The following is a 57,671-nucleotide window of genomic DNA, read 5'->3' as shown; positions in this document are numbered from 1 at the left end:
TCATTACCCATGTATGATTGCACAGATAAGTTTGTCCCAGATGCAGAGAAAGAAGCACGTAAGTTTGTCGAGGTAAGTGTAGCATCTGTTGTTTTTGTACCAAGAGTCAATGTTTGTGGTGTGTTGAATTGTACAATACTTCCAGTACTTACGTTAAAAATACTACCTTTTGCGTTATTTGATTTCAAGTCTACATTAGCGACATCGTTAAATGAAATAGCAGATTTGCTTGTTTTGATTAGTTGCGTGGATTTAGCACTACCATTTAGAATGAAGCTAGCGTTTTTTTCAACATCAATACCAGTAGAAGCATAGATTAATCCTACTGTTCCCGTAGCATCTTGGTTGAATTCAGTACTGGAGTTAGCACCAAAATTTGGTTTACCATTTATATACAATGCGACATCTACAGAATTTGTTGTAAGTTTGGAACCAGCTTCTGTAGAGAATAATGGTGTAGCACCAGTCATGTTGAACACTTTTTTAGTGGATGTAATATTGACTGTTGAGCCTTTGCTGACATAAACTTTTGGACTAGCTTGTGCCATCAGGAAAGCATCGGCAGTGGTTGTCGCTGTGAAACTTGCATTTTCACCGAATATAATAGTGTTTACTTTTGCGATTTCGAGTGTTGATGTTGTGGTCACTTTCGTTGTCCCGTGGAAGGTAAGAGCGCCTTTTGGAGCATAGGCGATTTGTTTACCAGTGAAAGTGACGTTGTTAAGAGCAAGCTGTCCATCTGTGTCCGTGCGGTAGATACCGTATGAGCCAGTAGACTCGATGGTTAGATCCTCTAGTGCGATAACACCAAATTGCTTGGCATTGATTACATATTTACCCATATCCAATTTGTGATTGTTACCTCGAACTAATGGGTTATGTTGTTTTGAAATAGCGATATCGCTTGTTGCTGTGATGTCAGCATTAATTGAGATGATATCTGTTGGTGATGTTTCTAGAGCTGCTTTCAATTCAGCAAAGGTGTTGACAGTAACTGTCTTGACATCAGCTGCTTGTACGATTGTACTAGAAGCATACCCTCCAAAAGATAATACTGTCGGTGTGATGAGGATTGCTGCTGTTAAAACGGATAAACCAAGTTTTGTTGTTGTTTTCATTTTTTTCTCTCCTTTTGTTTTTACTGCTACGTTTTGGCCAAAATGCAACTCAGGCAATAATACCATGCGACAACTTCTTTTAGGGGTGACAATTATGTGGATAAAAAATGAAAAAAATATGAATGAATCACAATGCAATCGTTTTATTAGTTAAATATGATATATTTTAGATTTTATTAGCATATTATTGCTGTTTTATAAGTAAAATATTATACTTTTTGAAATCGGTATCATTATCTAATTAGATTGCCAATAGCTAATAGTTGTGTTCCGTAGATATGTTTTGTAGAATGGAGTTAGTATTACTTTATAATAATTATAAAAACGGAGGTTGGATGAAATGAGTAAAAAATTAACAACAAACCAAGGTGTTCCAATCGGGGATAACCAGAATTCGATGACGGCGGGACATCGTGGTCCTACATTATTAGAAGATTATGTGTTGATTGAGAAGCTAGCTCATTTTGATCGTGAACGTGTTCCTGAACGTGTGGTGCATGCTCGTGGAATCGGTGCGCATGGTGTTTTTACAGTTAAAAATAGTATGAAGAAGTACACGAAAGCAGCATTTTTACAAGAAGTGGGGAAAGAAACAGAGGTTTTTGTTCGTTTTTCAACGGTAATTCATGGTTTGCATTCGCCGGAGACATTGCGTGACCCACGTGGTTTTGCGGTTAAATTTTATACAGAAGAGGGAAATTATGATTTTGTAGGTAATAATTTGCCTGTATTCTTCATTCGTGATGCGATTAAGTTCCCAGATGTTATTCATTCTTTGAAGCCGGATCCAAGTACGAATATGCAAGATGCTAACCGTTATTGGGATTTCTTCAGCTTGACTCCTGAGGCTACGACGATGATTACATATTTGTTTAGTGATGAGGGTATCCCGGCTTCTTACCGCCAAATTCGTGGTTCGAGTGTTCATGCTTTTAAATGGACGAATGAGGAGGGCAAAACGGTTTATATTAAAATGCGTTGGGTGCCAAAAGCAGGTATCGTTAACCTTTCTACGGACCAAGCGGCGCAAATTCAAGCGAAAGAGTTTAGCCATGCTACTCGTGATTTCCATGAAGCGATTGAGAATGGTGATTTCCCTGAGTGGGATCTTTATATTCAAGTGCTTGATCCTGCTGATATCGATAACTATGATTTTAATCCACTTGATGCAACGAAAGATTGGTTTGAGGATGTTTTCCCGTATGAGCTTGTTGGGACAATGGTGTTGAATCGCAATCCTGAGAACATTTTTGCGGAAACGGAATCGGTTGGTTTTAATCCTGGTGTGCTTGTACCTGGAATTTTGCCGTCTGAGGATCGTATGTTACAAGGACGTTTGTTCTCGTATTCAGATACGCAGCGTCACCGTGTTGGACCGAACTACTTGCAATTGCCGATTAATAGTCCGAAAGTGGATGTGAATAATAATCAACGTGATGGTGCAATGCCATTTAAACAACAGATGAGTTCGATTAACTATGAGCCAAATAGTTATGATACAACGCCAAAAGAAACACCGCGTTATGTGGAAGATGAGCAAGAATTAATGGCTGGGAAAGTTGGTCGCATTGAGCAGCAGAAACCGAATAACTTTGGACATGCGCGTGAAGTGTGGAATCGTTATTCTGACGGTGAACGTGATGCGCTGGTGAATAATATTGTTGGCGATTGGGAAGGTGTTCGCGAGGATATTAAAATTCGTAACTTGCGTAATTTCTACCAAGTGGAGCCGGTGTTTGCTGAACGTGTGGCAAAAGGAACTGGTGTTGACTTAGAGAAACATATTGCTGATTTAAAATAATTTTTGGATGAACCGATGGAGTGAAGTGCTCTGTCGGTTTTTTGTTGAACTTTCTGGGGAATAGATTAGGGAATGCAGAGGGAGATGAGCGATATGATGCGGTTTATCAGGGAGCATTTTTTGATGTTGGTTATTATGATTGTTGGTTTGCTATTTATTTTTGTGCCGGTTTTGACGGGGAGTATTGATAATGAGCTGACGATTGATGGGATGTATAATTTTATTGGAACATTTTTTGGGATTATTGGCGCAGTAATGCTAGCTTTTAGTGAGGCGAAAAATCAGAATAAGACGTTACGGGATGAGATTGATTTGAATGCGCGAAAGGAGCGACAGATTCAAGCAGAATTTTTGTATAAGGAGTTACTTTTTCAGAAAATCGAGAAGACTTATGGGTTGCTCAATACGGCGATTTATAAAAATGAGGAAATTCTGCGTTTTATTAAGGATATTGGGCAGTTGTTGGAGAGTGAGAAAATACGGGCGCGGTTGATTGAAAATAGGAATGAGACGGAGAAGTATATTCATGAGATTGAGTTGATGAGTATTTATTTTCCGGATGACTTGGAGAAAGTAAAATTGATTGTGTCGACGTTTAATTATAGTAATAAATATTTGAGTACGATGGAGCATGAACTTTTGGTCGGGGATTCGGCGGGTTTTCGCAAGGAGCTGGAAAGTTATAAGACAATTGTGAAGCGGTTGGTGCAAGTGATGGATGAATTGTCGATTGATATGTTGGCGAGCATGAATGTGGAGATTAATAAGCTGAATGATATTGGGAGCACGGTTTAGGTGAGGTGTGGTAAATTCTTGTGTCTTTTTGTTGGAAAAACCTTTATAATAGAGACATGAGTGGAATATAATATGAGGAAAGCGAGACAGCTTTTCGATCAAAGGAGTTCATTTAAATGGCATTAACAGCTGGTATTGTTGGTCTTCCGAACGTTGGGAAATCGACACTTTTTAACGCAATTACAAAATCAAAAGTGGAAGCGGCCAACTATCCTTTCGCAACGATTGAGCCTAATATGGGGGTTGTTGAAGTTCCTGATGCGCGTCTGAACAAGTTGACGGAGCTTGTGAAACCAAAGAAAACGGTACCGACAACATTCGAATTTACGGATATTGCAGGAATCGTGAAGGGCGCGAGTAAAGGTGAGGGACTTGGAAATCAATTCTTATCTCACATTCGCCAAGTGGATGCGATTTGTCATGTGACGCGTTGTTTTGAGGATGAGAACATTACGCATGTTGAGGGCCGTATTGACCCGCTAGATGATATTGCAGTGATCAATTTGGAACTTGTTTTGGCTGATTTGGAGACGGTTGATAAACGTATCGGTCGTGTTGAAAAGCTAGCAACGAAGCAAAAAGATAAGGATGCGCTTGCGGAATACAATGTTCTTTTGAAATTGAAAGAGGCTTTGGAAAATGACAAACCGGCACGTTCAATAGAGTTTAATGATGACGAGGACAAAATTGTTCGTGGCTTGTTTTTATTGACTCGTAAACCGGTATTGTATGTTGCCAATGTTTCAGAGGATGAAGTTGGCGACCCGGATAATAATAAGTACGTGCAACAAGTACGTGAATTAGCTGCTGGTGAGGGTTCAGAGGTTATTGTTATCTGTGCGCGTGCGGAGGAAGAGATTGCTGAGCTTGATGAGGAAGATAAAGCTGAATTTTTAGAAGCGCTAGGGATTGAGGAGTCTGGTTTGGATCAATTGATTCGTGCGGCGTATACGTTACTTGGCTTGTCTACTTACTTTACGGCAGGTGTTCAAGAAGTCCGTGCTTGGACATTCCGCAATGGTATGAAAGCTCCAGCATGTGCCGGCGTAATTCACACCGATTTCGAACGTGGATTTATTCGTGCTGAAGTTGTTTCATACGATGATTTACTAGAACACGGTTCCGAGCAAGCCGCAAAAGTGGCTGGAAGACTGCGCTCAGAAGGTAAGGAATATGTAATGAAAGATGGAGATGTAGTTCATTTCTTGTTTAATGTTTAAATTTACGGCAGGTCGATTGGCATACCTCTTTTGCTACAGTGCCATCGAGTGATATAGTGGAAAAATCGTTTGACCAGAAAGTGGTTAGACGATTTTTTACGTTCGTAAAAAATTTTAAAGACAGGAAAGTGGTATTTAAAGCAAGAGTTGGATGGATTCTTTGAGGCTGATTGGTGATGAATCGTAGTAGGTTATCTGTTTAGGTTAAGCAAAAACCCCTCACGTCCCGATAGATGTGAGAGGCTTAAGCATTATAATTGATCTTTAAAAAGAAAATCTAAAATGATATCACCGATTCGTCTATTTTCTCCTTGGTAGGGGAAAGAGTGAATCTGGATTGCCGGATTGAAATTGAGCTCAATCACAGCATAGGGGCCGTTAGGGAGTGTTTCACGTGAAACAATGATATCGACACCGCATAAATTAGCATCAACAGCTTTGGCACATTCAATTGCTAGCTCTTGATAGTAGGGATGAATTAAATTTGTCACATCGATGCTATCACCGCCAGTACTAATATTCGAGTTTTCGCGTAGATATACGATTTGGCCGTTTTCCGGGACATCAGACATGCTGAATCCTTGCATGGAGAGCATGAGTGTTTCTTCTGGGCCTTTTTGGATTATTTCTAACGGTTTGAGATGATCGGTACCACGCAATGGATCTAAGTTTTTTTCGTCGATGAGCTCGGAAATAGTACGGGTGCCATCACCAGTGATGTTAGCTGGAACGCGTTTTAAGATACCAGCGATTTTGCCATCAATTACTAGGAAGCGATATTCGTCACCAGGTATATAGGTCTCGATGATAACAGATGAATCATAGCTAAAAGCAATTTTTAGAGCTTCTTCATAATTTTCTTGAGTGAATCCGTCTTTGAAAATACTTATTCCGATACCAAAATTAGTTGATTTTGGCTTCACAACGATTGGCTTATCAGCGAATAATTTGAAGCTGTTGCGTGCATCATTGATATCTGAAAAATTCTGACCACGTGGGACTTCGATATTATGTTCTGCTAAAATTTGTTTTGTAACAACCTTATTCTCCATTATGAGTGCACTAATATAGCTATCGCGCGCGGTTTTAGTGGCTTGTTTGATATATTCGACTTGACCACCCTTTTCGAGACGAATGAAATTTTCTTCACGATCTAGGATTTCAATTGATAAACCTTTTGTGACCGCTGATTTTAAAACGATTTGAGTTGAGAGCTCCATATCTTCGTAGCCTATCAATTTGTAAGCGTTCTGCATACTTTGTTCTAGATAGGTTTTAGCTTTTTCAAGGTTGAAGGATACAAATGAGTCGCTTGTTGTTACGATTTGTGATGCGATTGTTTTCTCAGGGTTTTTGCTTATGTCGCGTTGTACTTCGATAATACTCGAAAAATCGACTGCATCAGTTAGTTTTGCGACATATTCCATTTCGGTTAGAAGTTTTTCAACTGCTTGATTGAAGGGGAGTTCTGATCCGTTCACATATATGTCTGGCTTGTTTAAGCCATTGCTTGCGATTCGTTCTTCATTAATGTCAGATTGTTCTTGCTGCGTCTGATCAAATGCAGTGCTCTCGGTCAATAGGCCACTTACTAGTAGTAGGTGAATAAAATGCAACATTTCTTTGGTGATGCCATTCGGGTCAAATGGGTTTAAATCTAGAGATCGAATTTCGATGTATTCAACGCCAGCTTCAGCAAGACCTGCAAGCGACTGGTCGGTATTCGAATTTTTTAGCCGAATAGGATTGTAAAGTTCACGCATACTGTCAATCTTACCTTGCTCAATCCATGATTCGATGCTTGCGATATAGTCGTCAAAACTATCATAATCGACATGAAGAGAACATTTATTTTTATACCCAGCATGACTATTGCGCAGGGAGATACCATTTTGAAGCGCAAGGTCAGGTGTTTCACGTGAAACTTCGTTGTCGGGAGTTTTATTCAGAAAATTTGGTAGGTAGACTGGGCTTGCCCCCGTTAAGTAAAGCAGAAACCAACGATTTTGCATAAAATATTTAGCAACTTTAAGGTAAATCTGATTTTTGAAATCTTGTAATGTTTTTTCGCCACCCATACTTATGTGCAATCGTTCTAAAAAATCGTCAGAGAACGAGAAATTATAGTGAATGCCAGAGAGAAGTTGAACTTTTTTGCCGTATTCACGGGCTAGATGCTCACGATAGAGCCTGCTCGCTGAATTCGGGTCTTGGTAAACAGCTATTGGAATATCTTGTTCTGCTGGAAGGATTGGTGGGTTGCTACTTGGCCATAAGTATTCATCGCGAACTCTGTCTGATACGATATTTTGAAGATTTTCTAAGGATGTATAAACCGCATCTACAGAGTCACTCACGGGTGTAATCATTTCAATTTGGCTTTCAGAAAAATCGGTCTTAATATAGGGATTTTCCTCTTTTAACCCAAAGATTGCGGGATGTGGTGTAAGTGATAAATTTCCGTTTTCATCTACTCGCACATTTTCTTTTTCAAGTCCAAAGTTTCCGCTAAAAAGCCTTTTTTTCAAATCGGCGTGTTGTTCTAGTATTGGAAACAAATTGTCATTTTTATATAACACGATTTCACCTTCTTGTAGTCCATTTTGTTCAATAGCTTTATCTTACAATAATTAATGTCAATAGTATAGAAAATGGTTTTAGATTACTAATATTACACTACTGAAATGTATTTGAAACATTTGTCATTAAAAACTTTACTTTTCGAAGTGTCCTAGTTACAATAGTACACATGAGGAGAGTGATTGAGATGTATACGTTAAATTCTCAAAGTCATGTTCCGATTTATGAGCAAATTGTGGCCCTAATTAGAGGCTATTGCATCAGTGGCGTTTTGCAACCAGGTGACAAGTTGATGAGTGTTCGTGAAATGTCGACACATATCTTAGTGAATCCAAATACAGTGGGAAAGGCGTACAAGGAATTAGAGCGATTGGGAGTTATCGAGACCAAGCTTGGAAAGGGTTCGTATGTAGCGTTTGTTAATGACAATAACCCAAATAAAGAGGCGCTTGCTTTGTTTAAACGGAATTTAGAGGAATTGGTTTTGGAAGCGAATTATTTGCGAATTGAGGAGCAGGAGCTACAGGATTTGATTGGAGAGTGCTATACGAGATTGGAGGGTTAGAATAGATGATTATTGATAGAATCACAAAGCGAATTGAGGGTAATTTGGTGCTAGAGAATATTTCATTTGAGTTGAAAGCAGGTGAAATTACGGCGTTGATTGGGCGCAATGGTGTGGGGAAAACGACGCTGTTCTCAATCATTGCAGGTATGTACTTAGCAGATGCTGGTCAAGTGATGCTGGATGGACAAGATTTACGCAAAAACCCGGCTTTGAAGAAGAATATTTTCTTTTTGGAAGATAACATGAATTATTTTAATACGTATAGTGTAAAAGCGGTCGTAAAAATTTATAAAAATGTATATGCGACGTTTGATGAAGAATTTTTTAATACGTTAATGGAGCGTTTTGAATTGCCAACAAAAGCGAAAGTGATGTCGTTTTCAAAGGGACGTAAAGCGCTCTTTTTTATGATACTAGCATTTTCTTTAGATGTACGCTATTTATTGCTGGATGAACCGCTGGACGGCCTGGATGTAATTGTTAAGAAGCAGTTGTTGCAATTTATTTTGGAGACGGTTGCGGATCGTAAAACGAGTGTGTTGATTGCATCGCATCGCTTGGATGAGCTAGAGATGGTGGCGGATCGGGTGTTGGTTTTAAAAGGAACATCGCTTGAGCTGGATTATTATTTGGAGGCGTTACGTGATACTGCGCTTAAGATTCAAGTAGCATTTAAGTCAAAGCATGTGCCTGCGTTTGTGAAAGAGGAATCTGAGCTTTTGCAACGGAATGGACGAATTTATACATTGCTGGTAACTGAAAATACGGATGATTTCGTTAGTAGGCTAAAGCTTGTGGAGCCAATTTTGTATCAGGAAATGGCAATTACGATGGAGGATGTTTTCACAATTAGGCTTTCTGATGATAAGGTGGACTACTACGAGATTTGAGGGGTGAGGAGCATTGTTTAGTAAGCGTTTGTGGATGAAAGAGTCGCGCAGTGTGTGGTGGATTGTGATAATTCTAGTGTTAGGCTTTCTTTACGCACAAACTGGTGGGCTTTACTCGGATGCTAAGGATTGGCAGATGCAATATGATTATTTTCAGTCAGATGGATTTCAAGAGCAACAGCGTGCAGATGGTGATGGTAAAATGACTCCAGAGCAGGTAAAGACTAGTTTGACATTGAGCCATTTTACAACAGGATTCCCTGAGGATAAATTTTCAACGCAATACACGATGTCAAGGTCTTATTTTGCGCTTAGTATTTTGGTCGTGATTTTGGGGTTGGCGATGGTTAGCTGGGAGCGTTATACGAGGAAGGATCATTTTTCGCTGGCGGCACCGTTTAAGCGCAGTAGTATGATTGGCGTGAAGCTATTGTTGGGATGCCTGTCCATCACGGTAGCTTATGGGATTAGTTTGTGGCTGGGACTGAGGCATTTGTTTTTGGTAATACCTAGCGATTTTATTGATTTAGATATGCAAAAAGTATACTTGGGATTGTTTGGGAATTTAGGGACGTTTTTGTTGCTTTTTGTGCTAGCTGTTTTCGTTGGAACGATTATGGGTGAGTTATTGGCGACTGTTATTACGCTATTGATTATTACGGTTATGCCAAGGTATATTTACACAGTGTGGTTTATTTTAATGCAGTTATTGTACCCAGATACCAGCTTGGATAAATTTGCGAATTGGACATCGTATGCAAATGTGTTTGTTATTTTTGGAAATAGTGAGTTTGAGTATGGGCCGTTTATTTTGCAACTGATTTTACTAGTTTTGTTTGGGGTGGGTTCGGTATTTTTTCTATAAGCGATATTCAATTGAGAATAATGGAAAGGTTTTGGCGTTTTCTTATTTACGTGTTTCGTGTGCGATTTTAGTTTCATTTGGTGGAGCTATTTTAGTTGCTAATTTTTGGTTTAGTGATGGACGGGCGGAGCTACCTTCGATGATGACTTTTCTCATTATATTAGCGGGATCGTTTATTGGGTGCTTAGTGATTTGTTATATGGTGCTTTACAGAAATACGTGGATTCGGAGATAGGGGCGGTTTTATGTGGCAAAAAGGGTTGTGGTATAAGGAGTGGCGGGGAATAAGGTGGGTTGTTCCGCTTGTTTTTCTAGTGTTTTTGTTAGCCTTTTTCGTTGGGTTGGTAAATGAGGCAAATACTTGGAATAAGAATCAGATGCATTATAAATCGGAGGACTTTCAATTAGAGCAGGAGGTAGACCCGGATTTTGCGATGACGAAGCAAGAGATTCGGGATGATTTGACGGTGCGTTATTTGGCGTATGAGACAAATTTGTCGGAAAGCGCGAATCAATATACCTATTTTTTCTTTAGCTTTATGGTGAGTCTGCCATTTACGATGACGCTTGTATTGTCGGTGATTTTGGGTATTTGTTCGGTGATTTTGGAGCGGTATACGCGTGGGAATCATTTTACAGCGGTGATTCCTTATTCTAAAAAGGCGATTCTAGGTGTTAAGGTATTGCTTGGTTTTGCAGTGATTACGGTGAGTTATTTTGTGAGTTTGGGACTGGGGTTGTGGTATTTTTCTTCGCAGGTTCCGACAGAATTCATTGATTTTCATCAGCAAAAATTGATAATGGATGTTTTGGGAAGTTGGTTGGCGTATTTGTTATTGTTTTTGCTTCCAATTGTTGTGGGGTACGTGATTGGTTCGCCGTTGGGTGGAATTTTAGCGACTGCGGGTTTGGTATTGTTGCCGAGCACGATTTTAGCGTTTGTAGTTCATATTACTGACTTTATAAATAAAGGTGCATCGCTGGATTTACCGTATGTGGGTGATTATTTACGAGTTTTGGAGCCGCTGGGATTTATTCGACCTGCCTATGGACCATTATTATTGCAACTTGGATTGTTGGCTGGGCTTCTTGCTTTTGCGAGCGTGGTTGCGGAACGGGAATCGCTTGAGACGAGTGGGAAATTATTTGTTTTTCCGGAAATGCGGGTTTGGGGACTTATTAGTTTAGCAACTTTGGTCGGGATGTTTGTAGCGAATATGGTTCAGGATTTTGTGAATTTATCTGGGATGATAGGGTTAGTTGTATTTTGGTTGATTTTTAGTGTGAGTGTAATTGTTTCTATATTTGCGGGAGCTCGGTTTTTTTACGGGAAACGTTCGTAATTTTTTATAAATATATTTCTACTGGGAGTATATTGGGTTATAATAGAGGTAGTATGTTTGAGGGAGGATTTTATAGGTGACAACAGAAGCAGAAACAGTGAAGCCTGAGATTGGCGAGATGAAGACGAATTTGACGAAGCGCAATTTGCAATATATCCAAGAAGTGGAGAAGCACCTTCGCGATTTGGGACAATATGGTGAGGAGCAGCAGGCGAATTTGATCTATGAAATGACGGAGAAAGTACTTGAAAATCAAAAACAAGGTGTGACAGCGCGGAAATTATTCGATGTGACGCCTACAGAATACGTGAAAGCTTTGACTGTAAAAGCAGCACCAGTTGGTGAAACTGCTGGTAAATGGTGGATTGCACTGGATGGTGGTTTGCTCGTACTTGGTGCGATGATGCTAATCAGTGGTGTGAGTGCGATTTTCCAAGGGCAGACACTAGGTTTGGCTGTCCTATTCGTGACCTTCCTTGTCGGTGGTGGAGCGATGATGGTATTGCGTAAATATGCAGGTGCTATGCGTCAAGGTGAAAAAGGTGGAACGTGGAAGTATCTCTTGATTGCGATGATTGTTATTCTTGTGTGGATGACGATTATGACAGTCGTGCAAGTGATTGTTCCAGCGAAATGGAATGTGGCGCTAGATCCGTATCCAACGGTTATTGTTGGGGCGGCGCTATTAGCATTGCGTTTCTACTTGAAGAAGAAGAAAAATATTCCGAATTTATAAGATGTCGATGCTGTTCTTAGTTAGGGCAGCATCTTTTAATGGATGGGGGAATTATAGTGGTAGAAAAGTTAAAAATTTTTAACGTGGAGCATCAGCAAATTGGGACAGCGAGTCGAGATGATGTGCATCACAAGGGTTTATGGCATGAGACATTTCATTGCTGGTTTGTTTCAGAGGATTTGACGCGGATTTATATTCAGTATCGAAGTGAACAGAAGAAGGATTTTGCTGGGCTTTATGATATTACGGCTGCTGGGCATTTGATGGAGAATGAGACGGTTTTGGATGGGGTTCGTGAGGTGAAAGAGGAGCTTGGAATCGATGTGAAAATGGATGAGATGGTTTCTTTGGGTGTGATTGATACGAGTTATGTTTCTCCAGGATTTGTGGATTGCGAGTTTTGCCATGTTTTTTTGTATCGTTTTGCTGGAAATTTGGCAGATTTCAAGTTGCAGGAGGATGAGGTTGGCGGAATGGTGACGGCGGATTTGCAAGAGTTTCGATTATTTTTTAAAGGGGAATCGAACGGACTCCGCGTGGAGGGGTTTAAGCTACGTGATGATGGGATTGAGGTTGTAAACGAGGTGTTGGGGATGCGTCAGTTTACACTGGAAGAAAATAATTATTATGGGAAATTGGTCGATGCGATGGAGTTACGGGGAATATTATAGGCAATGGTAAATTATTTCCCGGGAAATAACGGCTAGCTTTTCATTTTGGAATGTGACATAATGAAGTCGTGAAACCTTTATTTGAAAGGGTGGGTAATGAATGTTTCCTTATGAAATCGTGAGTAAGTTTACTGAGACGGAGTTGCATTTATACAGATACATAATGGACAATCGAGATAAGGTGATGTACATGCGGGTTCGAGAGTTGGCAGATGAAACGCATGTCTCGGCAGCTTCGATTGTTCGCTTTTCAAGGAAACTGGGTTATGATGGGTTTTCGGAGTTTAAGGTGCAGTTGAAACAGGCATCAAAGGAGAAAACGAAGACGAGGACAGCGGATACGATTGAAGTTTTGGAGGAGTTTTTTGAGCGGACAATGCGTCGGGATTACGATGTGAGTTTAGATAAGGCTGTGGACATTATTGATGACGCGCAGTTGGTTGTATTTGTTGGTATTGGAACATCAGGAATTCTCGCAGAATATGGCTCGCGTTTTTTCTCAAATTTACAGAAGCGGACGTTTTATATTAAGGACCCGTTTTATCCAAATGCAGCACAGCAATTTGATAATGCGGTGATGGTAATTTTGTCAGTTTCGGGGGAGACGCCACAGGTTATTTTGCAGGCGCAGAACATGAAGCAGTATGGGAGCAAAATTATCAGCATTACGAATTCTAGTAAAAGCACGTTGGCAGGGTTATCTGATGTTAATATTCCTTATTTTGTGACTCAAGAAATGATCCATGAGACGAATATTACAACACAGATTCCAGTTTTATTTTTATTAGAAGCGATGGCAAAAAAAACATATAATAGACACCAAATATAAAAGAAACATACTAAGATGAGTAGGTAAAACCACGGCCATGGCTTTACCTACTATTTTTAATTAAGGATTACATACTCGTTGCACTCTTGACAAATGATGATATACTGCCCCAAGTAAGCCGGCTTGGTTTTTGTTTGTTACGATTTCGAGCTCAGTGTCACGTAAACCGAAGAAGGCCATGTGGTGTTTGAGCTCGGCAAGGAACGTTGATCTATCTGTAATGCCGCCACCAATGAAAATATGGCTTGGGTCGAAACAGTAAATCAAATTGTATAAGCCAGCGCAAAGACCGTTGTAGAAATCGTGAATCAGTTTTTTAGCGATAGGATCATGGCTGTCATAAGCTGCAAAAATTTCTTCACCAGTGACTTCGTTTAGGTTTTTGCCCTTGTGCGCTGCATATTGGCGACGTAAAACGAGCATGGTTGTTGTTTGATTCATAGTGTATCTTCCAGGTTCGTAGCTGCCAGGTCGATCGCTAAATAGGTAGCCAAACTCGCCAGCGCGAAACCTAGAACCACTGTACAATTTGCCATCAATAAAAATACCGCCACCGATGCCTGTTCCGATTGTCATACATAGAAAATTCTCTAAATCCTGCGCCCCACCAACCCATTTTTCGCATAGGGCGACACAATTAGCATCGTTTTCAACGGTTACAGGAAGACCTGTTTTTTCTTCTAAGTATTCGCGAAGGGGAAAGTTATCGAAAGCTCGAATCGCTCCACCCATCGTGATAAAACCAGTTTTTGGATTGATATAGCCAGGCGCGCTGATTGCAACGCCTGCTACATCGTGTTTTTTTTGTATACTCTGAAATCCCTGCTAATATCAGTTCACCGTCAAAATTAGGGATTGTTATTTTTTCGTGCTGAATAATATTGCCTTCACTCGAAACAAGCCCCATTTTCAAGGTTGTTCCGCCGATATCAAAAGCTGCAATGGTTTTCAAATTTTTCAACTCCTATTTTTCAGTTGCTACTGCTGATTCTGTCGCGTTCGCGTCCATTTGTGCGTCACTGGCCGCTACTTTATTGGATACGAGTACGAATGGAAGGTAACAGATGGTTGCGACGGCCAAACAGAGTAGTCCGACAAGTAGTGCTATCCAGTTTCCACCAGTACCAAGGAACGGAATCAGTGGACCTGGTGTTGTCCAAGGTACTTGATATGCGATTGGTGGAATGATTTTGAAGTGAATAAAGAAGTAACCAATTAACGTGTTGATTGCTGGAACAAAGATGAATGGAATCACCATAATTGGATTCAGCACGATTGGAAGACCGAAAATCACGGGTTCATTAATGTTAAATAAGCCTGGCGCAATCGATAGTTTCGCGATATCACGGTGATCGGCACGTTTAGAGGCGAAGAAAATCGCGATTAGAAGGCCGAGCGTCATTCCAGAGCCGCCATAGTTTGCAAAAGCATCATTTAAACCCGCCCAAGTTGTTGGATAAGGCGCGCCCCATGCTGAACCGTGCTCTGCTACATAGTTTAGGTTTGCCAAATTAGGCTCTGTGAAAATGGTATCGCGAATCGCTGCAATTGTATTCGGACCATGAATCCCGAGAACCCACAGTAAGTTAGAGATAATACCAAGTAACAGGACAGAAAAAATGTTCGTACCCATATCTTTAAGTGGCGATTGAATAACCTTGTAAACAAGATCATGCAGACCTTCTGGAGCGATTAGTGTGATTAAGTAGTTCAAAACAGAGAACAAAATCATCACGATAATAACTGGAATTAGAACTTTAAAAGAACGAGAAACCGCTGGAGGCACTTGAGCTGGCATTTTGATAGTCAGTTTCGGTGCACGTGCAAGACGGCTGAAAACTTCCCCAGTAATAATACCAACGATTAGCGCTACAAACAGACCTTGCGCTCCTAGGAATTTTGTAGTCATGTAAGCTTGGTTATCGACAACAAGATACGGTGTGTAGATAATGAAAAACGAACCAATCGCCGTCAAACCGCATAAAAGGTCATCTTGCTGGAAAAAGATAGCGAGATTCCGCGCTACTAAAAAGGTGATAAGTATGGCCATAATATTGGTGGAACCTTGCAAAACTGGTGCAAAAATTGCTTGAGCTTCCGCGAGGTTCGGGAAAATTTTACCTAAGAATAGGATTTTAGCGATAAAACCATCTGGACTAAGCACTGCGAAGTTGATTAAAAGAATAATCGACCCTGCCATGATTAAAGGAAAAACTAAAATAAATGCATCACGAATAGCAGCAATGTGTCGCTGAGAATTCAATTTGTTGGCAACCGGTACTAGTGCTTTCTCCATTCCGTGTTCAAACTTTGTCATTAAACTCATAATAAGTACCCCCATTTTTGAAAAAGCGCTTGTTAACGCTTTCTTTTAATTATAATAAACCAAGCTCGCGAAACGTATTTGGGGTACGTCTCGCAAACTTAATTTCCTTACTTTACTCTTTGATTAAATTTGCCCCATTTTCTTCAATGGTTTTCTTATACCAATAGAAACTATCTTTTTTGTAACGTGCCAACTCTTTTTCATCATTTTCATCACGATCTACGTACACAAAACCGTAACGTTTTTGATAGCCATTGAGCCAGCTTAGTAAATCAGTGAACGACCATGTGCAGTAACCAAGCATTTCCACACCATCGGTAATTGCTTCTTGGATCGCAATAGAATGAGCGCGAATGTAGTCGATGCGGTACTCATCATGGATTTCGTTTCCTTCTTCTAATGTATCATATTCGCCGAGCCCGTTCTCCGTAATAAGTATCGGTAAACGGTAACGACTTGCGATACGGCGAAGGCCAACGCGCAGACCTGTGGGATCAATATCCCAATCCCAGTTCGTTTTCTCCAAATAAGGATTATTCACATGGCGATAAACGCCCGGAAGTCCACTTTCTTGTGTGGAACCTTTTTCACCAGTCGTGTTCATTTTACCGACACCAACGCCATCTAGCGGGTTTGCCGCATTCGTCATTGTGCGATAATAATTGACGCCCATGAAATCAGGTTTTCCTTTTTTAAGAAGTTCGGTGTCGCCTGGCTCTAGGTTTGGTGCAATGCCATTTTCCTCAAGCCAATTCCAAACTGCGATTGGATATTCGCCCCAAGTGTAGACGTCCATCCAAAGATGTGCATTGAATTCCTCGCTGTTATCAGCTGCTAGCGCATTTTCAGGCTTGCCATCAATCGCATAACTTGGTCCATATGCAAAACTCGGGCCGATTTTGCCATCCATACCTAGCTCACGGAATTTTGCGATTGCAGAGGCATTGGAAAGGTTGGCGATATGATTCGCTTGGAACATCCGTTTGTCATCGGTTAAGCCAGGCGGATGTAGCGCTAATTTGTAGCCATGCGAGATAAAAACATTCTGTTCGTTGAGTGTTACCCAGTATTTGACACGATCGCCGTAGCGCTTGAAACAAACCTCCGCGTAATCGGTGAAATCTTTGATAATACGACGCGATTCCCAGCCACCATACTCATCTTGAATAGCCTGCGGGATATCCCAATGATAAAGCGTGATAATTGGCGTAATGTTATTCGCTACAAGTTCATCAACAAGAGCGTCATAAAACGCGAGACCAGCTTCATTCACTTCACCATGTCCTTTTGGAAAAACTCGACTCCACGCAATCGAAAACCGGTAAGCCTTCAAGCCTTGCTCAGCCATCAGCGCCACATCTTCTTTGAAGCGATGATAATGATCGACTGCTACATCGCCATTCGTTCCTTTAAAAGTTTTACCAGGAATGCGAACAAACTCATCCCAGACAGATGGCCCTTTCCCCTCTTTATCCCAAGCACCCTCGACTTGATAAGCCGCGGATGCTGAGCCCCAAAGAAAATCCTTTGGGAATGGTTTTAACGTTTTATGTTGCATAATGCACCTCCGAAAAATTATCGAGCTTGATTAGAAAGCAGTTTTGTGGGCTTTCCGTATAGATTAAATGTAAACGTTTTCGGTTGAGATGTAAATACGATTCGATGAATTGGGTTGATGTTTCAGTGAGTTGGAATATGTTTCGTTAGTGAAACGCAGTGTTTCTGCGGAGTGGGCATGTAATCCATAAAGGCTCTTGCGCAGAACCAGGAAAATTAGCAACTGAACGAGGAGCGTAAATAAGAAGTCCCGACCTTATTGCAAGTATAAAAGCCTATTTTGAAATATATTATTTAATTAAGGTAGCTTTTGATATACTGGGGGATATGTAGTGTTAGTAAAAATTGAGAAGTTATAGGATTGTGTGAAATGGAAACTAAAGGAATAGAAAAGTCTTAGGGAGGATAGGAATGAATATTGTTTTAGATTTTGGTATAAACTTAGTAGTATTTTTAATTTTTGTACTGACACCATTTCTAATTAAATTTAAGAATGACCACAATATTTCAAGGCATATCCATGTTCACAGGTATTTATGTTGTGGGAAGTCTACTATTTCTCACATAGTGTTTTTTTAGAAGGGCTCGGTTAGTTTGATTGAGAGGAGATAGCATGGATAATAATTTATTATTTTTTCTTTAGTGTAATGATGGTGGTGTTTTTAATTACGCTGCTATTATTTATATATATGAAAAAGGTAAAAAAGCACATCTCTTTTTTATAATGTGGTTGCTATCATTATTTATCTTATAACGCTAGCGACATATATGACCTTCTTTATATATAGCTTTTTCTATCTAAGTATATAAATGTCAATCAAGCAATAATTCTAAATAGCGAAGAAAGGACGTGCTAGAAGAGTGGTGCTCTTTCTATGGCTCGCCGAAAAAGGGATACTAGGATTAAGAGAGTGAGGTAGGAATAATGAAGTTAAAGCAAAGAGATCTATTGTATGAGTTGCTCAAAGGGTACCCAAAATATATCAATGAGATAGAGATGAATGGCGTAGACAACCTTAAACCTGAAAGCATCGAGAAAATTTTAGATATTCTTCTTACGGTTTTTACAAATTATGGTTTGGATGATGATGAACCAAATAAATATGGTTTAGAAATAGAAGATTTAATTGATATAGTTAATGATGCAGAGTAGCTGTTATTGATTGGAGGACAATGCTAGAGTAGACACATAGAGTCAAAAGCAGTAAGTCTATTTAGTGTACAAAATAAACCAAGAAGGTAGTGAAGAATATGAGTATTTGGGAAAAAGATAGTGACAAGCCAGCTCGATTGACGCAAAAAAATATCGAATTAGCAGAAGAAACATTTGGTGTTACCTTACCTAAAAGCTATCTTGAGGTATTAAAAAAACAAAATGGTGGTTACCTAAAAACGAATGCCGTTCATGTTGATTTTGTTAATGATGATGGTGAAGGCTTTATCTTACTTGACTCGTTATACGGAATTGAGCCAGGTAGGGGTATCATGGACACAGAATATCTTAAAGAAGAGTGGGAAATTACGAAAGATAATATCATTCTAATCGCTGGAGATGGGCATTCTTTTATCGCATTGGATTATGGAAAGGATTCGTCATCACCTGAAATTACATATATAGATACAGAACACGGTGATATGCACAAAATTTGTGATGACTTTGATAGCTTGATGGACTTAATGTTTATTGTGGAAGACGATGATGAAGAATCTAATGATATTTATATTCCCACTCATGAAGAAATAAGAGCATGGGCTAGCTCAACAAATATTAATGAAGTAGCTGATGGTGTCTACACGTGGATTCAAGATTTTTCTATGGTAAAAGAGGACAACTTATTATATAAGGCCTTCGCTAAAGTTTTCGATGAAGGAACAGAACATCAGAAGCTTACAGTTGCGAACGCAATGAGATCAGAGATAGAAAATGAGACAATAACAAACCAATCATTGATAGATCTCTGCCTATCCTTATTAAGCAAAGAAGAGGATTTAGATTTTAAAATGTACAAAGAAATGATAGAAGAATATCTAGCTGATAAGGGGTAGTTAAGTGGCGGGGCCATGCAATTTTACGAGAAATGAGTGTAATAGGGGTGTAATGATGAATAAGAGAAGTAAAAAGACATTGAAGATAATGTCAGCAAGTTGTGTATTTTTAAGTATATTTTCTTATTTACCCAATACGGTTTTTCAAGATTTGGTATCAACAACATCATTATTACTATTGCTATTTATTATAAGTATTCCATTATCTGTGCTAGGCTTTTGTTTTGCCATGGCAATTAAATCAAGGGTTCTAGTGGTAGCGAATATAATAATGTTTTTTAGCATCCCATTAGTCATGTATAGTATGTATATTTGGGAGTGGATGGAGTCAGTATAAAAATAAAGGTAGTCCCGTATGAATAATGTTATGTTTATACATAAATTTCATATATACGTGCTAAAAATCCACATTTAATAGAGCGCCTGTTGTAGGATTATAGATAGACTAAGTGTAGCATGAGATTTGGGAAATATGCATAACTTGGGTCAGAGTGGGAGAAAGACATGAATTATATAAAAAAAATAAGAAGAACAGCAGGTCAAGTGTTCCAAAACCAAGCATTTGAAAAATCGTATACTTCTCGGTATACATGGCTGGACTATGTAGCTGAAAATTTTAACTAAGTTAAGAGGGGTAAAAGTGTTCGATTTAAAAAAAGAAATTTTTAAGAAATTTGACAATGTTAAAGGTATTGATAGAATAGGTACAGACGATGAGATGGCTTTATTGGAGGTTTTTGAAGAAAATACAGAATTAACATTTGATATAGATTTCCTGCCAAAGCCGATGATGAATACGTATATTTATGACAGCTATTTTAATATTTATTATAGGGATGGTAGCAGCAATCATATAAGAGAGCATAGGAAGTATGAAATGCGATTTTTAAAAGTGGTACTTAAGATAATGGGCTATAGTCATGATTTATATATTGAAAGTGAAGATTTAGAGCGAAATCATGGAGCCAATGTTGTTAAGATTCCAACAGGGGAGATGGGAAATGTATATTTAGCGAAACATAAGAGTAGCTTAGCAAAGATAGTTTTAAACAATCTAGGTCGTAAAGGAAGAAGCAAAGAAAAGCAAATCGATTTATTAATGCTCTTGAAAAAAGCTTTACGAGACAAAACAGAGGTCACGATCTACCTTTGCGATTTAAAGCTGATTTTATTTATAACGGATTTATATATCTCGTGTTTGGCAGAGGATGAACGATCGAAAAAAATTTTTGGAAAGCATCTGCGCGGTGGAAGGGCTGTATGTGAGGTAGCTGTTAATTTAGCACAGAAAGGGAATTTATAATGGAACAGAATAAAATATTGGTTATATTTACTATTATGTTGGTTGCTGGTTGTATTGTTCAGGTAGCAGGCGCTTTAACGAAAAATAATTACATATCAATATCGGGTAGCGTGATTGCTGCATCTGGATCATTTTGGTTATTTTTTCAATTGATACGTGCTAAAAAGAGTAAATAGTTTAATAAACATAACTACAAGTTGAAATGAAAGGAGATACTATGACGAAACCACGTAAAAAATATGATTTTTTTATCTATTCTTTAATTTTCTTTTTAGGCATCATAGTAACATCACGAATCAGTCCATTCATAGGCGAGACGGCTACAAATGTAATACAAATATTGTTATTTTGTGTATGCGCTCCAATTACTGCGTGGATGAGATGGCAAAATAGAAAAATTGATAAGCAGAATAAAGGTAGATGAAAGCTGAATACCATGAAAAAGTGACATAATGAATATTGTTTTAGAATAAATCTTGACGCGTTTTTATGTGAGCTTTAAATTTCAGTAAAGTTCGTTTTATAAAACAGTCATGCAGTGATATCTTCGGATTCGTTGTTTAATATAGGGATACACTAACAGGATGATAAGGCGTTTCAAAATGATTTTCTTTATGCATTTATAGCGAGCACATGCCTCATACTGGTGAATTTTGAAAGTGGAAAAGCTGTTTATTTTTTCTCGTGACTTGTGCGTATATAGTGTGAGTAGGTGAGAAGTATATTCATTTTTATACAGACTAGCAAGTAAAGCCATTATTATACATGGGCTTACCTGCTAGTCCTCTTCATTTGTTTTGTATATTTGCTAAACATGGATCAATCACCAGCCATTTTCCATGTTTATTTTCTTGCGGAATTTGTTTTGTATAACAGTAGTTAGTTCGGCCCACCTTTCCATGTTTCTGGTAGAATCCAAGTAAAATACTTGCTTATTTGGCTTTGCTTTTTCAAGTGTATCGGTTACTACAATATCTGCTTTTGAATAATCACTAGTAATCGAAATATTGTTATTATTGTATAGCGCATATAAGCGATTTTCAATAACATACATAGCTGTAAAATCTTTGGTCATCTGTAAATAAATATAGATTTTAGGTTTTTTTTTCGGCATTAAATAACGAATGCAGAAAATTACATATCATTTCCAAATGAATCTCATCTTCAATGATGGGAGCAAGTTGTTCTTTTATCGCATCAGCTAAACTATCATTCTTTGGCAAATAAACGGTGAGCTTCGGGATGTATAGTTCAACAAAGCTATGGAAGGCATCACCGATTAAATGACATAAAGAAAGTATAAGCGATAAATAGTAGATATAAATATACTCTTTCTTTTTTGGTAAAGCCAAGGAAGTTAACCTAGAAAAGCGAGTATAAATTTCTTTTGAAAGTGTGCAGTAAGGATGCTTTTGAATTGAAAAAATTTCTCCTAGTTGGATTTCTTGCTCTCTTTGGATCGTATCTGAAAGAAACAGTCTAGAAAAAAAAATTGAAAACCATTATTTCGTTTTTTTTGTTAATTTCACTTAGGTTACAAAATCTATTTTCATGAAAAATTAGCGCAATATCAACGTTATCTTGGAAAAGGTCAAAGAATGATAGCGTCTCAGGAGAGTTGAGTTCTTTAATAAAGTTGTGTCCTTCTACTCTAGTATACAGAACTGCATAGAGAATATACAAAGATCTTTCTTTCGTATTCGATTTATTATGAGGTGTTGGTAGCGCTTCTTGAGGAAGAGTGGATTTCATTTCATCTATACTTATGGTGGAGAAAGGCCATTCCAAATCTTGAAATGAGTCTTGTAAAAATATGTAGGAAAAAAGCCTGATAAATATTTCATTACCTTCAAGGGAAATGCGGTTGTCGGAGAGTTTTACTTTAATATGATATGGTTTCAAAAATGTGTTTAATTTGTATGTTAATTTGGTGAGATAGCTCTCTGAAATAAATAATGCATCGAGCACTTCTTGCTTCATGATTGCAGGTCTGGTTGTAAGTAAAACAGTATAATTGAACACGGCGACCAGTTTTAGCAGTTTTAGTTTCAAAATATAAGAACATTCTACGGCTTTTTTTCTCATATTGCTGATTTACACGAATAGTCCCAGTATTATCTGATGTAATAAAATCTTTGATATCCAGATACTGCTCAAAAGATTGATTAATTCTAAGTATATTTGATTTTACGGTCTGGATAGAGATACCTAAATATGAAGAAATTTCTCTTAGTGATGTATCCTTTTTTTTTAATTATAAAGAATAAAATATTTAGTTCTTTTTGCAAATAGCTTGGAATCAAATTAATACCTCCTTCGTTGTTATTCACAATTAATATCTAGCGCTAAATACAAATTGTACATACAAAAATTTATGTACTAATGTTAACATAATAGAGTGGAATAAGAAAATAATCACTGGATTTAAAATATTATTAAGTATATCTGTCTGGGGCAACTTACCTTGTGTCGCTCTTATTGATGGTAATAATATAATATGGCAGTGAAACTAGAAATAGTGTTATTATTCCTAATTTTACATTAAATTATAAACTAGATATAAAAAATAATTGGAGGTTTGAGATGAAGCAGTTTCTAAAAAATTTTTGTTGTCGTGATTTTGATTCTCCCATTCTTCACATTTGTTCTAGATCCCAAAATAGCCTATGCCGCTATAGAGCAGAGAATCGAGGCAGCGAAAAATGAATCAAAAGCAGAATTAACGAAAAATTTGAAGCAAATTTTTCAAAATAATGCTGAACAGAGAATTAATACAGTCGACACACCATTAACTAATAAATTTTCTTATAAGACAGGCGAATCAACAAAGTATAGCGAAGGAGGACCTACTTGGAAAAAAGAAGCTTATGTGATTAGTATGAATCCTATCTATTCCACAGTAGGAGTTGATAATAGCCTGTTGTCGATTGACTACAAACGTCCGGGTAATGGAACTACTAACACAGACCCAAGCTCTATATCGATTACTGCTAAAACGAATAAAAAAATCGATACCAGCTTTTTGCTTGAGGTTCGTAGCGTCTATACAGTATTCCACACACTGGAACGAGAAGTTTTTTGGGGAAGCTCCGAGCAAACCTTATATTCTCAAGATGTATTAGACACACCAATATCTATCAGAGTGCATGTCACAAAAGATAACGAAGAAGGAGCAGTTAAGGTTTCCTATGTCGATGTGGATACAGGCAAAACGATAATGAATGAAAGTATATTGAAAGGTAAAATTGGTAATTCTTATACTCAAGATGTGCAGAAAGACTACATAGCGAAAAAAGAATATATCAAAAATCAACACTACCAATATGTTAGCGAAAAAAATACAACAGGAAGCTATCGAAATGAGGAGGCTAATGCAGAGTATCGATTTGAAAGAGAGCCAGGCGGAAATGCAACAATAAATCATGTTAACACAGAATCCTCTTTAAATGACAAGCAACGAGAAGCTTTTGGAACTCCCGCGCCGGATATTCTAAAGGGTAAATATGGTGAGACGATAACGGCGAAGGCAAAAACGATTACACATTATGAGACAATAGATGGCAAAGATGAGATGGAACTAAAACTAGATGAGAAACCGCAACAAAAATCATTTAATTACAAACTAAAGCAGGCAAAGCCATTGACTGTAAAATACGTAGATCAAAACGGAACTCCTATCCCAGGAGTCGATAATAAAATCATATCTGGAAAATGGGGGGATAAGTACACTGTTACTCCTAGAGAAGAAATTCCTTTTTATACACTTGTAGATAGTAGTGAGAAGAAGGAAGGATATTTGACTGATAACAACCAAGAAATTGTTTATCATTATAAAGTTTCGAAAGGCGCTCCAGTAGTTATTCATTACGTTGATGAAGAAGGCAAAACAATTCATGAAGATAAGAAGTTAACCGGATTAGACTATGGTTCCAGTTTTAAAGAGATGGCCATTAATATACAACATTATCGACAAAAAAAAGATGCAATTAGTGGTCAAATAACAGATAAACAACAAGAAATCACATTTGTTTATGAGAAGAATGATGGTAAACCTGTCATTGCGCGTTTCCAAGACGATAAGGGTAGAATCATACATGAAAGCTACTTAATGTACGGAAAGCATGATGAGCTATTTGACGCATCGGAAAAAAACAAAGCGGTTCAAGCTATTTTGACGAAACTAAAAGGGAGTCACTTTACGCTTAAAGATATTCAAGGCGAGCAAAGTGGGAGGTTTTCCGATAGCAAAGACATTGACTATTCAAGTGAACTGATTTACTCCTTAGAAAAAGATAATGCCCCAGGTCAAGTGAACGTTCGCTTTATAGACAAAAATAGCCAAAAAGAAATTGCGCCAGCAGAAATCTTAACGGGGAGGTACGATGAGCACTATGCAACAATCCCTCAATTCATAAAGGGTTATCATTTGGTGAATATACCAGATAATATATCGGGAACTTTTGGCGATACGAGTAGCGAAGTAAAATACCTATATGAACCTGATGTTGGTGGTACAGTCGAACTCCACTATATCGACAAGGATACAAAAGAGGAAATAAGCTCTGTGGACATTAAAAGTGGCGGAGTGGGACAAGACTATGATTTTGAACCTAAAAAAATTAATCGTTATGAATTAGTAGACACGCCTAACAATGCTAAAGGAACATATCCTCTGCCTAATCAAATAATCAAAGTTTATTACTCCTACACTAAAACCAAAGCTAAACCAGTACATGTTATCTATCAAGATATGGATGGTAAAGCGCTAGCGAAAGAAGAGTTAGGTGGAGATGAAACAAAATGGGGCGATGCTTTTGAAACAAATATAAAATCATTTACAGGGTATAACTTGAAAGAGATTACGCTAAATGGTATCCAAGTTTCTGAAGGAGTCGGCCAATTCGACGATACGAATGAACAAACTGTTATCTATAGATATGATTGGAAGAAAGCTGCACCGGTATCTGTGCAATATATTGACGACGATTCCCAAGAAATGATAAGTCAAGAAGAAATATTAGGTGAAGACGCCATTTTTGGGGATTCTTTTAAGAGTAGTGCAAAAAATATACCAGGGTATACACTTCAAGTAGGAGATTTAAATGGCCAGATACAAGAGGGAAACAGCATTACCGGAACATATACCGACCAAGCACAACAAGTTACGTACCATTATAAGAAAGATAAAACAAAAGCTATTATTAAAGACCCCTCCACACCTTATGAAGGAAGTAACGGAAATGAGAATAGTAGTACCAATGTTGAAAATGCCCCAAATAATCCAATAAAATTTCAAAAAAGCCAGGCTTTAGAATTAATCCCTGTAAATAAGAAAAGCAGCTATCCAATAGCGTTTGCTGATGAAAAGTTATTAGAAAGGCAAGCCCAAGATAATCCAGTAAAAGTAAAAAAGGTTAAGCTCCCAAAAGCAGGAGACGACACGAATTCAGTGACTACAGGATTTGGAGCATTATTGATGATTATGAGTTTGATTTCTTTGTATATTCGCAAGTTCAATAGATTATAGTAAATTGCTAGAAAGAATAACGCGTAAAAAGCTTAATTGAAAGCTTTTTACGCGCTTTTAAAACTTGACTAAAAAATAATGTGATTGAATATTATCTTTTATCGCGTGATATAACCGGTAACTCCATGGTTTTCATCAATTTCTGGGTATCTTTATCATAAATACGAACAGTCAATTTACTACCTACGACGCTTTCTACATTAGCTTGGCCATCAATTTTTATTGAGTTGGATCCTGAATTCATTGTAATTCCTCGAACTTTATTTTGCTCGGAGAAAGATATTTTATTCCATAAATCACCTGTTCTATTATTGAAATTAAAAGTTCTTGTGCTAGGATTACCATACCAAGATACCCACATGCCTGTAGCTGTAATATTTGTTCTAAGATTTGTTCCTATCGCTTTATAAGAGAGAGAACCTCGAAAAACTTTTCTTTCTAGATTAACAACAGCAACATAGGTTTTATGCGCCGGTACTTTAACTTGTTGCGGTGGAACTGTGAGCGTTCTGGCTACCGAGTTAGTGGTTGCTTCCGATTTAGAAGAGTTAAATTGAGCCATTGCATTTAAGCCTTCACTAAAAACTAGTGGTATTGAGAATTTTTTTTCCATCACCGCCAACTGTAAAGCCTTTTGTTGTAGTAGTACTCGTTGTTTCAGTTATTGCCTTAGAATAGGTTGTTGTGGAATAAGTTTGTTCCATAGGTGAGTCATTGTGAAATACATTTTCTCCAACATATTCTGGAGCCACATCATTTGCTCTTAAATCATAATGCACACTGTCAGAGTCAATATCTAAATCCATGTTGGTACTTACATTTTTGGGTGCTCTACTGAGAGTATACATTCCGCTTTGCTTAGTGCCGGCTAAATTAGCTTGATAATATGAATAACCTACTTGATTTAGTGCATCACTGACATTTGTGATAATTGGAATTTCTTTAATATTAAACATGCTTTGTGCACTTGCTTCTACAGGAGGAGTGAGTGAGAATGAACCTGCGCTTATTGTGGTAATCAATAGAAATAAACTCACTTTATACTTGATTTTCTTCATATGCTTCATCTTCCTTCCCATCTCTCTTATTTGTTTTTAGCAGGTTACCGTGATTGGAACACCTACTTTTCTCTACCACCATGGCGCTTTGGATTCGTAGCTTTAGAAAATTCCCGTATCATTCACTAGCAAACGCGTCCCCCCTTTTAAAAGTTAATACAAACCTTATTTTACCTAAAAAAAAACATTTATTCAAGTCATTAAGGTGACATTATAGGATAATAAACTTACAATTTTGTAATATTAAATTTATTAGGACTATTAAAAATTTTAGTTAGATCATAAATTAACATCGATTTAAGCTGTGTCTCTTCCTAATTTTTTAATTCGCCAAAAATTAATATTAATAAACAAGAAAGAAGGAGAAAAAAATGAAAATGTTTCAATGTTCGGGAATTTTATTATTAACCATAGTAGCACTGACTCTAACATCGCCTGGCTATAAAATGGGTGAATTAAGAGCAATGGCATCGCAGAGTTTACAAAGTCCTAAGGAAGCAGAAAAAAAGATTAGTGATTTTTTCCCAGACAAAAGCCTAGCTGAAGCCATTGCACTTAATTTAAATGGTAATTCAAATATTGACGTACCCATAACAACAGAGGAATTGAGACAATTAGTAGATTTAACAGCTATGAATGCGAAAATTTCCAATTTAAAAGGGCTTGAATTCGCTGTTAATCTCAAGAAACTCAATGTTGATAACAATCATATTGACACAGATGGTATGATGCCACTGACTTCGCTACGAAAGTTAGAATACTTGGACATTAGCAACAACCGTATTCTGAATCACAAGCCACTGGGTGATATGGCTGGTACAGCTCTTTCTGGGCCAGGAGCCATAAAAAGAATCAACGCCCATAACCAAGGGATAGGTCGTGTACTGGATGCAACAAAGGAAGCTGACCGCAAATTAATAGACCTTTCATGGAACTTCAACGATCATGTACTTACCGCAAAAAACATTGTAAGGGATAAAAATGGACGCCTTAATTTTCTAATTAATTCTCATGCAGCTCCAAGTGTCCTCATTAACGGTGCTGGCTATACTTTTAACTGGCAAAATAGTTCTGCAGGTCAATTTAGAGTTGATAATATACCTGAAAATATTCACACGTTAACGATGCAATCCGCCTCAGGTCAAACAAAAATCGCGACAGGCTTTTCCATAACGATAACAAACCTTGATAAAGTAAATATGTTTCCATATGAGTTCTAAGTACAAGAAGTGAGTTACAGTCCCAATATGCATGAGAGCAAAGCGAGCATGTAATCCTTCCAAACCCCTTGAATACAAACGCTTTCGTTCGATTTTTATCTAGTCTGGAGCTTTGTCCCAAACGCGTTTTACACGCATGTTTGAAAGCTTAGTTAATAGTACAAATGAGCATGAAGGTTCAGTTTATCCCTCGAGGTTTTGAAGAACCTCAAAAACTCATCGACCTACAACGTACTCCTCTATCTTTATTATGATAGAAAAACAGTTGCAAGTTGATGAGTTTTTTCATTATGGATTGATGTCAGTGGAAGCTGACATGAAAGTTTGTCCTAGGCTCTACAAACCTTTTGTGGACGTGCTTGTTCAGTTAGATTTGTTTATCTAGGGAGCTTTAACAAGGTTCCAAGTAATCGTTGTCTGATATGTTTGATTAGATCTCAAGCTGTTTCTAACGGGAATTTTCAATAAGAGTCCACTTTCGTCTGACCATGTATCAGAAATATTAACTTCTAAAGGGCTTTGGGTATTTTCTTGTTTCGTATGTGCATATATTCGAGCATTGTCCATTAAATATTGGTCACTTTGTCCAGGTTCGCGATAGATTAAATAAGGGGCTAAGCTATTATCTTGGTTTTGAACTTGTGCAGTAAGGTACCAATCGTCTTGGTTATCTATATCGCGTCCATCTGTTACAATTAAACCAAGGTTTTCGCGGATGTTCCGTTGAATGATTTGTTCTCGATCTGATATAGCAATATCGTTAAATATGAGTTTTTCCGGAACGGTGAGCTCTAGTTTTCCTTCTTCCTTGAGTTCGGCAGTCAGGGTCATCTGAATATCATCTGTGGGTCCATTAGGCGTTGTTCTATAGTGGTATATTGGTGTTGCATCGTCAAATTCTTCTAGCCCTCCATGATCGGTGGTAGGAATAGTATCCCAATGTCCAGGCTCTAAAATGCGATAACCGTAAGTGCCATCCCACCAACCCCATGGACCATTAAAATAGCCATCACTTTCAAAAAGGGCATTGGCAATGATTAGTTGGTATTCTGTTCGTTTTGAAGGTTGTAACCTTTTAATTGTTAGTGTAGTGTTTTCTTTTGAAGACAGTTTGTTGCTTGTTATCGTCACTTCAATTTCAGAACCGCCATCATGGGATATAGCAAAATCCTTAAGACTGACCTCATCCAATACCACACGATGATTATTGTTGCGAATATACCAGAAGTACGAATTTCGTTGAACCAATTTTTCTTTGTCAAATCTAAAATATTCATAAATGGTATCAAGCTTCAAAGGTACACTGACTTCGCTACCAACCTCAGCTGGTAAAGTGACATTGGATAATTGTCGCTGGATGGATTGAGCTAGCGCTTTTTGGATGGCTGCCTTTACTTCATCTTGTTTAGGGATACCGAGATAAGTGGCCCAAGAATTATTAGGATCGGGTCTTCCTGGGCGTTCAACTATTTCAACGGCAGAGACAGTTTGGCTAAATGTAAAACATAACATGATTGCAGTTAATAGTGTGGATACAATTTTTTTCATTTTATAACCTCTTTTTTTATTATTCTTCGGGTACGGCATACATTACATATTAGTCTAGTATTAGTTATGCAGTCTATCACTTCTTTTTCTGGATTTTGGATATTTGTGATGGAGACTTTTCATAATGACACAGCATAGGAACATCGTTAGTATCTGCAACGATAATGACGGGTGAACTCATTGTAGTTTTGATAAAATTTTCTTGAAAGGAGGTCATAGATATGGATACAATCAAACAAATGAATCTCGCGATGCAGTATATTGAAGCGCACTTGATGGATGAGCTAGATTACTTAGAGTTATCAAAAATAGCCTGCTGTTCAGAATATCATTTCAGGCGTGTTTTTTCTTACCTTGCGGGAATGCCGCTTAGTGAGTATATTCGGCTCAGAAAATTGGCAGTTGCAGCTATATTACTCAGAGATAGCGATGAAAAGATTATTGATATTGCGATACGCTTTGGTTATGAATCACCTGATGCTTTTACAAGAGCATTCCAGTCATTGCACCATGTAACTCCTACTCAGGCTAGAAAAGATACGGTACAGTTAAAAGCGTTTCTTCCTATGACCTTCCAGTTAAAAGTACAAGGAGGAAATCTTATGGATTATCGGATTGAAACAAAGGAAGCATTTAAAATTGTAGGAATTAGCAAGCGTATAAAGTTGGTTTATGAAGGTGTGAATCCACAAATGGATGACATGTGGGCACGCTTAAAGCCAGAAGATTTTGTGGCACTTAAAAAATTATCAAACATCCAACCATCGGGTATTATTTGCGCTTCAACGAATTTTGGAGAGGGTCGACAAGAAGGTGCCGAGTTGGATCAATATATCGGTGTTGCTACAACAGTAGATAATATACCGGCTAGATGGGAAACTTTAAATGTACTCCCTTCAAACTGGGCAGTGTTTACAGTATGCGGTGAATTTCCTCAAGCTCTACAGGATGTTTGGGCAAGAATTTATTCTGAGTGGCTACCAACATCAGGTTACGAAGTTGTTCCTGGACCTGAGATACTATGGAATGAAAGCCCAGATACGAGCAAACCTGATTATAAAAGTGAAATATGGATACCTGTTATTAGAAAGTAATACCTTTAAATCGCACAAGTCTAGTGTTGTTTCCTAGACATGTGCGATTTTTACGTTCATAAGGGCTAGTTAGGAACTTGATCATGTTATCTAAACAATAATTTGTACACTAATACCTTTAATTTATCTATATAATACAATTTTATCTATGATAAGATAGTTTTGAAAGCGCTTTTTTCAATCCTGTTCAGAATGCCTTGGATAGATTAGAAATAATATTTTCAAAAATGAAAAGGGGTTTTTTCATGCGTAAAAAAGGTCTTATTTTTTCACTTGTTTTTGTTTTATGTCTTAGTCTAATCCCAGCTTTTTCAATGCCATCTCATAAAGTTATGGCAGAGGAACAAATGACGAATAAAAATTTCTTGGTTTATTACCGAGCTTGGCGTGATGTTGAAATGAAGGGAGTCAACACTAGTTTGCCAGATGAAAACTGGATTAGCATGAGCGATATTCCATATGGGATTAATATTGTTAACGTTTTTAGCTATGTACCACCGGGTCAGGAGGAACTTGCAAAACCATTTTTTGATAAGTTAAAAACGGAATACGGCCCAGAATTACATGCGCGCGGAGTCAAGCTGATTCGTGGCTTTGATTATTCTAAACTGCTAGCGATTCCTTATGCAGGCGCATTCCCAACGGAGCAGGAATTTGATGCTTATGCGAAAGCTTTATTAGAAGAATTGATGACGCCGTGGGGATTGGATGGTTTGGACATTGACATGGAAACACATCCAAGTGCAGATGATGTAAAAATTTCAGATGGTGTGATTAAGGCGCTGTCGAAATATATTGGTCCGAAAGCGAATAATGGTACGCTATTTTTATATGACACAAACGCAGAAACGATGGCTCCATTCAAAAATGTGAGTGATAGTTTTGATGTGTTGGCGTATCAGCAGTATGGCAGTGGTACGAATCGCACGGAAATGTCATCGAATGCCTATGCTCCGTATATTGCGAAGGATAAATTCTTGCCAGGGCTCACGTTCCCAGAGGAGCAGGACCGGAATCGATGGTATGACACGAAACTCCCATATGAGGAATCAAATATATATCAGTTGGCTAAATATGTGCGGGAAAATAATTTGTCAGGTATGTTTCTTTACGCCTTTGATCGGGATGGAAAAACGTATAATGAGCCTGATATAAGTAGTGTTACACCTTCGAATCTGTTGTGGACGAAAACAGCAATCTTAGAGGTAAATGGTTATTCTGTGGACAGCGTGAAAGGTTTCGCCAAGCATCATTTACAACGTATTAAGCATAGTAAAGCGCTGACTCCTGAAAAGGTAGCTGAACTTGAAAACTTGATTGAAACGGCGAGCAATCTTTATGAGGTGAATGCCGTGATTTTAGGAGCAAATTTTGAAACGGCGATTAGCCCTACTTACGATCCCCTTTTGGAGAAAGAGTTGATGAGTATTGATCTTGCACCTGCATTTGCGGCTATCGATCAGGCCACGATGATTTTGAGTAAAGTGGTGGGTAATTCGACAAGTATTGAAGCATTGAGAGTAGCAAAAGACGAGTTAGTGAGCCTACTTGGCGGGAAAAAATATGCAACGAGCGAAGTGGATACCGCTGTGGCTAAGCTTGTAAACCGTATTGATGCGATTCCTCAGCCAGTGACGGCAATTTATCAAGATACAAATGGTCAGAAGCTTGCTGAAAATGCCCAATTAATTGGGAAGTTCGGTGACAGTTACGAAACTGCCAAGAAAGATATCCCAGACTATACACTACAAGAAGTGAAAGGCGAGAGCAGTGGTACATTCTCGGAGATGGCACAAGAAGTAATCTATATTTACAGTAAAGCCGAGGCGGCCAAAGCTCCAGCACCGACTGTGGACGTCGGAAAAGATGTGAAGGTGGAAAATGCAGTCAAAGCTGTAAAAAGTCCAGAGAAAGTTGGCGAGCTACCTGAAACTGGAGATACATCTGGTAATTGGTTAATCGCCATTGGATTGTTAGCAATGTTGACATCCAGCGTTATTCTGTACCGAAAAAAAGTAAAGGCGTAAGAATAAGGTTTGACAATTCCGGCCAAACCTAGTATTCTGAAAGCATATTTTAGAACCGAAAAGAGGTGAGGAATCCATGAAATTCTCGATAGCACGTTTGAAGTTAGTTGCCAATTTATGTAGTATCATCCGTGCCATTTTTTCCATTTTTTCAGTTACAGGGGACAAATCTGCCCAATTTGCGTAACTGAATATCGGAAAAATAAGAGAAGCATGGATTCCTAGATTAAAATAAAAGTCCTAGGACTAATCCTAAGTTTAGAGTGCGATGCAGTGCGTCTCTAACTATTGACCATTTTATATGGTTTCTTAAGGATTTCTTCTTGGGCTTTTTTGTTGTATGTTAAAATAGATTGTTTCACGTGAAACAACAAAAATGCTAGGAAAACTAGTTTAAATCTAAAGAGCTAGTGGTTTTTAGGTGAATGGATGAAATGCTTCTCGAATGATGAAGAGGAGTAGGAATGATGACAGTAGTAGCTTTAAATAATGTAACGAAACGTTTTACTGGTGATTTGATTCTGGAAAAAATTAATTTGCAAATAGAGCAAGGAGAAAGAATAGGGCTCATTGGTCGAAACGGTGAAGGGAAGAGTACGATTTTAAAAATTATTGCACGGTTAGAGATGCCTGATGATGGTTTAGTATCGGTTCAAAAGGGTGCAACAATAGGGTTGTTAGACCAGATGCCAAGTGTTTTAGAAACAATGGTTGTTCGTGATTTTTTGAGTACGGCATTTGAACATATAGTAGCTTTACGAATCGAGTTAGAAGCAATGGAAAGTCGCATGATGGAGGACACAAGTGAGGGACTGCTACAAAAATATGGGGAGAAGCAGTCGCACTTTATCGAGCTTGGTGGTTACAACTTGGACACTAATATGGACAAAATTTTGCATGGACTGGGTATTCCTCATTTGGCGAATCAATTGTGGGGGAATTTGAGCGGTGGAGAACAGACGAAGGTGTCGCTAGCCCGGATGTTGTTGGAAGAACCTGATTTACTATTGCTTGACGAGCCAACGAATCACTTGGATTTGCAGGCTGTTGAGTGGTTGACGCAGTTTTTGAAGGCTTATCGAGGAACAGTATTGGTTGTTTCGCATGATAGATACTTCTTGGATGAGGTCGTACGCAAGATTGTCGAGCTTGAAAATAAAGAATTGATTACGTATCACACGAATTTTTCAGGGTATTTGGTAGAGCGTGAGGACCGGTTGCTTAAAGAATTCAGGGATTATAAGGATCAGCAGAAGAAAATTAAAAAGATGAAGCAGGCAATCAAGCGTTTGCGGCAATGGGCGATGGAGGCAAATCCACCAAATGACGCTTTGTTCCGGCGGGCGAAAAGTATGGAGAAGGCGCTGAATCGGATAGAGGTCTTGAAGAAACCCGCTTTGGAGCAAAAGAATATGCAGCTGAAATTTGAGGAGTCGAAGCGCAGCGGGGAGGATGTCGTGGTTTTTGATCAGGTTTGTTTGGAATTTGGGACGCGAGTTTTGTTTGACGACCTAAACTGGCACGTGCGACAGAAGGAGCGGATTGCAATTGTCGGCGAGAATGGTGCTGGTAAGTCAACTCTTTTGCAGCTGATTCTTGGGAATTTGCAACCTGATATCGGGATGGTTCACGTGGGACCTAGTGTAGATATTGCTTATTTATCGCAACAGATGGATGTCGGTGATGAGAATCAGACGGTCATTGAGGCATTTCGCGATAAAGTCGCGGTAGTGGAGGGTGACGCGAGACATATGTTAGCAACGTTCTTGTTTTACGGTGAAATGGTGTTTCGAAAAGTCGCGAACTTGAGTGGTGGCGAACGAATGCGACTTTGTTTAGCGCAGTTTATAAACCAGCCAGTTAATACGCTACTTTTAGATGAGCCAACGAATCATCTGGATATTGCATCTCGGGAAGTGTTAGAGGAGGCGCTACGAAATTTTGAAGGGACGATTGTTGCAATCTCACATGACCGTTTTTTTATGGATCAGATTTTCGATAAGACAGTTTGGTTAGAACAAGGACAGATTTTTTCATATAATGGAAATTATTCATATGCAGCCAAAAAAAAGAAAAAGCAGTTGTTTCGCGTGAAACGTAGGGTCTATATACCTATGTTTGGTGAATGTGAAAAACAGCTATAACTCCTTTCATATCAAAATAGTTCGTGGATAGTCTGAAAGTCAAACTAGTTCAGAAAAAACTGATAATTATCAGCCTCTTGACATATGGCCTGATTTCTTGTAGCATTTATCTAATTAGCAAAATCTATCGGCGGAAACGAAGCGAAGTTACGAGTGATTTTTTCTACTAATAAGAGTGGCTTGTAATTTCGAAGCAGTGACGTCAACCAAATTTGAAGGAGTGTTGCGACCCATGTGGGAGACTAAGTTTGCAAAAGAAGGTCTTACTTTTGATGATGTATTATTGGTACCGGCGAAATCGGATGTACTGCCGAATGAAGTGGATTTGAAAGTGGAGATGACGCCAACACTTAAGCTCAATGTACCGGTTTTCAGTGCGGGGATGGATACGATTACGGAGGCCAAAATGGCGATTGCAATTGCGCGTCAAGGGGGCATCGGTGTTATTCATAAGAACATGACAGCCGACGAGCAAGCTGGTGAAATCGAGAAGGTGAAACGTTCGGAGAGTGGTGTTATTATTGACCCATTCTACTTGACGCCAGATCATAAAGTATTTGACGCGGAGCATTTGATGGGAAAATATCGTATTTCAGGTGTGCCGATTGTTAATAATGAAGAAGATCGCATTCTTGTTGGGATTTTGACCAACCGTGATTTGCGTTTCATTACAGACTATTCGATTGTGATTTCTGATGTGATGACGAAGGAAAACCTAGTTACTGCACCAGTTGGCACAACGTTGAAGCAAGCTGAGAATATCCTACAGAAGCACCGTATTGAGAAACTTCCACTCGTGGATGATAATGGTGTTTTGAAAGGTCTTATTACGATAAAAGATATTGAAAAAGTGATTGAGTTCCCGAATTCGGCGAAGGATTCTCATGGCCGATTGCTCGTTGCAGCAGCAGTGGGTGTGACGCATGATACGCTGAGTCGTGCAGAGAAATTAGTAAATGCTGGTGCGGATGCGATTATTATTGATACGGCGCATGGTCATTCGCAGGGCGTTTTAAACAAAATTGCTGAAATTCGCACGGCATTCCCAGATGTGAACATTGTTGCTGGTAACGTGGCTACGGCAGAAGCAACGCGTGAACTTTTTGACGTTGGGGTGGACATCGTGAAAGTAGGTATCGGGCCAGGTTCGATTTGTACAACGCGTGTGGTTGCAGGTGTTGGGGTGCCTCAAATTACGGCGATTTATGATTGTGCAACGGTTGCGCGTGAGTACGGCAAAACGATTATCGCGGATGGCGGGATTAAGTATTCTGGAGATATCGTGAAGGCTCTTGCTTCTGGTGGACATGCGGTGATGATTGGCAGTATGTTTGCTGGAACAGATGAAAGTCCTGGCGAAACAGAAATTTTCCAAGGTCGTCGTTTTAAAACGTATCGTGGAATGGGTAGCCTAGCTGCTATGGAGAAAGGCTCTAAGGATCGTTATTTCCAAGCGGATGCGAAGAAGTTAGTCCCAGAAGGTATCGAAGGTCGCGTGCCTTATAAGGGTTCTCTTGCGGATGTGCTGTTTCAACTAATCGGCGGCATTCGCTCTGGAATGGGGTATTGCGGTTCGCCTGATTTGCGTCACCTACGTGAAGAGTCGCAATTCATTCGGATGACAGGTGCTGGCTTGCGTGAGTCGCATCCACACGATATCCAAATTACAAAAGAAGCACCAAACTACAGCATTTCCTAAAATTAAAAATATGCTAAGCTTAGTTTCGAAATGACTAAACTTAGCATATTTTTTATACTGCGAGCTTCTTTTTGTTAGGCTTGTAGGCCGATAAGTAGGCTGCTGCAAAAACGACAGGCCATAAGATGTAAGGGAAAAATAGCATAATTAACAAGGCGCTTGCTAATGGCAGTTTTAAAATATTAGTGCATGAAGCCGTTGCAAAAACTGCTACGATAAAAATACTGTCAAAAGGCAAGATGTGTGTGAGTGCAAATCCCGTGATGATGCTTGCGAAAATAATTGGGAAGATGTGACCACCACGCCATCCAGTGCCTAGGCAAACTTTTGTAATGAATAACTTCGCTAGACCAATTGTTAGTAAAAGTAGAAATGACATGCTTTTCGATGCGGCAGCTATGTCTGGAAAGTAGTGTTCGCCTGAAAAGAGCATGTATGGTAGGAAGTAGGCTGTGATACCTAGTGTAACTCCGCCGATAACGGCTAGAACGATTGGGTTGTGAGGTAGCTTCTTAGTTAGCCACGCCACGAATTTTCCGAATTGGTCGTATATCAAGCCGAAATATTTTCCGGCAAAGACGAGCGGAACGAATAGTAGCAGTTCTGGCCATGAGATGGTGGATTGCCCAAGTAATACGAATAGACCGCTGTCGCCTCGTAGCCCAAGAAGGTAATGGAGCAAGAGAAGGCCTGCTGCGATAGATATAACGTAAATTATCATTTTTTGCGTATGGAATTTCTTATCTTCGGTTTTTGGGCGCTTTTCTTGGGTTGCAGCAATACCATACAACGGAGCTACAAAAATAATAGAAAGCATTGTTCCAATTCCTAACTCTGTGAAATCTTTACGTTCTTCATAGGTAAAGTGGAGCCTATCACCAGCCCAGGTTACTAGACCCGAACAAATGCTAACAAGTGCGGCTTCAGGCCCCAAGCTAGCTCCAAATGTTAGAATAACTATCGCGGCTACAATATTGCGCCAAATGCGTCCTCGGTATTCTATGCGTCCATTTTTTTGAAATTCTCCCATAATCTCATTCATTTCGGAGGGATATGCGCCGAGGTATTTTTGTGTAAGACCAACGAAAATCCCGCCAATGGGGCAGATAATGAGTGGCCAGTAAGATGGATTTGGGAATGCATCATGGGGATTATTCCAAAGCACACCGATGAGTTGATTAATGGTAACAATGAATAAAAACGATAATATTGCGACAAAGGCACCTAGGATTGCACCGTATGCGGAAAGAATAAATTGTAGGCGAAGTTTCATTTGTAACGACCTCCAATCACGTGATTCATCTATCTCATTATAGCGCAATGCTGGAAAAATATAAAACCTGATGTCTATAACAATTGAAAAACGTACTGTATTCGATGGACTCTAAAGCGCATCAAATCTAGTACGTTTTTTTATTGGCTAATTTCTCTTCGTTCTCGTTTGTATCGTAAATAGTAAAGTAGCACAGATGAATAGAAGTAAGCCGATTAAGATTAAATGGCGTTCTGAGCTGTCACCAGTTTTGGGTATTTTTTCTTGTATATTTTTAGTTGGTACGCCAGCTTCTTCTAAAGTTGGAGCTTTTTTTACTAGGTTCTTTGATGACTGAGGCTTCTTTAGTTGGAATGACTGGTGATACTGGTTTTACTGGTGTCGTTTTTTCTTCATACGGTGGATCAGGCACAATTGGCGGCGTTGGTTGGAAAGTCACACTGTTCTCCATCATTACTTGTAAAGGCGTCTGATCATCGCCAAACGGAATTTCAAACAAGAGCGGTGTGCTATCTAATGTATAGCCAGCAGGTGCGGATGTCTCGACAAAACTGTATTTGCCAGGTTTTAAATCAGTAACTGCTAGAAAACCATGCTCATCTGTAGTTAGATTTGTTTTTAAAATGTTGCCTTGCGCATCTAATAAATCAAAAATAGCACCAGATAGTAGTGTTGTATGATCTGCGGCATTGACTTTTGTTAGTTCTACAGAGCCATTTTTCATGGTGTTTTCTTTGATGAGCGCAATAGGAGTCTGATCATCACCAAAAAGAATCTCGAACGTGATAGGTGTATTGTCTAGTGTATAGCCAGCAGGTGCAGCTGTTTCGACAAAACTATATTTTCCAGGTTTCAAATTGGTAACTTCTAAAAAGCCATTTTCATCAGTAGTTAAGCTATCTTTTAAAATGACACCTTGCTCGTTTAGTAGGTTGAAAGTGGCGCCTACAAGTAGGGTCGTATGGTCATCCGAATCAACTTTTGTTAGTTGAACAGAGCCATTTTTCTTCGTATTTTCTTTGACTAGCGCAACAGGTGTTTGGTCATCACCAAAAGGGATTGTGAACAAAACAGGCGTGCTGTCCAGCGTATAACCAGAAGGCGCTGAGGTCTCAACAAAGCTGTATTTTCCAGGTTTTAAATTAGCAACTGTCAAAATTCCCGCAGCATCGGTCGTTAAATCTCTTTTTAAAGTTGTTCCTTTTTCATCTAGTAGATTAAATGTAGCTCCTACAAGCAAGGTTGTATGGTCATCCGAATCAACTTTTGTAAGCTGAACTGACCCATTTTTCATGGTGTTTTCTTTGACTAGCGCAACAGGTGTTTGGTCATCGCCGAAAGTTATTTCAAAAGGGATTGGTGTGCTGTCCAGTGTATAGCCAGCAGGTGCAGCTGTTTCGACCAAACTGTATTTTCCAGGGTTCAAGTTCGACACTTTTAAAACGCCATCAGCACCGGTAGTCAAGCCTTGTTTCAGAATCGTACCTTTTTCGTCCAGTAAGTTGAAGACGGCGCTAGCTAAAACGTTCGTGTGATCTGCGGCATCGACTTTCGTAAGTTTTACGGAGCCGGTTTTAATGTTATTTTTTGTCTGTAGTATAATCGGATCGGTATCTTGATCGGTAATCGTCACGGTTTGTGGTGTGTTATCAAGAACATATCCTGCAGGTGCATCCGTTTCTACAATTGTATACGTACCAATTTGTAATGCCGTGGATAGAAGAATACCATACTTATCCGTTTTTCCTTGAAACACCGCTGCACCATTTGCATCTGTGATGGTATACTCGGCACCTGCTACAGGTTTTCCGAAATTATCTTTTTTCATAATCTGCATTCGTCCGTCGTATTTTTTCGTTGCTACGGTATTCGATTGGATAATGTTATTCGATACGTCGAGATACGCGGCGTTTAGAAGAGAATCACCAACTTTTAGAGTAGAAACATTCGCTTCAAAAGCCCAACTGTTTGTCTCGTTTTTTGGTATGTCGACGAGTGTTTTTATGGTTACAGAATCGGCATCGTATTGCATATCAAATTTGCTCTTATCATAGTCAAGGATAGAAGTAATGTGGATTCTTGGATCAAGTGGATCTGTGACAATGGTACCTGCTGGAATACTGGCGCCATCTAATGACATCAGTTTCAGCGTGTAGGTTAATGTATTTTCATCGTAGTTGAGGACTTGCTTATCCACACTTTTGCTTAGCAGGTAACTCGTACCAAAGTGTTGAATGGGCTTCACAGGGAGCGTTTTTTGAATGGAAATGGCATTGGATGCAGTGAAATTGGCAGTATTCACTTGTTGTCCAAGATTAGGATCCTCCACTTTTAAAGCGTATTCAATAAAGTACGTATCATCGGCTGTCATATCCCCTAGGTTTACTGTAAAAGTACGCGTCACGGTGTCATAACTAACCTTGCCTTGGAATTCGTCTGTCACGTATTGATAGCCAGTAACAACGCCATCCTCATCAAAGGCACTCGCTTTTAAAATACGAATGTTATCCATGGTTAGACCGCTACCAGGAATCACAGAATTCTTATTGGTTGCTATTAAAGAGGTTCCCTCAGGCAGTGTATCTGTAATGACAACATCATGTAAAGCGATTCTCTTATAGTTGACAACGAGTTGGAATTTATTTTGCTCCGGTGCCGTTGTATTTAAAACAGCAACGTTATTAGCATCCAAATCGCCTTTATACCACTTATCAAAAATGGGTTTTACAATCGGGTTCTTTTTTGCAACATCGACGGTGATGTCATCGTGCTTAGTTGCGTAATCAACAGAAAAAGTCTGCGTATCGTTATGCGCATCGCCAATTGTCAATATCGGCGCACCAAATTTAATCTGAAAAATACCATGAAAGGCTTCATTCGAGGCAATCAAAGTAGTATCAACAGCGATTAAGATTTTATAATTGGTAGCATCTGAGGTAACGCTTTTTAACTTGAATGGTACCGGTAAGTCTAGTTTCGATGTGAAATCAGTAACATTGTACACGATATCTTTCGGTACAGTCACGGTAAGGTCACCGTTTGTTGGAGTGAAAGCACCAGCACTACCAGAAAGATCAATTTGAATCGTGACTTCCCCTCGATTGGTGATGGAACCAGAGGGAACTGTAATCGTTGTTTTGATACTATCTGTAGAAGACGTAGTTTGAGCAGTTGCAATTAAACTAAATGATTGCAAGGATAAGACAAGACACATCAAGGTTATTAGGTATTTTTTTTATGTTTTTCATTATGCTTCTCCTTTATAAGAAATCTTATTTATTTAAATGTAGAAATAATGCTAATATTCAATTCAGTCTTTATCTAAGTATATAGGCATAATTTTGATAGAGATTAGCTCAGTTACAGCCTCCTTTTGTAATGCATTTTTGAAAAAAGTACTATAAAATTCTTTATTATTCATCTACAAAGTAAAATATTAGCATAGAGAGTTAGCAGTGTAAAGGCTGTTTAAACAGGATGTGGTGACACTTTGTAAATAGATAATTTTATTGTAAAAAAATTAACGAAGATTAATTCTGTTTGTGTGAGAGGGTTTACTAAAGCGGGGTATTTTTCCATGGTGTTTGGAAGAATAGGTCTATTCTAAAGTTTTATTGAACGGTATTATGTCTAAAATGTGAAATTTTGAAAAAAAGTGGAGAGTGATATATATCCTTGTGAAATATTCTTTGTTTACGATGCGTATACAGTGTCATAGAGAGCGCATAGAATGCAGGAGATGAGCAGAGAGAAGACAGCAAGAGAGGCTTATAAAATCATGACAATCTATGAAAAAGTTGGATTATGTTATCGCTCAAAAGTGTGACATCATAGATGATGTTGTGACTTCTGTCGTGAAGACTTTATATTCTTTGGATGACACATGGCGAGGGAATGCTGCACAAGATGTCCGATACAATGCTGGACAACTACAGCTGGGAGATTGCTTTCGCACCTTCTTCTAAACCGGGCACACCATCCATCGTTTTTTACTTTCACTCCCATTGAGTCGAAGTCCGAGTATCTTCTTGTAGTAATTGCTTAAAGAGCGGTCCAAAGACGTCGTTTAGGGCACTTTTCATCTCTTTCGCGGACTCTGGTTGATATTCTTCTACAATGGTTTTTGTAAGGGCAACGGTTTAGGATTACGCTTTTTCTTTGGCATCTTATTCTCATCCTTTCGGGGTTTTATTTATTGTACCAAAAAGAAAAACTGCATAAATAATGAACCTAGGATTCATTATTTACACAGTTTATTTTATACTCCCTGTTGTTAGTAAGCGATGGGGTGCCCACCTCTTATCTATGCCTCTATGATGAAAATTTTTAGTATGCGGTTAACAGCAATTATCTACTCAAACTAACTACTTTGGTATCAAGTACGTTACCATTGATGTCGTAGGCAGTGATGTGTGCATTATCTGTCGTGTTAAGGAGAACCGTTTTCGCATAATATTTAATAGTCGATGCACTAGCAGGGATTTTAACGCCCTCTACACCATTCACAGTAAGGCTAATTTTCGCTACGTCCCCAGAGAATTGACCAGTAACATAGTTTTCTTTACCAATTACAAATGGTGCAAGCGTAGTGATAGCACCATTTGTCGTCACTTCTTGTTTTTTAACGGTGACTTTTTTCGTACCTAGCACATTGCCGGCCGCGTCATAAGCAATTAGTGTTACGTCATCAGTGTCTTTTAAAATGACAGTTTTCGCGTAGTATTTAATAGTTGGTGCGGTAACAGGAATTTTAACGCCTGATGCGCCGTTCACAGTAAGGCTAATTTTTGCCACGTTGCCAGAAAATTGCCCTGTGACATAGCTATCTGTACCAAGTTTAAATGCTACTACAGACATATTGAAAGTAGGCAGGGCGTTCAGCAAGCTCTGCGCTCTATCTAGTTCTTGTTGCAAACTTGCTTTTACAGATGCAGTTTGAACGACATTAATTAAACTTTGGGCATAATCAATTGTTTTTTGAGTAGTCGCCGAGTTTAGTATATTGGTAGTAGGATTGTTATTTTGGAACAGAGCCATTACAGCATTTGCTGCCATGGTTTTAGCTAGCGCTTCATTCTCTCCTGGGGCAAGTGGTGCTGCATTATTACTAACTTTTACTGTTTTTCGTGCGACTTCATTTGTACCATTGTATCCTACCACTTCTACTTGCGAACCTGGAGTAATGGAATTACCTACAAGAATACTGTAAGTTCCGTTTACTATCGTTCCAGTTGCTTTCACGACACCATCCACTAGTAGACTGACACGTGTAATCCCTGTGCCCGCTATCCCAGTTATGACTGACGATGTAATATCTGCATCATTCGCAAATAAACTGTAATCTAGTGGTGTATTTCTTAAATCCAATAAAGCTCTTGCTTGGGTGATTGCCGCTTGTGCGTTTGCTCTTACGGTGTCAAGCATACCTGTAACTGCGTCCAATAACTGCTGCGCCGCATCGATTGTTTGTTGATTAGTTGTTGTTTTAAGAACATTCGTGCTTGGATTATTATTTGCAAAAAGTGCTAAGATTGCATCAGTTGCTGTTTTTTCACTGACAGATGCTGCTTGCACGGAAGTCGCAAAAGGAACGTTGAATGGCAGTGCAATACTTGTTCCAATTATGGACGCCACACTCATTACGCTGACTATTTTTTTCAAAGAATGTTTCATTTTATTCATAACCTCTTCCATTTTTTTATTTGAATTCAAAAATTTTGTGCTTTCACCTGCTTTATTAGATTTTTCAAAACTAAGATACTAACTTATCTTAGCACAAGGAGGATGAAGAAGAATAGCTAATACAATCAGTTGTCACTAAATATTAAGAATACTATCTCTTTTTTTAACTATCATACAAAAATCTAGAAAAAAATACACTAAAAAATAACGAAAGGGAAAAATTGACATTTATAAATTGAAAACTAAATTAATAGAAAAAATGCTCGAATCGGAACTGATCCACTTTAATGGGATATAGAATTATCTTCAGCCGTATCTAGAAATTAAGAATGATGACCTTGATTAGTGTGATTAGAGAATTCAGATTTCCTAATCTATCTATAGGACTAAAAAATCTTCTATAATTTCTAAAAGATTAAATACCATCACACAATGCCATTGTGTGATGGTATGGAAAAGGAAAGTTATTTTTCATGAAATTCTAATCAGAATCACAGCTACTTTTTTTCTTTAGGATGTAATATGAATATATAAGCTAACAACAAGCAAATCCATTTTCATACTTTTCCCCTGAAGCCTGAAAATGTTAACTCCCTTTTTGACCGTCGCGGTTACTCCCTTTTCCGCGGTGGTTTTTTTGTGTCTTCACAAACCGAGATGTTTGATAAGGGTATACTTGAGCAAGACACAACAGATGATATCATTCTAATAGATGGTGTTGCATATAAGGACGGTGTGCTTATAGATAGTGAATCCATGGAAAGAGGAAAACTTACATGGGCTGTAAAGGCTATAAAAGCGGTTTATAAAAAGCTACCAGCTAGGGTAAAAGGTCACGTGGATTTCAGTGGGGCTTGGTTCTTTACTAATGTTTATCGAGCACTATACAGGGAAATTAGAAGAGGTTATCTATAAGAAAGTATACCAATCAACTAGGAGCAAAACGGTGGCATGGCTCGTTTCTAAAACTATTATACTACTAATATAAGGGAGGATAGCTGATGACTAGGAGAAAAGAGTTGGTATCCTATATGCAAGGAGTCTTCATTACATCGATGGTATTGTGTTTGGTTTTAAAATTTATTTTTAATAACACGTGGTTTACGTCAGTAGGTATACCTTTCGTTATTTTTATATTACTTTCTGTCATAGCGATGTTTAGATTTAAAGATAAAGAAAAATAGTGATGTAATGGAAAAAATAAATGACTGCCTAGCTATTTTGGTGATAGACTTTGGGGTGTTGATGATATCAAATAAGATTAAAATGAATATTTTACTTGTTACAAGTGGGAGTATATTTTTTATGATTTTATGGGCACCAGAAAATATTTCGACCATTTATACTATTGTATATTAATTGTAGTAGAGCGCTGTCGGAAACGGTCAATAAAGTAGTTATTTAAAGAACAAAGAGGATGGGGTAAAAGTCAGAATATTACGTAATATCCGATTTTCTTTGAGATGCATGTTTTACCCCTACTTTTTATATAAAAAGTATCATTTATATTTTTATGGATTTTGTATTCTATTTTATGATATGATAAAAATGTAAATACTAGATTAAAAAAGGAGGGGTTTAAAATGAAAAAGTCAATTAAGTTTTGCTGTACTTCACTTGCTCTAGCTATGGGATTATCAGTAATAACGCCAAGCATAAGTTCCTATGCTGCTGAAAGAAACTTAGAAAAGGTAATATATGAAAATAAAAAATTGGTAGAATTTAGTAGTGCTCTAAGTGAAGCTTTAAAAGAGGATGGCGTAACGCAACAGCAATGGAATAATTATATAGCAGAAATAAAAGCTGCTGTAGCTCAGGAAACAACTCCAAGGTGGAAGGGCGCAGCTATAAAAAAAAGCAATGAAGTTTGCTATTAAACATGTAAATGTCATTCCATCAAAAAAAGTGAGAGATGTTGTAAAAAAATATGGTGGGAAAATTATCAAAGCTATTGATACAATTGATACATATACTTGGTACGGTATTGCTAAGGCTTTAACAAAAGTAGGTATTCCAGATAAATATGCAGATTTAATTGCAGATTTTTTAGTAACATTTATTTTATAATGATTGGAGCTAACTTATGCTTTCAATTTTTATTTTTTTATTTTGATTTTAGTTCTGTTGTTAATTCCTTTTTTTGGAATTGATTATTTGATTATTTATTTGTTAAATGGTAACTATGATAATGTAGGATATCTTTTTTTTATTTTTAATCTTAACCTATATTGCAGGTTATTTATTGAATAACGTTCTAGAAACAGTCGTGAAAGTAACGTTGTCCAAAAATAAAGAGGACAAAATGCCATTGATATTTAACTTATGTGCTAGTTTTGTGACTTCGTTTTTAGGAGTGTATTTATTAGACATACTTTTTACAACTAGTATTTCATTAAACGCATCTATCTATTTAATGATAGGTTTAGCACATACTATAATATTCTTTATCATCGATCAGCTCCCAGAAGGAGAGAATTAATTTATAAAAAAACAAGGGCAAGAAAGTAAATATTCATCTGTCCAAAAGAAGAATGAGATAACTATTAAAGTATAAATTTTGAATAACCAGAATCTAGAATTTAAAATATCGAGACACGTCTGAAAAAGGCGTGTTTTCTCTTTGGGATAAACGGTGTGCTTGTCTATTTCTTAATCTAGAATAGAAGCCCAGTTAATTGTGATAATTGGACAAGGGAATAAAGTATTTATTTTTCATGAAATTCTAATCAGGCTCACAGCTATTTTTTTTTCTTTAAGATGTAACATGAAAGTATAAGCTAACAACAAGCAAAATCCATTTTCATACTTTTCCCCTGAAGTGTGAAAATGTTAACTCCCTTTTTGACCGTCGCGGTTACTCCCTTTTCCGCGGTGGTTTTTTTGTGTCTTCACAAACCGAGATGTCTGATAAGGGTATACCCAAATAAGACGGTCTTGAATACGGTATAATCGAAAGTAGCGGTGTCCAGCAAGGGTATCCGGTAATTATTTTTGAAAAGAGGGGGTGCGTGGTAAAGGTTGATCATGTGCTAGTAAGTAATAATGGTCTATATAGAAATAAAAGATGTTAATAAATCATAATAATCTAGATTATATTTCATAATTATTGTCCCTTTTAAGGAAAGTATACTTTTTACAAGTAAAAATAATTTATTTCCCCGATAACTCCTATTTTTTAGCTATACCTCTGATATATAAGTTCTTTAATAGCCATATTCGTTTTATTAAAAACCAAAGCAACCACGACAACCAGAAAAAGTTTATTGTATTGCTCTCTCAAATTAATTTTAACCTAAAATAGATGTTCACAAAATAGCATTTGTTGGCACGCTCTCTGTTTTGTGGGAAATCACGTGAAGTAATTTTTCTACAGTCTGGGAACGATAAAATGGTGTTTATTAAAGCTAAATTCACCAATTTGAAGAAAAATTAGTTTTTAAAGGGTTTGAAATCTGTGAAAAAACGTATTTCGCGAAAGCTCTTCTTTTGTTTGATGAAAAACGGTATACTGGATAGATAGAAAAGCTTTGAACGGGAATAAAGGTAGGTGCTAGGTCAAAATGATAGAACAATATTGGAGTAGGTCACAACAAGTTTTGCAGGAAAGCTTTGGCTACTCGTCGTTTCGTGATGGACAAGAGGGCGTGTTGCGGAATTTATATGGACGTAAGGATACACTGGCGATTATGCCAACTGGGGGCGGTAAGTCACTCTGCTATCAGATTCCTGCGCTAGTTTTGGATGGTTTGACGATTGTGGTGTCACCGTTGATTTCACTGATGAAAGATCAAGTTGATGCGCTTAATGAACTGGGAATTCCGGCAACGTTTGTGAATAGTTCATTGACGGGTACGGAGATTGATAATCGGCTTTGGGATGCGGAAAATGGAGCGGTAAAATTGCTTTATATTGCGCCGGAGCGTTTGGAAACATCGAGTTTTCAGCGATTGGTGGACACGACAGATATTGCGCTTTTTGCGATTGATGAGGCACATTGTATTTCGCATTGGGGGCATGATTTTCGTCCGAGTTATTTGACGTTGTGTGATACGTTGGACCGGATTCACCCACGCCCGCTTATTATTGCACTGACGGCGACGGCGACCCCGACTGTTTCTGAGGACATTATGAAGTTGCTGGATATTGGCGCGGATAGTATTGTTCAGACTGGATTTGCACGTGAAAACTTGGCTTTTCAAGTGGTGAAGGGGCAAGACCGTGATAAGTACTTACTGGATTATCTGAAAACAAACGCGGAGCAGTCAGGAATTGTGTATGCGGCGACGCGTAAAGAGGTGGAGCGGCTGTATGAGGTGCTGAGCAAGAAGGGTATTCCGACGGGGAAATATCATGGTGGCATGTCGGATAAGGAACGCAACGGTTGGCAGGAGAAGTTTCTATATGATGATGTGCGTGTAATGGTAGCAACGAACGCATTTGGTATGGGAATAAACAAGTCAAATGTGCGCTACGTGATTCATTACAATTTGCCACGAAATATTGAGGCCTACTACCAAGAAGCGGGACGTGCTGGGCGTGATGGTGTAGCCAGTGATTGTATTTTGTTGTTTGGTCCACAAGACATGCATATTCAACATTTTTTGATTGACCAATCGGAAATGGACGAAGAGCGCAAGCAGAACGAATACGCGAAACTACGCCAAATGGCGGGTTATGGCTACACGGAGATTTGTTTGCAGAAGTATATTGTGCAATATTTTGGCGAAGAAGGCGAGAACTGCGGACGTTGCGGGAATTGCCTTGATACACGAGAAGCGCAGGACATCACGATTGAGGCACAGCAAGTCTTTTCATGTATTAAGAGAATGCAAGAGCGTTTCGGAAAAGTCATGGTTGCTAAAGTGTTGACTGGCTCTAAGGATCAGAAAATCCAGCAGTGGCACCTGGAGGAGTTATCGACGCATGGTTTGATGAAGGATCGCTCGCAGAAAGATGTTTTGCAGCTGATTGATTATTTGGCGGCAGAGAAATATCTGAGTTACACAGATAGCCAATTTCCATCGCTAAAACTGACAAATGAAGCGATTAGCGTTTTGCTAGGTAAAGAGAAAGTCACGCGGAAAACAGCGCGCAAAGTTACGAAAGTATCGATTGATGTGGATGAAGGATTGTTCGGTGAGTTACGAGAAGTGCGCCGGGAGCTTGCATCGAAGCACAAAGTTCCTCCATATATTATTTTTTCCGACGAAACGTTACGGCAAATGTGTGAATACCTACCAAAAGACGAAGAGACGTTTTTGGAAATTAAAGGTGTCGGTATGAATAAGCTCGAGAAATATGGCGCGGAGTTTTTGGAAGTTTTGCAGAAACAGGTATAAAAGCAGTATTGGGACGGGTATTTTTATGTCCCAATGCTGTTTTTCTATGCTGGAAGTTTTTAAAGCAGGCTCAACGGGTATTTGTAGGTGAGATATGTAAAATTAGATTTTGCTAAAAGAGAGAATGGAAAGGAGTTGGGTTTTTTGAAGAAGGTCATGTTACTTTTAGCATTACCAACTATGTTAATAGGTGTTTTATTCCATCCATTGAGCCCTGAGGCGGCAGCAAATTTTTCGGTAACAACAGTTATTCCGGATAATCAAATCGATAAATCCAAGACATACTTTGATTTACGCATGAAGCCAGGCCAAAAACAAGATTTAGAAGTTGTACTTAAGAACGATACGGATAAAGAAATAACCGTAGAAACGAATGCAAATACGGCAGTGACGAACGATAATGGCATTGTCGATTACAGCCAAACTAATCCGAAATTGGATAAATCGCTTAAAATACCATTTTCATCGATTGCCACGATGGAAGATGAAGTTGTACTTCCAGCTAATAGCAGTAAGACAATCAAGGTTGCAGTGACAATGCCTGACACTGCATTTGATGGTATTATTTTAGGCGGCTTGCAGTTCATTGAAAAAGAAGATCCTGACGCGAAAAAAAGAAGATGACCAAGGAGTGCAAATCAAGAATCGGTATGCCTATGTAGTTGGCGTACAACTGTCGGAAAATGATACAGTTGTAGAGCCTGACATGAAATTACAAGAAATTAAACCGCAACAAATCAATTATCGCAATGTGGTGACGGTGAACTTGCAAAACCCAGAAGCGACAATTATTAAACCACTAATGATTGATGCTAAAATTTATAAATCAGGCGACAATCAGGTTTTACATCAAGCAAAACGCGATAATTTGAGAATGGCGCCAAATTCCAATTTTAATTATGCAATTGATTGGGAAAATCAGCCGCTCAAAGCGGGAAAATATCGCTTAAAAATGGTAGCAACGTCTGGAGATAACACATGGAAATGGGATGAAGAATTCACCATTAAAGGCGACGATGCGAAGAAATTAAACGATAAAGCGATAGATCTTGAAAAAGACTATACATGGTGGTACATTGCAGGAGGCGCTTTAGCTCTTATTCTGCTTGTACTTCTAGCATTCTGGCTAGGAAAACGCTCGAAAAAGGACAAAGATGAAGATAAAAAGGAATAAATAAGTAGAGAACCCGGATGGGAGCTGTAAGGTGGCTCTTATTCGGGTTTTAGCTGCGCCTGTTCCAAGTTCAATCAGACCTGACAAGCCAGCATCGCTTTTCTATGTTGTCTAGCTCAGCAGGCTAGGTCTTCGGAACTTTCACAGGCTCCGCAAAAACCAAGGGATGGTTTTAGCTGCGCCTGCTCCAAGTTCAATCAGACCTAACGAGCCAGCATCGCTTTTCTATGTTAGAATAAACATATCTCATAATCCAGAAAGGAATTTTAAAATGACAAAAATAGTAGTTTTAGCAGAGAAGCCTTCTGTTGGGAAAGATATTGCGCGTGTTCTTGGCTGTAAGCAGGGCAAGAATGGCTATCTTGAAGGCTCGAAATATATCGTAACTTGGGCGCTGGGGCACTTAATCACGCTCGCTGATCCGGAAAATTATGATGCCAAATATAAATCGTGGAATATGGAAGATTTGCCGATGCTTCCGCAAAAAATGAAACTCGTACCAATCAAACAAACACGAAAGCAATACGAAACTGTGAAAAGTTTGATGATGCGTAAAGACGTGGATTCTATCGTTATTGCAACCGATGCCGGGCGCGAAGGTGAGCTCGTGGCGCGCTGGATTATAGAGTATGCCAAAGTGAAGAAGCCAATTAAGCGTCTCTGGATTTCGTCTGTAACGGATAAAGCGATTCGTGAAGGCTTCAACCACCTTCAACCAGGAAAAGCCTACGAAAATTTATACCGCTCAGCCGAAGCCCGTTCAGAAGCAGATTGGGTAGTTGGAATCAATGCCACGCGTGCCTTAACGACAAAATATAACGCGCAACTTTCTTGTGGACGCGTACAGACGCCAACGCTTGCAATGATTGCGGGGCGTGAAGAAGAGATTCGCCAGTTTAAACCGAAAGAATTTTATCAATTGACGGCTGTAACCGAGCAAGGCAGTTTTTCTTGGAGTAGAGGCCAGACTTTCGATGAGGCTGAAGCTGAGAAAATTGCGCGGAGTCTGAATGGCAAAGAGGCTGTGATTACAGATGTAGCGGTGAAAGAGAAGAAAACGCATGCACCGGGTCTTTACGATTTGACAGAATTGCAACGTGACGCCAATAAACGTTTTGATTTTTCCGCTAAAGAAACACTAAATATCATGCAGACACTGTATGAGCGCCATAAAATTCTGACGTATCCGCGTACTGATTCGCGCTTTATTTCTGATGATATCGTGCCAACGTTGAAAGAACGCGTTGAAGCGTGTGGCATAGGACCTTACGCAAAACCCGCGCGTGCTGTGGCATCGAAACCAATCAAAGCAAATAAGTCATTTGTTGATAACAGCAAAGTAAGTGATCACCACGCGATTATCCCAACGGAAGAAACACCGAGCTTATCGGACCTCAACGATCGCGAACGCAAAATTTATGACCTCGTAGTGAAGCGCTTTTTGGCCGTACTTTCTGCACCATTTGTGTATGAAGAAACCGCTGTACAAGCCAAAATTGGGAACGAAACGTTTGGCCTTAAGGGGAAAGTCGTCAAATCACTCGGTTGGAAAGCCGTTTATAATGAGGATAACGATAAGGATACAGTAACCAAGTTGAAAAAAGGCGAGCAATTAAAAGTTCGTGATATTCAGCTAACAACTGGTAAAACAAAGCCGCCAGCTAGATACAACGAGGCAACGCTACTTTCTGCGATGGAAAATCCAAGCCTGTCCAGTGGTAAAAAAGATTTAGCGAAAACACTTGGCGAAACTGGTGGACTTGGCACGGTTGCAACACGTGCTGATATTATCGAGAAACTTTTCAACAGCTTTTCTCTAGAGAAGCAAGGTAAAGATATCATGATTACGTCGAAAGGTCGCCAATTGCTAGAGCTCGTTCCAGCTGACCTAAAATCACCAGAGCTGACGGCAATTTGGGAGCAAAAGCTATCCAAAATCGCAAAAGGCCAATTAGACAAAACCACGTTTACGAACGAAATGCGCGATTACGCCAAAAAAGCTGTGACAGAAATCAAGCAAAATGACAAGAAGTTCAAACACGATAATATTACATCCACAAAATGCCCAGATTGCGGCAAACTCATGCTCAAAGTCAAGGGCAAAAAGGGTACGATGCTCGTATGTCAAGATCGTGAATGTGGCCATCGTGAATCAGTTGCCAGAACAACGAATGCCCGCTGTCCCAAATGCCATAAACGTATGGAATTACGCGGAGAAGGTGATAAGCAAATCTTTACATGTGCTTGCGGACATCGTGAAAAACTATCCGCATTCAATGCTCGTCGTGGCAATGAGAAAAATAAAAAACGTCTCAAAAAGCGAAGTTGCAAAATATATGAAGAAACAGAACAAAAAAGAAGAAGAACCTTTCAATAACCCGATGGCAGAAGCATTGGCAAAATTAAAACTAAAATAAGACGCAAAGCACATCCTAGCTATTCATTTAGACTAGGTGTGTTTTTTTGTGCAATGCTTTAAATTGGAAATTTGCTAGCCTATTCGTTCTTAACTTGAAATAGTTCTTTAGTGACTTGTAAACAAGAACGTATGTTTGTATACTGTTATATATAATGATGGAGAAAATAGTAGCGAGTTTTCATCCAGTCAATAAACAGGAGGCGATTTATCATGGCCTACAAAGATCGAGGACTAAAGAAATGGGGCGGTTTCATATTGAGTGAACACACCGCGCATATGGAGCAATCTAATCGAATTCCGCAGTGGAAAGTGGCAATGGACGAGGCGGCTATTCAATCTATCTTAACTCACGCAACTTCGCATCATGTCATGCTTGCTATTCAGGAGTACCAAGCAGTGGGAATTGACGCACAACCAGATATCGTTGGACAATTAATTGGCATCGAGGGAGACAGTATTTATATTCGAACGAGTAGCGGAATTCAGGCGATAGAACTGACCAATATTCGCCACGTAGAAGAAAGGCGGATTGAGAAATGGTACAGTTAATTGATTATGAAAATGCCCCAAAACGCGACATTCTATGCATCGATGTGAAAAGTTTTTTTCGCATCAGTTGAATGTGTGAAAAGGCGGCTAAACCCATTAGAAGCCTATTTAGTTGTTATGAGTAATCAAGAGAGCCAAGGCGGTCTAGTTCTTGCAGCAACTCAGAAAATGAAAGATACATTTAATATCAAAACAGGATCGAGGCGCTATGAAATCCCAGAAGATACCCGGATTATTGTCGCAGAACCAAGAATGAAGCTTTATTTGCAAGTCAATGAAATGATTATTTCGATATTCAAGCGGTATGTAGGACCAGAACACTTACTCATTTATTCTATCGATGAGGCTATTTTGGATGTATCCCACTCGCATAGCTTATTTGGTGACACAATGACTATCGCGAAACGAATACAGCAAGATATTTTAGATGAGTTGCGATTATATGTCACGATTGGAATTGGAGAAAACCCGCTACTCGCGAAAGTAGCGCTAGATGTCGAAGCAAAGCATCAGTCGAGCGGTATTGCAGAATGGCGTTACAAAGATGTTCCGAATAAACTATGGAAAGTAAAGCCGATGACAGAAATGTGGGGAGTTGGACGAAGAACGGAAGTACAGCTGAATCGCATAGGCATTTATACAATATATGATTTAGCACATGCAGAGCCCAATTTTTTACGACACGCAATGGGAATCGTCGGCGAGGAGCTTTTTTATCATGCGAATGGTATTGATTATACGGACTTAGCAGAGAAATACGTTCCATTGTCAAAGAGCTACGGGAAGAGCCAAATACTAGAGCGCGATTACGATAATCATAGGGAAGTCGAAATAGTTATCCGTGAAATGGTAGAGGATATCGCGATGCGTTTACGACGTGAGCATGCAGAAACATCCGTTATTCATGTTTCCATAGGCTACAGTCGTCATAGTCTACTAAAAGGTTTTGGAAACCAATTGAAAATTCATCCAACTGATAGCAGTAAGAAGATAAGTACGTATATACTATACCTATTTCGTAAACATGTAGCAAATGAGCCCATTCGTAGTCTATCCATCCAATTGGGTAAAATTCGCTACAAAGATGGTACTCAACTGAACTTATTTGAGAATGCTGTTCAAACGGTAAATCAAGAGCAGCTAGAGCGAACGATAGACAAGATTCGCGATCGTTACGGTTTTCAGTCTTTGATGCACGCAAGTAGCCTAGCAGTCGGTGCAACGGGGCTGAGGCGCGCTTCAATGGTTGGCGGACACAAAGGATAGTCAGCCATTATAAACGAAAGGCAGAGGCAATCTAGTCATTGAAAACAAGCTTGTGAGCAAACGTATAAACTTTTTTATTCCATTTAGATAAAAAAGCAGCGTAAAATTAGCTTAAAGCAACAAAGATTTATCCACTCCTCAAGTGTAAAATAATAATTGTGAATATTATCACAAATTCGAGAGGAGATGCTCCACATGATGTTTGCGAAGAAAGTACAAGATTACCAAAATCGTATTTTTGATGTAAATGAAATCAAGTCTTTCGATAATAACCAAGCTAAGAAAAATATTTTTTACGAAACAGGACAAACAGTTGGTGCTGTGTGGTGTTTGAAACCGGGGCAAGAATTATATTTCCATTCCCACGAACGGGCAGATGATATTTGGATTTGTATTGATGGAGATTCAGGCACTTACTATCCAGAGTGTGGCGAATCTGTTGAAATTTCAAAAGGAATGGTGTGCGTAGCAAGGCCTGGCGAAAAGCATGGCATGAAGAACACGGGAACAAAAGATTTTGTATTCATCGGAATTGCTGGACCAGTACCACTAGATTTGATTTTGCATGAACATGAATAGCGTTACCAATCGATTAATGATGTTAAAATCGCCAAAAACATGCTAATATAGTTTTTACATGGAAAAGGGGGATATACATGAACATCATTATTGCATTATTAGCTGGACTAGTCGCATTTGCGGTTGGAGCGCTATGGTATTCTGTGCTTTTTGGAAAGGTATGGATGGAGGCTGTTGGAATTAACGAAGAAACAGTTCAAAAATCCTCACCAATAACACCAATGGTTGTGACACTTGTTGTTGAGATGGCTGTAGCTATAGTTGTGAGCTTTGTTTTAATCCATTTAGACCTGAATATTTATTTGGGAGGTTTATTAGTTGCTGGCATCGCAATTCTATCAGCAATTAAGAATTACATGTTCGAAATGAAGCCATTTAGGTTGATTTTGATTAACGAAAGCTATAAATTAATTACAATCATGATTATGACCACTAGTGTAGCGCTTTTTACGTAAATGTTGGGGCACTACGAATGAAGAGAGTTAGAGCCCCAATATGCATGAGAGCAAAGCGAGCATGTAAACCATCAGTGGCACTACGAATGAAGAGAGTTAGAGCCCCAATATGCATGAGAGCAAAGCGAGCATGTAAACCATCAGTGGCACTACGAATGAAAAGAGTTAGAGCTCACAATTATAAAACCTTCTGAAACGCTTTCGCATGCTTTGTGTAGAGCATAATTTTCGTCTTACTCAAAATAAGGAGTGAGGCGATTTTATTTTGTTTGAAGTTTTATGCGAAACTAATTTTAAAAATAAGAAATAAATGTTCCATTTGGTATCTTAATATTATAATTTTCCCACATTTTTATGATTACCAGATACGATATCTGCTATTTCATTTCGCGAGGTTTTGAATGGTGTCTAGTGTCAGATAAAGCTGACATGCCTATTTGTAATAAGTTCAAAGTACAAACTGAATCTAACATAAGCGATGAAGAAAGAAAAAGGAGAAAAAACAGGATAATTAATGGATATTTTTAACGGTATCAAATATTCAAACAATGTGTTATATTGAACATTAAGGATAATGCTTGTTTATACTCACGGAAGGAGGCAAAAAAATGACAGCTTTAACGTACACACTGCAAGACTTTGTTCCTCAGCACTCGTTTACTGGCCCACGTATCCCTGTTTTGAAAACGCTAACACCAGAAGAAATCCTATCGGCAGTACCCGGCACGCAATTCGAGATAGACGAACAACAAGATTTAAAACTTGTTGCCATGGGTGTTTTTCAAGATCAGACGACCCCCATTGTCTTAGAAGGACTGTCCTTTAATCTCAAGGAACGGGCTAATTTTGGACTTCAGTTTATTCGCTGTGCGGAGGTAACCATTCGTCATTGCCGTTTTTATGGTTATAACCCAGATAGGTTCATTACGCATGGGGCTACTGATAGTAATGTGTTGTTCCAAGATTGTCCAATGGTGACGCTAGAGGGGAATGAATTTGGCCCTAATGATGGAATAGGAACTGATGCGGATGTACTCAATCGATGTATTACCATTCAAGGCACGCCTGTGGGTTCGACCATCTACCGCATCACTGATAATCTCTTTTCTTCGGTCAATCAAGGTATAGTGGCATTAGGAGATGTTTTTGGGGCAACACCAGACCAGTTTTACCTCGAAGGCAACCGCTTTTACGACGTCCAAGATAATGGCTTATACTTGATTCGTTTGGGCGGGGCAACGATTCGCCAGAATTGGTTTGTTAAACAAGAAGATGAAGCCATTGTCTTGGATGGTGGGCAATTCTTGCTGGAATACAATACGTTCATTGACACCAAAAACCGCGTGCTGGCGGTCAATGGTGATCACGATGGGGCCACAACGGAAGCCATTACGTTTCAGTACAATACCGTAGGAAATACGGAAAACTCGGGGTATGAAGGAGTGCTTTTCTATTCCCGCGGACAAGATAAGCGCGATGCACAAGGGCAACCAGTGGGGTGGACTTACCGCGTCCGTACTTTGCAAATCCGCTATAATCACTACTGGCATATCCAGCGCAGCTACCACCTGTTCCTGTTGGAAGAAGTGGATACCTTCTTATTTGAATATAATCGGATAGAGGTACCCTATTCGACTGGCCTAGGCAGTGCGGTGCTCTATTTTGGAAATAAACAACCCATCACCGCAGGGGCGGTACAACACAATCAGCTTCATGGAGATACCTTTGCCCGATAAGCTTGGTGGATTGCTTCCAAACAGAATAACCTCTATACGAAGCTCACCTTAAGTCAAAATGTGCTACACACCGATGCCTTGACGTTGGATGGTAGTAGAGGTTACCAAAAACAAAAATGGGTCACTGGGAAGCGAACGAGCGCTATCCACACAATTGGGCTTTCTGTCAATCAAGTGGTGTACCCACGCGTCTCCGTTACGGTAGATACCCGTGTGCCGTACCCGATTCGGTAT

At 38.8% G+C, this 57,671-nt stretch carries 41 protein-coding genes and 5 pseudogenes (1 of these 46 running past the window's edge); 31 read left to right on the top strand and 15 right to left on the bottom strand.

Annotated features, from left to right (window positions below; genetic code table 11):
• Positions 1-1,118 carry the 5' portion of a pectate lyase-like adhesive domain-containing protein gene (locus tag PROCOU_RS08000; RefSeq protein WP_133621002.1) on the bottom strand. It extends 58 nt beyond the left edge of the window, so 1,118 of the gene's 1,176 nt are visible here — the first part of the coding sequence; its start codon is at positions 1,116-1,118; its stop codon lies beyond the left edge, outside the window.
• Between the two features lie 340 nt (positions 1,119-1,458).
• Between PROCOU_RS08000 and PROCOU_RS07995 the strand changes: the two genes are divergently transcribed.
• From PROCOU_RS07995 to ychF, 3 genes are all read left to right on the top strand, one after another.
• Positions 1,459-2,919, top strand: coding sequence for a catalase (locus tag PROCOU_RS07995; protein ID WP_036071265.1), 1,461 nt, complete (start codon positions 1,459-1,461; stop codon positions 2,917-2,919).
• Positions 2,920-3,012: 93 nt separating this feature from the next.
• Entirely contained in the window at positions 3,013-3,714 is a 702-nt protein-coding gene (locus tag PROCOU_RS07990; protein WP_036071262.1) for a hypothetical protein, read from the top strand.
• A gap of 116 nt (positions 3,715-3,830) precedes the next feature.
• A complete protein-coding gene (gene ychF / locus PROCOU_RS07985) occupies positions 3,831-4,934 on the top strand; it encodes a redox-regulated ATPase YchF (protein ID WP_036071260.1) in 1,104 nt (367 codons plus the stop codon).
• Between the two features lie 251 nt (positions 4,935-5,185).
• Here the strand turns inward: ychF and gshAB are convergent, their stop codons facing one another.
• Positions 5,186-7,513 (bottom strand): bifunctional glutamate--cysteine ligase GshA/glutathione synthetase GshB, encoded by a 2,328-nt coding sequence (gshAB, locus tag PROCOU_RS07980; protein WP_036071258.1) that lies wholly within the window; start codon positions 7,511-7,513, stop codon positions 5,186-5,188.
• A gap of 188 nt (positions 7,514-7,701) precedes the next feature.
• On the opposite strand from gshAB, the gene PROCOU_RS07975 reads away from it, so the two are divergent.
• The 7 genes from PROCOU_RS07975 (at position 7,702) to PROCOU_RS07945 (ending at position 13,416) form a co-directional block, all read left to right on the top strand.
• Positions 7,702-8,079 carry a GntR family transcriptional regulator gene (locus tag PROCOU_RS07975; RefSeq protein WP_036071255.1) on the top strand — a complete coding sequence of 126 codons (378 nt, stop codon included), beginning with the start codon at positions 7,702-7,704 and terminating at the stop codon, positions 8,077-8,079.
• A 5-nt stretch (positions 8,080-8,084) separates the two neighbouring features.
• Entirely contained in the window at positions 8,085-8,972 is an 888-nt protein-coding gene (locus PROCOU_RS07970; RefSeq protein ID WP_036071253.1) for an ATP-binding cassette domain-containing protein, read from the top strand.
• Between the two features lie 13 nt (positions 8,973-8,985).
• A complete protein-coding gene (locus PROCOU_RS07965) occupies positions 8,986-9,837 on the top strand; it encodes an ABC transporter permease subunit (protein ID WP_036071251.1) in 852 nt (283 codons plus the stop codon).
• 245 nt (positions 9,838-10,082) lie between these two features.
• Positions 10,083-11,180: a hypothetical protein gene (locus PROCOU_RS07960; protein ID WP_036071249.1), complete on the top strand. Its 1,098-nt coding sequence runs from the start codon at positions 10,083-10,085 to the stop codon at positions 11,178-11,180.
• Positions 11,181-11,256: 76 nt separating this feature from the next.
• Positions 11,257-11,916 (top strand): DUF1129 domain-containing protein, encoded by a 660-nt coding sequence (locus tag PROCOU_RS07955; RefSeq protein ID WP_036071247.1) that lies wholly within the window; start codon positions 11,257-11,259, stop codon positions 11,914-11,916.
• Between the two features lie 56 nt (positions 11,917-11,972).
• Entirely contained in the window at positions 11,973-12,587 is a 615-nt protein-coding gene (locus PROCOU_RS07950) for an NUDIX hydrolase (RefSeq protein ID WP_051994290.1), read from the top strand.
• A 100-nt stretch (positions 12,588-12,687) separates the two neighbouring features.
• A complete protein-coding gene (locus PROCOU_RS07945) occupies positions 12,688-13,416 on the top strand; it encodes a MurR/RpiR family transcriptional regulator (protein ID WP_036071241.1) in 729 nt (242 codons plus the stop codon).
• A 60-nt stretch (positions 13,417-13,476) separates the two neighbouring features.
• Here PROCOU_RS07945 and PROCOU_RS07940 read toward each other — a convergent pair.
• The 3 genes and pseudogenes from PROCOU_RS07940 to PROCOU_RS07930 all read right to left on the bottom strand — a co-directional run bounded on the left by PROCOU_RS07940 (position 13,477) and on the right by PROCOU_RS07930 (position 17,300).
• Positions 13,477-14,323, bottom strand: a pseudogene (locus PROCOU_RS07940) (ROK family protein).
• A 57-nt stretch (positions 14,324-14,380) separates the two neighbouring features.
• Positions 14,381-15,742, bottom strand: a complete 1,362-nt coding sequence (locus PROCOU_RS07935) for a PTS sugar transporter subunit IIC (RefSeq protein WP_036071238.1) — start codon at positions 15,740-15,742, stop codon at positions 14,381-14,383.
• 112 nt (positions 15,743-15,854) lie between these two features.
• Positions 15,855-17,300, bottom strand: a complete 1,446-nt coding sequence (locus PROCOU_RS07930; RefSeq protein WP_036071235.1) for a glycoside hydrolase family 1 protein — start codon at positions 17,298-17,300, stop codon at positions 15,855-15,857.
• A gap of 924 nt (positions 17,301-18,224) precedes the next feature.
• Here PROCOU_RS07930 and PROCOU_RS07925 point away from each other — a divergent pair.
• From PROCOU_RS07925 to PROCOU_RS17740, 4 genes are all read left to right on the top strand, one after another.
• The gene (locus PROCOU_RS07925) at positions 18,225-18,452 is read left to right on the top strand and encodes a hypothetical protein (RefSeq protein ID WP_036071232.1); all 228 of its coding nucleotides are present in this window, start codon (positions 18,225-18,227) and stop codon (positions 18,450-18,452) included.
• A gap of 98 nt (positions 18,453-18,550) precedes the next feature.
• Positions 18,551-19,345 (top strand): SMI1/KNR4 family protein, encoded by a 795-nt coding sequence (locus PROCOU_RS16550; RefSeq protein ID WP_051994289.1) that lies wholly within the window; start codon positions 18,551-18,553, stop codon positions 19,343-19,345.
• Positions 19,346-19,985: 640 nt separating this feature from the next.
• Positions 19,986-20,648 carry a hypothetical protein gene (locus PROCOU_RS07910; RefSeq protein ID WP_036071228.1) on the top strand — a complete coding sequence of 221 codons (663 nt, stop codon included), beginning with the start codon at positions 19,986-19,988 and terminating at the stop codon, positions 20,646-20,648.
• Complete coding sequence (locus PROCOU_RS17740; RefSeq protein WP_159101200.1) at positions 20,648-20,824, top strand: hypothetical protein; 177 nt, start codon at positions 20,648-20,650, stop codon at positions 20,822-20,824. The genes PROCOU_RS07910 and PROCOU_RS17740 overlap by 1 nt, the downstream gene beginning before the upstream one ends.
• A 647-nt stretch (positions 20,825-21,471) precedes the next feature.
• On the opposite strand, the gene PROCOU_RS16545 is transcribed toward PROCOU_RS17740, so the two are convergent.
• Together PROCOU_RS16545 and PROCOU_RS16535 are read right to left on the bottom strand one after the other, a co-directional pair.
• On the bottom strand, positions 21,472-21,762 hold the full coding sequence (locus tag PROCOU_RS16545) for a hypothetical protein (RefSeq protein WP_051994288.1): 291 nt from the start codon (positions 21,760-21,762) through the stop codon (positions 21,472-21,474).
• A gap of 365 nt (positions 21,763-22,127) precedes the next feature.
• Positions 22,128-22,628, bottom strand: a complete 501-nt coding sequence (locus PROCOU_RS16535; RefSeq protein WP_159101199.1) for a helix-turn-helix domain-containing protein — start codon at positions 22,626-22,628, stop codon at positions 22,128-22,130.
• A gap of 640 nt (positions 22,629-23,268) precedes the next feature.
• On the opposite strand from PROCOU_RS16535, the gene PROCOU_RS07895 reads away from it, so the two are divergent.
• Positions 23,269-26,175: a MucBP domain-containing protein gene (locus tag PROCOU_RS07895; protein ID WP_149023637.1), complete on the top strand. Its 2,907-nt coding sequence runs from the start codon at positions 23,269-23,271 to the stop codon at positions 26,173-26,175.
• 91 nt (positions 26,176-26,266) lie between these two features.
• Here PROCOU_RS07895 and PROCOU_RS07890 read toward each other — a convergent pair whose 3' ends face one another.
• Complete coding sequence (locus PROCOU_RS07890) at positions 26,267-26,788, bottom strand: ETX/MTX2 family pore-forming toxin (RefSeq protein WP_036071220.1); 522 nt, start codon at positions 26,786-26,788, stop codon at positions 26,267-26,269.
• A complete protein-coding gene (locus PROCOU_RS07885; protein ID WP_036071217.1) occupies positions 26,754-27,233 on the bottom strand; it encodes an ETX/MTX2 family pore-forming toxin in 480 nt (159 codons plus the stop codon). The genes PROCOU_RS07890 and PROCOU_RS07885 overlap by 35 nt, the downstream gene beginning before the upstream one ends.
• Before the next feature lie 371 nt (positions 27,234-27,604).
• On the opposite strand from PROCOU_RS07885, the gene PROCOU_RS07880 reads away from it, so the two are divergent.
• Positions 27,605-28,453, top strand: a complete 849-nt coding sequence (locus PROCOU_RS07880; RefSeq protein WP_036071215.1) for a leucine-rich repeat domain-containing protein — start codon at positions 27,605-27,607, stop codon at positions 28,451-28,453.
• A 381-nt stretch (positions 28,454-28,834) separates the two neighbouring features.
• Here PROCOU_RS07880 and PROCOU_RS07875 read toward each other — a convergent pair whose 3' ends face one another.
• On the bottom strand, positions 28,835-30,001 hold the full coding sequence (locus tag PROCOU_RS07875) for a hypothetical protein (protein ID WP_036071213.1): 1,167 nt from the start codon (positions 29,999-30,001) through the stop codon (positions 28,835-28,837).
• Between the two features lie 221 nt (positions 30,002-30,222).
• Here PROCOU_RS07875 and PROCOU_RS07870 point away from each other — a divergent pair, with 221 nt between their 5' ends.
• From PROCOU_RS07870 to guaB, 4 genes are all read left to right on the top strand, one after another.
• Complete coding sequence (locus PROCOU_RS07870; RefSeq protein ID WP_036071211.1) at positions 30,223-31,095, top strand: AraC family transcriptional regulator; 873 nt, start codon at positions 30,223-30,225, stop codon at positions 31,093-31,095.
• 245 nt (positions 31,096-31,340) lie between these two features.
• Positions 31,341-33,122 carry an EndoS/ChiA family endoglycosidase gene (locus tag PROCOU_RS07865; RefSeq protein ID WP_077913375.1) on the top strand — a complete coding sequence of 594 codons (1,782 nt, stop codon included), beginning with the start codon at positions 31,341-31,343 and terminating at the stop codon, positions 33,120-33,122.
• Positions 33,123-33,589: 467 nt separating this feature from the next.
• Positions 33,590-35,266: a ribosomal protection-like ABC-F family protein gene (gene abc-f / locus PROCOU_RS07860; protein WP_077913380.1), complete on the top strand. Its 1,677-nt coding sequence runs from the start codon at positions 33,590-33,592 to the stop codon at positions 35,264-35,266.
• A 232-nt stretch (positions 35,267-35,498) separates the two neighbouring features.
• Positions 35,499-36,965, top strand: coding sequence for an IMP dehydrogenase (gene guaB, locus PROCOU_RS07855; RefSeq protein WP_036071209.1), 1,467 nt, complete (start codon positions 35,499-35,501; stop codon positions 36,963-36,965).
• Between the two features lie 52 nt (positions 36,966-37,017).
• On the opposite strand, the gene PROCOU_RS07850 is transcribed toward guaB, so the two are convergent.
• The 5 genes and pseudogenes from PROCOU_RS07850 to PROCOU_RS07840 all read right to left on the bottom strand — a co-directional run bounded on the left by PROCOU_RS07850 (position 37,018) and on the right by PROCOU_RS07840 (position 43,911).
• A complete protein-coding gene (locus PROCOU_RS07850) occupies positions 37,018-38,238 on the bottom strand; it encodes a chloride channel protein (RefSeq protein WP_036071206.1) in 1,221 nt (406 codons plus the stop codon).
• A 147-nt stretch (positions 38,239-38,385) separates the two neighbouring features.
• Positions 38,386-38,496, bottom strand: coding sequence for an LPXTG cell wall anchor domain-containing protein (locus tag PROCOU_RS19305; protein ID WP_425268386.1), 111 nt, complete (start codon positions 38,494-38,496; stop codon positions 38,386-38,388).
• 16 nt (positions 38,497-38,512) lie between these two features.
• Positions 38,513-41,434 carry an MSCRAMM family protein gene (locus tag PROCOU_RS07845; RefSeq protein ID WP_036071204.1) on the bottom strand — a complete coding sequence of 974 codons (2,922 nt, stop codon included), beginning with the start codon at positions 41,432-41,434 and terminating at the stop codon, positions 38,513-38,515.
• An 832-nt stretch (positions 41,435-42,266) separates the two neighbouring features.
• Positions 42,267-42,403, bottom strand: a pseudogene (locus PROCOU_RS19300) (IS256 family transposase); the annotation flags it as partial.
• Positions 42,404-42,585: 182 nt separating this feature from the next.
• Positions 42,586-43,911: an immunoglobulin-like domain-containing protein gene (locus PROCOU_RS07840; RefSeq protein WP_149023634.1), complete on the bottom strand. Its 1,326-nt coding sequence runs from the start codon at positions 43,909-43,911 to the stop codon at positions 42,586-42,588.
• 648 nt (positions 43,912-44,559) lie between these two features.
• Between PROCOU_RS07840 and PROCOU_RS07835 the strand changes: the two genes are divergently transcribed.
• The 11 genes and pseudogenes from PROCOU_RS07835 to PROCOU_RS07775 all read left to right on the top strand — a co-directional run bounded on the left by PROCOU_RS07835 (position 44,560) and on the right by PROCOU_RS07775 (position 57,437).
• Positions 44,560-44,835: a hypothetical protein gene (locus PROCOU_RS07835; RefSeq protein WP_036071199.1), complete on the top strand. Its 276-nt coding sequence runs from the start codon at positions 44,560-44,562 to the stop codon at positions 44,833-44,835.
• Positions 44,836-45,503: 668 nt separating this feature from the next.
• On the top strand, positions 45,504-45,797 hold the full coding sequence (locus tag PROCOU_RS07825) for a hypothetical protein (protein WP_036071193.1): 294 nt from the start codon (positions 45,504-45,506) through the stop codon (positions 45,795-45,797).
• On the top strand, positions 45,781-45,987 hold the full coding sequence (locus PROCOU_RS07820) for a hypothetical protein (protein ID WP_036071191.1): 207 nt from the start codon (positions 45,781-45,783) through the stop codon (positions 45,985-45,987). Before PROCOU_RS07825 ends, PROCOU_RS07820 begins: the two co-directional genes overlap by 17 nt.
• Positions 45,988-47,480: 1,493 nt before the next feature.
• Positions 47,481-49,259 carry a DNA helicase RecQ gene (gene recQ / locus PROCOU_RS07810; protein ID WP_036071186.1) on the top strand — a complete coding sequence of 593 codons (1,779 nt, stop codon included), beginning with the start codon at positions 47,481-47,483 and terminating at the stop codon, positions 49,257-49,259.
• Between the two features lie 144 nt (positions 49,260-49,403).
• A pseudogene (locus PROCOU_RS19295) lies at positions 49,404-50,433 on the top strand (WxLIP family cell surface protein).
• A gap of 271 nt (positions 50,434-50,704) precedes the next feature.
• Positions 50,705-52,850 (top strand): annotated as a pseudogene (locus tag PROCOU_RS07800) (DNA topoisomerase III).
• 212 nt (positions 52,851-53,062) lie between these two features.
• Positions 53,063-53,401, top strand: coding sequence for a hypothetical protein (locus PROCOU_RS07795; protein ID WP_036071183.1), 339 nt, complete (start codon positions 53,063-53,065; stop codon positions 53,399-53,401).
• Positions 53,389-54,667, top strand: a pseudogene (locus tag PROCOU_RS07790) (Y-family DNA polymerase). The gene PROCOU_RS07795 and the pseudogene PROCOU_RS07790 overlap by 13 nt, the downstream one beginning before the upstream one ends.
• A gap of 195 nt (positions 54,668-54,862) precedes the next feature.
• Complete coding sequence (locus PROCOU_RS07785) at positions 54,863-55,246, top strand: cupin domain-containing protein (protein ID WP_243832135.1); 384 nt, start codon at positions 54,863-54,865, stop codon at positions 55,244-55,246.
• A 77-nt stretch (positions 55,247-55,323) separates the two neighbouring features.
• Positions 55,324-55,701 carry a DUF1761 domain-containing protein gene (locus PROCOU_RS07780; RefSeq protein ID WP_036071179.1) on the top strand — a complete coding sequence of 126 codons (378 nt, stop codon included), beginning with the start codon at positions 55,324-55,326 and terminating at the stop codon, positions 55,699-55,701.
• Positions 55,702-56,309: 608 nt separating this feature from the next.
• On the top strand, positions 56,310-57,437 hold the full coding sequence (locus PROCOU_RS07775; protein WP_036071177.1) for a right-handed parallel beta-helix repeat-containing protein: 1,128 nt from the start codon (positions 56,310-56,312) through the stop codon (positions 57,435-57,437).
• The last annotated feature ends 234 nt before the right edge of the window (positions 57,438-57,671 follow it).

It is taken from the genome of Listeria rocourtiae FSL F6-920 (genome assembly GCF_000525975.1).
Classification (GTDB): domain Bacteria; phylum Bacillota; class Bacilli; order Lactobacillales; family Listeriaceae; genus Listeria_A; species Listeria_A rocourtiae.
Note: the sequence above shows the minus strand (reverse complement) of the source record. Positions and strands in the feature narration are given on the sequence as shown.

What these genes read in the sequence shown, in the direction of transcription:
- PROCOU_RS16550 (WP_051994289.1), top strand. Translation starts at nt 18,551, where the DNA reads ATGAGTATTTGGGAAAAAGATAGTGACAAGCCAGCTCGATTGACGCAA.
- PROCOU_RS07925 (WP_036071232.1), top strand. Translation starts at nt 18,225, where the DNA reads ATGAAGTTAAAGCAAAGAGATCTATTGTATGAGTTGCTCAAAGGGTAC.
- PROCOU_RS07840 (WP_149023634.1), bottom strand. Translation starts at nt 43,911, where the DNA reads ATGAAACATTCTTTGAAAAAAATAGTCAGCGTAATGAGTGTGGCGTCC.
- PROCOU_RS07960 (WP_036071249.1), top strand. Translation starts at nt 10,083, where the DNA reads ATGTGGCAAAAAGGGTTGTGGTATAAGGAGTGGCGGGGAATAAGGTGG.
- PROCOU_RS07975 (WP_036071255.1), top strand. Translation starts at nt 7,702, where the DNA reads ATGTATACGTTAAATTCTCAAAGTCATGTTCCGATTTATGAGCAAATT.
- PROCOU_RS07995 (WP_036071265.1), top strand. Translation starts at nt 1,459, where the DNA reads ATGAGTAAAAAATTAACAACAAACCAAGGTGTTCCAATCGGGGATAAC.
- guaB (WP_036071209.1), top strand. Translation starts at nt 35,499, where the DNA reads ATGTGGGAGACTAAGTTTGCAAAAGAAGGTCTTACTTTTGATGATGTA.
- PROCOU_RS07865 (WP_077913375.1), top strand. Translation starts at nt 31,341, where the DNA reads ATGCGTAAAAAAGGTCTTATTTTTTCACTTGTTTTTGTTTTATGTCTT.
- PROCOU_RS07825 (WP_036071193.1), top strand. Translation starts at nt 45,504, where the DNA reads ATGAAAAAGTCAATTAAGTTTTGCTGTACTTCACTTGCTCTAGCTATG.
- ychF (WP_036071260.1), top strand. Translation starts at nt 3,831, where the DNA reads ATGGCATTAACAGCTGGTATTGTTGGTCTTCCGAACGTTGGGAAATCG.
- PROCOU_RS07990 (WP_036071262.1), top strand. Translation starts at nt 3,013, where the DNA reads ATGATGCGGTTTATCAGGGAGCATTTTTTGATGTTGGTTATTATGATT.
- recQ (WP_036071186.1), top strand. Translation starts at nt 47,481, where the DNA reads ATGATAGAACAATATTGGAGTAGGTCACAACAAGTTTTGCAGGAAAGC.
- PROCOU_RS07875 (WP_036071213.1), bottom strand. Translation starts at nt 30,001, where the DNA reads ATGAAAAAAATTGTATCCACACTATTAACTGCAATCATGTTATGTTTT.
- PROCOU_RS07785 (WP_243832135.1), top strand. Translation starts at nt 54,863, where the DNA reads ATGATGTTTGCGAAGAAAGTACAAGATTACCAAAATCGTATTTTTGAT.
- PROCOU_RS07970 (WP_036071253.1), top strand. Translation starts at nt 8,085, where the DNA reads ATGATTATTGATAGAATCACAAAGCGAATTGAGGGTAATTTGGTGCTA.
- PROCOU_RS07890 (WP_036071220.1), bottom strand. Translation starts at nt 26,788, where the DNA reads ATGGAAAAAAAATTCTCAATACCACTAGTTTTTAGTGAAGGCTTAAAT.
- PROCOU_RS07870 (WP_036071211.1), top strand. Translation starts at nt 30,223, where the DNA reads ATGGATACAATCAAACAAATGAATCTCGCGATGCAGTATATTGAAGCG.
- PROCOU_RS17740 (WP_159101200.1), top strand. Translation starts at nt 20,648, where the DNA reads ATGGAACAGAATAAAATATTGGTTATATTTACTATTATGTTGGTTGCT.
- PROCOU_RS16545 (WP_051994288.1), bottom strand. Translation starts at nt 21,762, where the DNA reads ATGCCGAAAAAAAAACCTAAAATCTATATTTATTTACAGATGACCAAA.
- PROCOU_RS07885 (WP_036071217.1), bottom strand. Translation starts at nt 27,233, where the DNA reads ATGAAGAAAATCAAGTATAAAGTGAGTTTATTTCTATTGATTACCACA.
- PROCOU_RS16535 (WP_159101199.1), bottom strand. Translation starts at nt 22,628, where the DNA reads ATGAAGCAAGAAGTGCTCGATGCATTATTTATTTCAGAGAGCTATCTC.
- PROCOU_RS07945 (WP_036071241.1), top strand. Translation starts at nt 12,688, where the DNA reads ATGTTTCCTTATGAAATCGTGAGTAAGTTTACTGAGACGGAGTTGCAT.
- PROCOU_RS07935 (WP_036071238.1), bottom strand. Translation starts at nt 15,742, where the DNA reads ATGAGTTTAATGACAAAGTTTGAACACGGAATGGAGAAAGCACTAGTA.
- PROCOU_RS07850 (WP_036071206.1), bottom strand. Translation starts at nt 38,238, where the DNA reads ATGAAACTTCGCCTACAATTTATTCTTTCCGCATACGGTGCAATCCTA.
- PROCOU_RS07780 (WP_036071179.1), top strand. Translation starts at nt 55,324, where the DNA reads ATGAACATCATTATTGCATTATTAGCTGGACTAGTCGCATTTGCGGTT.
- PROCOU_RS07795 (WP_036071183.1), top strand. Translation starts at nt 53,063, where the DNA reads ATGGCCTACAAAGATCGAGGACTAAAGAAATGGGGCGGTTTCATATTG.
- abc-f (WP_077913380.1), top strand. Translation starts at nt 33,590, where the DNA reads ATGACAGTAGTAGCTTTAAATAATGTAACGAAACGTTTTACTGGTGAT.
- PROCOU_RS07880 (WP_036071215.1), top strand. Translation starts at nt 27,605, where the DNA reads ATGAAAATGTTTCAATGTTCGGGAATTTTATTATTAACCATAGTAGCA.
- PROCOU_RS07930 (WP_036071235.1), bottom strand. Translation starts at nt 17,300, where the DNA reads ATGCAACATAAAACGTTAAAACCATTCCCAAAGGATTTTCTTTGGGGC.
- PROCOU_RS07820 (WP_036071191.1), top strand. Translation starts at nt 45,781, where the DNA reads ATGAAGTTTGCTATTAAACATGTAAATGTCATTCCATCAAAAAAAGTG.
- PROCOU_RS07775 (WP_036071177.1), top strand. Translation starts at nt 56,310, where the DNA reads ATGACAGCTTTAACGTACACACTGCAAGACTTTGTTCCTCAGCACTCG.